Below are 42,637 nucleotides of genomic sequence, written 5' to 3'. Positions count from 1 at the left end.
TTTCCACCAACCCCCATGCAGGAGAAGGTCATATCCGGTATTAGACCCAGTTTCCCAGGCTTATCCCGAAGTACAGGGCAGGTCACCCACGTGTTACTCACCCGTTCGCCACTCGTGTACCCCCGAAAGGGCCTTACCGTTCGACTTGCATGTGTTAAGCACGCCGCCAGCGTTCGTCCTGAGCCAGGATCAAACTCTCCATAAAAAACACTAGAAACCGTAGTTTCAGCATAATCCAGGAAATCCTGAACAAAACGAAACCACTGACAAAAATCAATGATTCCAGAAATACATCTCGCAAAGAAATAAACGAGAAAAGCCACAACACAAACAACCAAGTAATTTTGATTGTCCATGCGTGCCAAAAAATTTTGGCACTGACAATTTCATCGACACACTGTTGAGTTCTCAAAGAACACGCCAAACGCGGCCGCCCACACCATATGATTTCCGTGTGAACCGCACCTTCGCAGGCCGTTCATGCTACCCTAAACAAGTCAACCAGTCAAACTCACTGGCCTCACCCGCTCGGAGCAACCGTTCAAGCTTAGCAGATCGGATTTCCGTGTGCAACTCGCTCTCGCGGGCCGCCCCCGGAAGCACTCTGAACCGCTCAACCGCACGCTCGAACCCTCTCGACCGCGCTGGGCGCTCGAAAGTGATGTTCTTTCGTGGGGCTGGCTGCTCGGAGCAACCGTTCTAGCCTAGCAGGTCGGAATTTCGTTCGCAACTCGCTCTCGCGGGCCGCGATTCGGCATTCCGAACCGCTCACCACATGGAGGAACCACACGATCGTGTGGAGCACGATCGAGGAGAAGGTTTCTCTTCCGTGGCGGTCAGCGCGACGATCCTTGCGGATCTTCCCGGTTTCCGAACTTCCGGCGGCGCGTCGAGATCCAGATTCATTGGACTGCTGTGGGCCTTGCCGGGCGGCGCCTGGGCGCTGCTGACTCGACATAAGTTACACACGTCGAACTCGGAACACAAATCGGCAGGTGGTCCTGCCGATCCACCCCTCCGGCGGGAACGCTTCGCTCCCGCCGAAGGCGCAGATCAGGAGACGCGTTCGATCTGCCCACCGAGCGCGGTCACGTTCCCGACGAAGTTCGGATAGCCCCGATCGATGTGGAAGACGTCGTGCACCTCGGTCACTCCGTCGGCGCACAGGCCGGCCAGCACCAGGCCGACGCCGGCACGGATGTCGGTCGACCACACCGGCGCGCTCGAGAGCTGCTCCACTCCCCTGATCACCGCGTGGTGACCGTCGGTCCGGGCGTCCGCACCGAGGCGCACCATCTCCTCGACGAAGCGGAACCGGGCCTCGAAGACGTTCTCCGTGATCATCGAGGTGCCGTCGGCGACGCACGCCATGCCGATCGCCATCGGCTGCAGATCGGTGGGGAACCCCGGGAACGGGAGGGTCGCGACGTTCACCGCGTGCGGCCGCTCCGGCGACGCGATGCGGAAGCCGTCCGCGCGCTCGGTCACCGTCGCCCCCGCGTCCTGGAGCTTCTGCAGCACCACCCCCAGGGTCTCGGGCGCCACCCCGTTCACGGTGATGTCCCCGCGGGTCATCACCGCCGCGAAGCCCCACGTGGCCGCGACGATGCGGTCGCCGATCACCCGGTGCTCCGTGGGGTGCAGCTTCTCCACCCCGCGCACCATGAGGGTGTCGGTCCCGATCCCGTCGATGTCGGCACCCATCTGCACGAGCATCGCGCACAGGTCCACGATCTCCGGCTCGCGCGCGACATTGCTGATCACCGTCAACCCCGAGGCCAGTACCGCAGCCATGAGGATGTTCTCCGTGGCACCCACCGAGGGGAACTCCAGCGTGATCTCCGCACCTGTCAGCGAATCAGCTTGCGCCACAACGCAGCCGTGCTCGATCGAGCTCGTCGCACCGAGTGCGCGCAGCCCCGACTGGTGCATGTCCAGCGGTCGGGAGCCGATCGCATCGCCACCGGGGAGGGCGACCACCGCACGACGCTCGCGCGCCATCAGCGGCCCCAGCACGCACACCGAGGCGCGGAACTGCTTAACCGCGTCGAAGTCGGCGCGGTGATTGAGCACCGCCGGCGTGGTGATCCGCGCCGTATCGCCCTCGAGCTCGACCTCGGCGCCGAGACCGCGCAGGACGTCCGCCATGAGCGGGACGTCGAGGATCTCGGGACAGTTGGTCAGCACCGACGTTCCCTCGGCGAGCAACGTGGCCGCCATCAACTTCAGGACGCTGTTCTTCGCGCCACCCACGGTGACCTCGCCCGTCAGCCGGGCTCCACCGTGCACCAGAAACTTCTCTCCCACACCGCTCAGCCTATGGCACACCGCCCGGGCCTGTGACAGCCTGTGACCATGGCTGTCCACCTCACCCGCATCTACACCCGCACCGGCGACGACGGGACCACCGGGCTCGGCGACTTCTCGCGGGTCACGAAATCCGACGCTCGGCTGCGGGCCTACGCGGACTGCGATGAGGCGAACGCCGCCCTCGGGCTGGCGGTCACCGTCGGAGATCCCGATCCCGAGCTGCGCGCCGTCCTGCTCCGGATCCAGAACGAACTCTTCGACGTGGGCGCGGATCTCTCGAACCCCGTCGTCGACGATCCGCAGTACCCGCCCCTGCGCGTGACCGGCGACTACATCGACCGGCTCGAGGCCTGGTGCGACGAGTACAACGAGGATCTGCCCAAGCTGGACTCCTTCGTCCTGCCCGGCGGTACTCCCCTCGCGGCCTACCTGCACCTGGCGCGCACCGTCGTCCGACGGGCGGAGCGGGCGGCGTGGGACGCGGTGCGCGAGCACGGGGAGACGGTCTCGGTGCTGCCGGCGAAGTACCTCAACCGGCTGTCGGACCTGTTGTTCATCCTGTCGCGGGTCGCCAATCCGGGCGGCGACGTGCTGTGGAAGCCCGGCGGCGATCGCTGACGGTGGCGCCGACGGCTAGGGGCGCTGACGGCGCGGGCTCGGCCGCGATTCGAGCCAGGACTGGAAGGCCGTCAGGCCGTCCCGCGCGAAGGCGAGCTCGGTCTCCCCGTCGGGGGTGACGGCGTGCACGATCACCATGTCGGGATCGATGACGTCGAGTTCGGTGCCGTGGGGCGCGCGGCGACCGACGATCTCGGTCCTGCTGCGCGGCAACGTCCAGCTGGGCCCGAGCCGCACGCTGGAGAGCCGGTAGTACTTCACCTCGTGATCGTCGTAGCGGAGAGTGCCGTGGCGCCACCCGTGCTCCCCCTGCGCCGGCAGGTAGCGGATGATGATCGGCACGCCCGCGACACGGAGGCTGTAGAAGCGCAGGGCGACGATCGCGGCGACGGCGAGCAGTACGAGAACGGCGATCACCGTGACGAAGACCGCTCCGCCCATCACACGCTCCTCACTGCACCGTGCCCGGATAGCGTGAAAGCCGGTGGCCCGTTGTCACCGGGCCACCGGCTTTCACGCTGCTACTCCTATGTTACTTACCCGCGAGGAATTCGATCGCGCGCAGCCGTCCGTGCGCGACCGCCTGCTCGTCGGATCCGTCCGGGGCCGCCTCGAGGGCGCGCCGGACCTCGGCCTCCTCCAGCGACGAGGCCCACTCGGCCCCGTCCGCCAGCACCGTGACCTTCTCGCCGGTCACCGAGAGGAAACCGCCGCGGATCGCCGCGGCCAGTCGCTCGCCGCCCACCGTGTCGATGGCGACAGCGCCACCGGTGGTGAGCTGGCCGAACAGCGGCTCGTGATGAGCCAGGACACCCAGCTCACCCTCCGTGGTCTGGGCGATGACGAACGTCGCCTCGCCCGACCACAGCCGCTCCTCGACGGAGACGACCTCAACCTGAAACGCCGTGTCAGCCACTGGAAACTACTTTCCGGCGATCTTCTTCGCGGCGGCCTCGACGTCATCGAGACCACCACAGCTGTTGAACGCCTGCTCGGGCAGGTGATCGAACTCGCCCTTGCACACGCGGTCGAAGGCCTCGATGGTGTCGGCCAGCGGCACGACTGAGCCCTTCTCACCCGTGAACTTCTCGGCGACGATGAAGTTCTGGCCGAGGAACTTCTGGAGACGGCGAGCGCGCTGCACCGTGACCTTGTCCTCTTCCGAGAGCTCGTCCATACCGAGGATGGCGATGATGTCCTGCAGCTCCTTGTACTTCTGCAGGATGCGCTTGACCTCGTTGGCGACGCGGAAGTGCTCGTCGCCCACGATCGACGCCTCGAGGATGCGCGAGGTCGACGTCAGCGGGTCCACGGCGGGGTAGATACCCAGCTGCGAGATCGGACGCGAGAGCTCGGTGGTCGCATCGAGGTGCGCGAAGGTGGTGGCCGGCGCCGGGTCGGTGTAGTCGTCGGCGGGCACGTAGATGGCCTGCAGCGAGGTGATCGACCGGCCCTTGGTCGAGGTGATGCGCTCCTGGAGCTCGCCCATCTCGTCGGCCAGGGTGGGCTGGTAACCCACGGCGGAGGGCATACGACCCAGCAGGGTCGAGACCTCGGAGCCCGCCTGCGTGAAGCGGAAGATGTTGTCGATGAACAGCAGCACGTCCTGATGCTGGACATCGCGGAAGTACTCGGCCATGGTCAGGGCCGAGAGGGCGACGCGCATACGCGTCCCCGGCGGCTCATCCATCTGGCCGAACACCAAGGCGGTGTCCTGCAGCACGCCCATCTCCTCCATCTCGAGGTGGAGGTCGGTGCCCTCACGAGTACGCTCGCCGACGCCCGCGAACACCGAGGTGCCCGAGAACTCGCGCGCGATACGGGTGATCATCTCCTGGATCAGAACGGTCTTGCCGACGCCGGCACCACCGAACAGACCGATCTTGCCGCCCTTGACGTACGGGGTCAGGAGGTCGATGACCTTGATGCCCGTCTCCAGGATCTCGGTCTTGCCCTCGAGCTGATCGAAGGCCGGGGGCTTGCGGTGGATGCCCCACTGCTCGCCGTCACGGCCGAGGCCGGGGGTGTCCAGGCAGTCGCCCAGGGCGTTGAAGACGTGGCCCTTGACGACGTCGCCGACGGGCACGCGGATCGGGTAGCCCGAGTCGGTGACGTCGGTGCCGCGGACCAGGCCGTCGGTCGGCTGCATCGAGATGGCGCGCACCAGGTTGTCGCCGAGGTGCTGCGCGACCTCGAGGGTCAGCGTCTTGGCCACGGACGGGAGGGTGATCTCCGCGTGCAGGGCGTTGAACAGGTCGGGAACGGCGCCGCGCGGGAACTCGATGTCGACGACCGGGCCGATGACCCGCGTCACGCGACCGGTGGCCGCAGCGGTGCCCGCCGACGCGGGCTGGGTTGCTGTAGTCATGTGTCTGCTTTCCGGTTTCTAGTTCGCGAGGGCGCCGGCGCCACCGACGATTTCGCTGATTTCCTGGGTGATCTGCGCCTGACGGAGCTGGTTGGCCTCGCGGGAGAGCGAGACGGCCAGATCGTTGGCGTTGTCGGTGGCCGCCTTCATGGCCGTACGACGGGCCGCGTTCTCCGACGCGGCCGAGTCGAGCAGGGCCGCGAAGACGCGGGTGGCGACGTACTTGGGCAGCAGCGCCGACAGCAGGCTGTCCGCGCTCGGCTCGAAGGTGAAGTTGCGGGCCGCGGCCTCGCTCTCGCCCGACGCACCGTCGCTCTCCTCGACCACGAGCGGCGCCATGCGGCGGACCTCGGGGTTCTGCGAGAGCATCGACACGAAGCGGGTGTAGACGAGATGCAGCTCATCGACGCCGTGCGTCTCGACGCCGTCGATCGTCACGTACTCCTGCGAGCCCGTCTCGAACAGCTTCACCAGCGTCTCGGTCGCGGCGGTGGCGTCCGAATGGTGCGGCTGCTGCGAGAAGCCGGTCCACGCGCCCGCCACGTCCTGGCCGCGGAACCGGAAGTAGTCCAGTCCCTTCTGGCCCATGACGTAGAGGACGGGCTCCTTGCCCTCGTCCTTGAGCAGCTGGATCAGCTCACGCGTCTCCCGCAGCACGTTGGAGTTGTAGCCGCCGCACATGCCGCGGTCGGAGGAGACGACGAGGATCGCGGCGCGCTTCGGGTTTGCCCGCTCGGTGAGGAGCGGGTGATCCAGCGACCCGGACTTGCTCGCCAGCTCCGAGAGCACCGAGGTCATCTCCTCGGCGTAGGGCTTGGCGGCCGCGACCCGGGCCTGCGCCTTGGTGATCCGCGACGTCGCGATCAGTTCCTGCGCCTTGGTGATCTTCTTGGTCGAGTTGACCGAACGGATCCGCGAGCGCAGCTCTCGGATACTAGCCATTGCGCTTGACCTTGATCGTCTCGTGCTCGACGTCCTCGGCGGGCAGCGCGCCGGCCTCGGCCTCGTTGACCACGCGCGAGCCGTCGGAGGCGAGGAAGCTCTGCTTGAAGCGGTTGGTCTCGGCCACCAGGATCTCCGCCTGGTCCTTCTCGAGGACCTTGCCGCCGGCGATGGCCTCGTAGACGCCGGCCGCCGCGTGGTGCAGGTGGCTCAGCAGCTCACCGTCGAAGCGGCGCACGTCCTCGACGGGCACCGAGTCGTAGTGGCCCTCGCCGCAGAGGTAGATCGAGACGATCTCGTCCTCGACCGACGACGGGCTGTACTGGTCCTGCTTGAGCAGCTCGACCCAGCGGGCGCCGCGCGCCAGCTGTGCCTTCGAGGCGTCGTCGAGGTCCGAGGCGAAGGCCGAGAAGGCCTCCAGCTCACGGAACTGCGCGAGCTCCAGACGCAGCGAGCCCGAGACCTTCTTGAGGCCCTTGGTCTGCGCGGCGCCACCGACGCGGGACACCGAGGTACCGACGTTGATCGCGGGGCGGACGCCCTTGTTGAACAGGTCGGACTCGAGGAAGACCTGGCCGTCGGTGATCGAGATGACGTTGGTCGGGATGAAGGCCGAGACGTCGTTGGCCTTGGTCTCGATGATCGGCAGCGCCGTCATCGAGCCGCCGCCGAGGGCGTCGGACAGCTTCGCCGAGCGCTCCAGCAGGCGGGAGTGCAGGTAGAAGACGTCGCCGGGGTAGGCCTCGCGGCCCGGCGGGCGGCGCAGCAGCAGCGAGATGGCGCGGTAGGCCTCGGCCTGCTTGGACAGGTCGTCGAAGACGATGAGGACGTGCTTGCCCTGGTACATCCAGTGCTGGCCGATGGCCGAACCGGTGTACGGGGCGAGCCACTTGAAGCCGGCCGAGTCGGACGCGGGGGCCGCGACGATGGTCGTGTACTCCATGGCGCCGGCCTCGTCGAGCGCGGCCTTCACGCCGGCGATCGTCGAGCCCTTCTGGCCGATGGCGACGTAGATGCAGCGGACCTGCTTGGTCGGATCGCCGGTCTCCCAGTTGGACTTCTGGTTGAGGATGGTGTCGACGCAGACCGCGGTCTTGCCGGTCTTGCGGTCACCGATGACCAGCTGGCGCTGGCCGCGACCGATCGCGGTCATCGCGTCGATGGCCTTGATGCCGGTGGCGAGGGACTCCTCGACCGGCTGGCGCTCGAGCACGGTGGCGGCCTGCAGCTCGAGGACGCGCTGCTCCTCGGCCTCGATGTCGCCCAGGCCGTCGATCGGCTGGCCGAGCGGGTTGACCACTCGGCCGAGGAACTTGTCGCCCACCGGCACGGACAGCACGTCGCCGGTGCGGCGGACCTGCTGGCCCTCCTCGAGCGACTCGTAGTTACCGAGGATGACGGCGCCGATCTCGTCCTCGTCGAGGTTCAGGGCCACGCCGAGCACCCCACCGGGGAACTCGAGCAGCTCATTCGCCATCGCACCGGGCAGACCGGTCACGTGGGCGATGCCGTCGGCGGTGTCGGAGACGGTGCCGATCTCCTCGCGGGAGGCGTCGGCCTCGAACGTCGAGACGTACTGCTCGATCGCGCCCTTGACGTCGTCGGTTGAGATCGTCAACTCAGCCATGAGTACTCGTTTCCCTCTTTTGTGTTCTGGGTGGAAGTTTGTATGTGTTAGCGGGGCAGCTGTTCGGCGGCCTTGTCGAGCCGCGACGCGATGTCGGCCTCGATGACCTCGTTGCCCACCGTGATGCGCAGGCCGCCCAGGAGCTCGGCGACGACCTCGGTCTGGACCGCGATCCTGCGCTGGTAGATGCGGGCGAGCAGGTCCGCGGTGCGGGACTTCTGCTCATCGGTCAGAGCGACGGGCGACTCGACCACCGCGACGGACTCGCCGCGACGGGCGGCTGCCAGCTCGGCGATCGACGCGACGGAGGCGTCCACGCGGCCGACGCGCACGAGGCGCACCGTCTGGCGCAGCAGCGCCGCGGTGAAGTCGTTCACCTTGCCGCCGAAGACCTTGTCCAGCAGCGTGATGCGGGCCGCGGCCGGAGCGCGGGTGTCGGACAGTGCCGCGGTGAGCTCGGGCTCGCCCTCGAGGATGCGCCCCGCACGGAACAGCTGGTCCTCGGTCTCGTCGAGCTTGCCGGCGCGCTCGGCGCCGAGCAGCACGGCCACGCGGGCCTGACGCTCGACCGCGGTCGCGAAGTCGGCCGGGGCCGACCACTTGGCCGCCGCGGCGTCCTGGAGGAAGGCGGTGGCTTCGGCGCTGATCTTGCCGCCGAAGAGGTTCGCGACGAGCGTGCGCTTGGCCTCGGGGGCCTCCGCCGACTCGGCGAGGTGCTTGCGCAGCACCGGCTGCTCGTTGAGAACGTTGACGACGTCGGCCAGGTCGTCGGCGACGCGGGCCAGCGCGGCCTCGTCGGTACCGACGGTCCGCTCGTCGAAGCCCGCGGCCAGCTGGCGCACGGCATCGCGGCTCGAGGCGCGCAGCGAGCGCGTACCGATCCGGTCCGCCTCGGTGACGCGCACCTCGTCGGCGCCCTGCGTCATCGACTCGAGCTCGGTGAGCGCGCGATCGACGGACGCGGACTGGTTGGCGGGAGCGCTGAGGTGCTCGCGGACGAGTCGTCCGGCGACCTCGACGGCCTCGGCGCCGAGACCGGCACGGAAGCCCCGCACCAGGTTGCTGCGGTTGAGCGCGACCTGACCCTCACCGTGCTCGCCGATCCGGGCGACCTCACGGTCGGTCTGGGCGCGCAGCTCGTCGCGGATCGCGTCCGCATCACCACGGGCCTCGTCGCGGATCTGGCTGCCCTCGCGGGCGGCGTCGGAGCGAGCCCGCTCCCCCGCCTGCCCCGCCTGCGACAGCTTCTCCTGCGCGATGCGCGACTCCTCCAGCTGCGCCCGGACGGTGTCCTGGCGCTCCTTCATGAGCCGCTTCACCGGCGGAACGACGAACTTCCACAGGACGAAGAGGATGACCGCGAAGGCGATCAGGTTGCCGATAAAGACACCCATTTAGTTCTTCACCACCTTGTCGGTCGAGAGTGCATCCAGCTTCGCCTTGAGGGCCGGGTCCTGCGTCACGTCGAAGCCGAGCACGCGGCTCGCCAACGACGCCGAGAGCGGAGCGAGATCGGCGCGCGCCGCCGCGGCCGCGGACTCGCCCGCGGTGCGCAGCTGCTCGGTCTTCTCCCGCGTGATCGCGTCCGCCTCGGCCGCAGCCCGCTGCTTCTGTTCCTCCATCGAGGCGCGGCCACTGGCGCGCGCCTCGTCGCGGATGCTGCCGGCCTCACCGCGGGCGGAAGCGATTCCGGCGCGGTACTCCGACTCGGCGTCCTCGAATCCCTTGGCCGCGGCGCGACCGTCGTTCGCGGTCTGGTTGATCATCTTTTCGCGATCGTCCAGGACCTTCTGGATGGAAGGTGCCACGAAGAACCAGATCACTCCGAGCACGATCAAGAAGATGATCAGGCACGAGAGGAAGGTTCCCGCGGTGGGGAGGAGGAAGTTACCCTCAGCGAGCTGCATGACGTCAGTTCCCGTTTCTTACGAGCGAGTTAGGAGATCGGGGTCGCGAACACGAACAGGGCCATGAAGGCCAGGTTGATGAAGTACGCGGCCTCGACCAGACCAACGGTGATGAAGAACGGGGTCATCAGGCGGCCCTGGGCCTCCGGCTGCCGCGCGATGCCGGCGACGAGCTGGGAACCGGCGAGACCGTTACCGATACCGGCGCCGATGGCGCCGCCACCCATGATCAGGCCGCCGCCGATGAGGGCACCCTGCGCGATGTTCGGATCCATTTATCTTTTCCCTTTCGGTTTCTGGTAGTCGGCCTACCAGGGTCTTCATGGCCGTGGCCCGTGTGGGCCGCGGTCAGGTCAGTGGTGCGTCTTCTCCATGGAGGTGGAGAAGTACAGGATGGTCAGGAGCGAGAAGATGAACGCCTGGATGAGGCCGACGAAGAGCTCGAAGGACTTCCACAGGGAGTTCGGGAACCAGAGGATGTAGGCCGGCAGGAGCGCGATGACCGCGACCATGACCGTGCCGGCGAAGACGTTGCCGAAGAGTCGCAGCGCCAGCGAGAGCGGCTTCGAGATGAGCTCCTCGATCACGTTGATCGGCGCCAGGCCGATCGCGTGGCCCTTCACGACCTTCGCGGGGTAGCCGAAGATGCCGTGCGTGGTGAAGCCGGCGAGGTGGTAGCCGACGTAGACGACCAGGACGAGCGCGTAGACGAAGCTGACGTCGGCGGCCGGCGGCATGAAGATCTCGGTGGGCGCGCCGCCCTCACCGGTGTACTGCTGCGGCAGCACCGCGAGCCAGTTCGCGAAGAGGATCAGGGTGAACAGCGCGATGGCCAGCGGCAGCAGGAAGGGCGCGACGCGCATGCCGATCGCCGACTCGATCTGGCCGCGCAGCTGGATGGTGATGGCCTCCCAGAACAGCTGCACACCGCTCGGGACGCCGGTCGAGGTGACCTTCGCCTTCAGGATGAACGCCAGGATGAGAACGATCGCCGCCGCGATGGACGTGGCCAGGATCGTGTCCCAGTGAAAAGTCATGCCGAACAGCTCGAACGACTTGTAGTGGGCGACCTTGATCGAGCCCTCGGCGTACAGATTGGTGTTCATGACTGCTGGCGAAGCCCTTTCAGAACGGGGATGACGGTGTTCAGGACGAGGACGATCTGACCGACGGCGAGGCCGAAGATCACGCCCAGCCCATCGGGCCGGAAGAAGTAGGCGATGACGATCGCGATGACGGAGACGACGCCGAGCCGGAACATCGAGTTCACGGCGACCGGGGTCTTGCGGGGCTCGTTCTCCGCGGTGACCGTGGCCACCTTGAGAACCGCCAGCTTGGCGTTGAGAACGGACATGAGGCCGCCGAGCAGGAACCACGCGGCGAACCAGGGGTGCCCGAAGGCGGTGCCGACGCCCGCGGCGATCACCGAGAGGCCGGCCACGATCACGATCGGGTTCACGAAGGTCACGACGCTGCGGGTGGGCGAACCGTCGACGGAGGGGGCCGGCGTCGTCATGTCCCCTCCTTCGGGGTCAGGGTCGCTCCTGCGAAGGTCTCGCGGCGACCGGGGGCGGCGTCTGCCGAATCCGTAGCGTGGGTCACATCACGGATTCTTTGTGATTGGCTGAGACTCTACCAAGAAGTAGCGAGGCTCCCCACACCTGGGGTGCTCCTCGATCTCCGCCATCAACTACGCACGATAGTACTACAGGACAAGCGTCCTGTGAAACCATGGTCGCTACAGCTGACCTCTAGCTTTTCGAGTAACGCTCGCGCAGACGGGGCACGATCCGCGGCACCACGGTGAACACGAGGGCGCAGAGCAGGCCCGCCCCGAACAGCGGCGCGATGAGCGCCGGCGGCAGCATCGTCGAGGCCGCGGCACTCAGGCCCAGCACACCCACCCACAGGTAGATGACCACCACCACGCGACGTTGGCTGTGGCCGATCTGCAGCAGCCGGTGATGCAGGTGCATCTTGTCGGCGGTGAAGGGGTGCACCCCCGCGCGCGTGCGGCGGACGACGGCGAGCAGGAGGTCGAGCATCGGCACGAACATCACCGCCACCGCGAGCAGCAGGGGCAGCAGCAGCGCGAAGATGTCGGTGGTGCCGTACGCGTTCTGCGAGATCCGGCCCGACGCGGACGTGGACGCGGCGGCCAACGTCAGGCCCAGCAACATCGACCCCGAGTCGCCCATGAAGATCCGGGCCGGCTGGAAGTTGTGCGGCAGGAAGCCCATGCACGCGCCGAAGAGGGCCGCGGTGATCATGGCCGGCGGGTACGACGGGGCGTCACCGCCCGAATCGAACATCAGACCCACGGAGAAGATGAGGATGGCGAGCGCCGCGAGCGCGGCCACGCCCGCCAGCAGACCGTCGAGTCCGTCGATGAAGTTCATGGCGTTGACGGTCGCCACCGCCACGACCACGGTGAGCAATCCCGCCTGCAGCTGGTCGAGGACCACCGTCGTATTGATCCCGGGGACGTAGACGACGTTCCAGGCCACCCCCATCACGACGAGGAGCGCGGCGGCGAAGATCTGCCCGACCAGTTTGGTGAGCGCATCGACGCCCCATCGGTCGTCGATGATTCCGACCACCACGATCACCGCGCCGGCGACGAGCACGGCGACCGCGTCCTTGGAATAGGCGAAGCCGCGTGTGAGAGCCGGCAGCTGCGCCGCCAAGAAGATGCCGGTGGCCATCCCTATATAGATGCCGACCCCACCGAGGCGGGGCGTGGGCACGACGTGGACATCGCGCGCGCGAGGCACCGCGACGGCCCCGAACCGGGTCGCCACGACCCGCACCAGCGACGTTGCGAAGAATGTGACAACTGCAGCTGTCAGTCCTACTACCAGCAACTCCCGCATCGGGACACCGGCAGCGCCGCCACCGACGACCGGCCCGCCAAGCATCTCGATGTGCACCCGTGCGAATCTACTCGCACCCCGCGGCCACCCTCGCCCGACGGGCCGACGCTTTGCGATATCACTTTCGGCGCACCCCGCCTGACCTGAGCGGATGAACCCGATCCGCCGACTCCACCAAATGTTACTGACGAGTCGCTCACCCGTCTTCGGCGAAGCAGGCCAATGACGCACATCACTCGTCCGCCGGGTATAGTGTGCTCGGTCATACACCTGAGAACGCAGTATGTGGGTCACAGTGTGGCCACAGTCGAGAGGAGACGTTCGCGGTGACGCAATCCGTTGCGCAGGGCGGCGCACCTGCCAAGCGACCTTCCTACTGGTCGATCATCAGCAAGAACTTCTCCAGCACCGTCGTGGATTCCATCCGCACGATCGGCCGGAGCGTCCGGATGCTGATCATGTCGCTGGTCGCTCTGGTCACCGATACGATCCGTGGCCGCCTGCAGTGGAAAGAGGCGCTGAACCAGATCTGGTACATGGTCGGGGTCACCACCTTCCCCGGCATCCTGATCGCCATCCCGTTCGGCATCGTCATCTCGATCCAGATCGGCAACATCATCGCCCAGCTCGGCGCCGACTCCCTGTCGGGCGCAGCGGGCGGTCTCGCCGTCATCACCCAGGGCGCTCCCATCGCGACCGGACTGCTGCTCGCCGGCGCCGGCGCCTCGGCCATCGCCGCCGACCTCGGCGCGCGCACCATCCGCGAGGAGACGGACGCCATGCGGGTGATGGGCATCAACCCGCTCAACCGCCTCGTCGTGCCGCGCCTGCTGGCCGCGTGGGTGGTCGCGCCCCTCATCAACATCCTCGTGATCGCCGTCGGCACCATCGCCGGCTACCTCGTCGCCGTCGGCGGCCAGGGTGTGACGCCCGGCGCCTACTGGCTGTCCTTCGGCTCCTTCGCGCACCCCATCGACGTATGGATCTCGCTGGTCAAGTCGATCATCTTCGGCACCGTGATCGCGATCATCGGCTGCCAGCGCGGCCTCGAGGCGCGCGGCGGCTCGCGCGGCGTCGCCGACGCCGTGAACGCGACCGTCGTGCTGTCCTTCGTCGTCATCTTCGCGTTGAACCTGCTCATCACGCAGGTCACGACGATGTTCTTCCCCATGCAGGTGGGCTGACCATGATCCGCACCTGCTTGGCACTTCCCCTTTCAACCCCGACACAGGTGAGCTGAAACATGGCAACCGTTTACCGCCCCCGGGGCACACGCTGGTTCTTCAATCTGTTCGGGGCCTCCGGATCCGCGTGGAGCCTCTTCGACACGATCGGCCACGTCGTCTCCTTCGTGGCCGAGGTGATCCGCACCGTTCCCCACGCGATCAAGCACTACCGCTCCCAGATCATGGTCATCCTGACCGATATCACCTGGGGCCGTGGCGCTCTCATCGTCGGCGGCGGCACCGCGCCCGTGCTCGCCGTGCTCGGCATCACCGTCGGCGGCATCGTCGCGGTGCAGGGCTTCGCCATCCTCAACATGCTCGGCATGGGCCCGCTCACCGCGGTCGTCGCGTCCTTCGCGAACACCCGCGAGTTCGCCCCGATGCTCGCGGGCGTCGGCTTCGCCGCACAGGCCGGCTGCCGCATGACCGCCGAGATCGGTGCCATGCGCATCAACGAGGAGATCGACGCTCTCGAGTCGCTCGGCCTGCGCTCGGTGTCCTTCGTCGTGACCACCCGCGTGCTCGCGGGCCTCATCGCGGTGGTGCCCGTCTACCTGATCACGCTGATCCTGTCGTGGGTCTCGTGCGCCTGGGTCGTCAAGTCCGTGTACGGCATGCCGTCGGGCACCTACGACCACTACTTCAGTCAGTTCGTGAGCGGCCCCGACGTCATATTCTCCGTGATCAAGGTGGCCGTCTTCCTGACCGCCGTCATCATCATCCACTGCTACCAGGGCTTCTTCGCCTCGGGCGGACCGGAGGGCGTGGGCACGGCCTCCGGCCGAGCGATCCGCGCGAGTCTGGTGGCGGTCGTCGTCCTCAACCTCGTCATGACCGTCGCGCTGTGGGGCTTCACCTCCCCGGTCTACTTCAAGGGGTAACCAATGGGAGTCGTATCCGTACCCGGAATGTCGATCGAGCGCTCGGTGCTGCGGCGCCGCGGGATCATCGCGGTCGCGGTCATCCTCGCGATCCTGCTCGTCGGCTGGTTGGTCAAGGCCCTCTGGCCCAAGGACGAGTTCTCGTTCACGCTCCGCTCCCCCGCGGTGGCCGCCGGCATCAAGGACGGCGCGCCCGTCCGGATCCAGGGCATCCAGGTGGGCACCGTCACCGGCGTCTCGGCGCTGGGCAACGGCCAGCAGGGCGTCAAGGTCACCATGAAGCAGGCCGACGGAAAGTCGCTGACCAACAACGTCGAGGCGGCGTACTCCGCCGGTAACCTCTTCGGCGTCTCCGAGGTCATCCTGACCCCGCACGACGGGGGCGGGGCACTGAAGGAGGGCGCTCAGATCGCGCCGACCAAGCCGATCACCGACAACACCGTGTCGAACATGATCATGACGATCGGCGACGTCAACAGTGACGCCCTGCGCCCGCACATGAGCCAGATCCTGCTCAACTTCGACGCCTCGTCGAAGGCCATGCTGCCGCTGTTCACCGCTCTCGGCAGCGTCGCGCAGGCGGTCCAGGACACCCAGCGCCTGTCCACCGCGCAGACCTTCCCGCTCATCACGCAGTCGATCCAGAACGCGGACGCGACGACCGCGGCGATGATCCCGGCGCTGAGCACGCTGTACAACTTCAAGCCCGTGCACGACAAGGGCTGGGTGAACCGCGGCAAGGCCACGATGAACGCGATCACGGACGAGAAGGACAGCCTCACGGCCGCCCTGCAGAAGATCCTCGACCCGAAGGCGATCGAGGGCCTCAAGACGGCCAGCCCTATGCTGGTGAACCTGATGATCCCGCTGCTGAACGCCTTCCCGAACGGAAGCGCCACCGGCGTCGGCATCCAGATCGGACAGCTTCTCGACAACGTGCGCAAGGCCATGCCGAACACCCCCAACGGCCCGGTCCTCAACGTTCGGCTGTCGGTCGACTTCCCCGCGATCGGAGCGATGCTGCCGCCTGCACCGACGTTCCAGTACATCCCGCCGAAGCCGGGCGAGAAGCCGGCCGAGACGAAGCCGGCGGCGCCGAGCCAGGGCGCACCGTCCTCCTCGAAGCCGAGCAGCCCGTCGAGCGCCCCGACCCCGAAGCCTGGGAGCTGAGCCACCATGAAGTCAATGAAGGCGACCTCGATCAAGATCGTGGCCTTCGCCGCAGTGATGATCGTTCTGTTGCTGTTGGTGATGCAGGCGCTGACCCGGCCGCCGGACGGGGACCTGAGCACGTATCACGCGAAGTTCAAGGACGTCTCGGGCCTCAAGGTCGGTGACGACGTCCGCATGCTCGGCGTGCAGGTCGGCAAGGTCAAGGACATCAAGGTCGAGCAGTCGAGCGACCACCGGATCTCGAACGCCGCCGTGACCTTCTCGCTGCAGAACGACCGCAAGTTCCGCGCCGACGACACGCTGGCCATCCGGTACCAGAACCTCACCGGCTCGCGGTTCCTGGAGCTCCAGCCGAACCCGAAGAGCACCGCGGCGCAGGTCAAGGCCGGCAGCACGATCGAGGAGAAGTTCACGCAGTCCTCGTTCGACATCACGACGGTGTTCGTGGGCCTCAAGCCCGTGCTCTCGACCCTGAACGCGGACGACATCAACCACCTGACCCAGTCGGTGCTGAGCGTCATCCAGGGCAACGGCCAGGGACTCGGCCCGATGCTCGAATCGCTGGACAAGCTGATGGCGGTCTCCAACGACCGTCAGCGCGTGCTGACCCAGCTGATCACGAACCTCGGCTCGGTCTCCCAGTCGATCGGCGGGGCCTCCCCCGGCCTGACCAAGGTGCTGCAGCAGCTCGACCTGTTCGCCCGCTCCCTGGCCAGCAACGTCGACTCGATGCGCGACTGGTCGGACAAGACCTCGGGCGTGGTCACCCGCACCAACGCCCTGCTCGCGGCACTGGGCCTGACCCGCGGTGAGAACCCGCCGCTGGACGCCATCGTGAGCAACGCCATGCCGCTCGCCGAGCAGCTGGTCAACTCCCTGGCCACGCTCCCGGGCATCGTCCAGCTCCTCAACGAGGGCACGAAGCCGCAGGCGGGCGGCACGGTCTCGCTGACGTGCAGCAACGGCCAGGCCAAGCTGCCCGGCATGATGAACCTCTTCGTCGCAGGCCAGAAGGTGACGGTATGCAATCCAAAGTGAGTCTGTTCAACCGGCCGATGCCGACGGCGGCACAGGACCGGCGCTACCAGCTGAACTGGGGCATCGTCGGCGCCCTGATCGCCGTGATCGTCCTGCTGATCTGCGGATACCTGTTCACCTTCCAGCCCGGCACCAAGGAGTACTCGGCGGACTTCAAGGAGGCGCAGGCCGTGCGCAGCGGCGTCGACGTGCGCGTCGACGGCATCAGCGTCGGCTCGGTCTCCGATGTGAAGCTGCTCGACGATCGCGTCCGCGTGAAGTTCCGCGTGGACAAGGACGTCTTCATCGGCGACGCCTCGACGGTGTCGATGAAGATGCTCACGACGGTCGGCGGCTACTACATGGCGGTCACCCCCATGGGCACGACGAGCCTCGGCGACAAGCCGATCCCGAGTGACCGGGTCACAATGCCCTACAGCCTCCTGGAGACCTTCCAGCAGGCCACGCCGAAGGTCGAGAAGATCAAGGCGACGCCGGTCCGCGAGTCCATGTCGCAGCTGAACCAGGCGCTCGAGGACCAGCCGGAGTCGATCCGCAACACCGTCTCCACGTTCAACCGGATGTTCGACAACATCCTGCGCCAGCAGGATCAGGCCGGCGACTTCGTGAAGGTGATGGGCGAGTACTCGACCACCGTCAACCAGAACGGTGACCTGCTCCTGTCGCTGATGCGGAACATGAGCATGTTCTTCGCGGCGGCCGAGGTGAACCTCTCCGGTTTCCAGGCCTACCTGACGGGCCTCACCGAGCTCACGCAGCGCCTCAATCCCCTGCTGAACGTGTACCTCAACAACATCGACCCGCTCGCCAGCCGGTTCGACGCTCTCGTGGCGAAGGCCAAGGAGGTCGTCAAGCAGGCCGAGCCCGCGATCGCCAACGCCAAGGAGATGCTCGCGGGGCTGCAGAAGACGATCGCTCCGGACGGCACGATCCAGCTGAACCAGTCCGAGAAGACCTTCCTGGCCACCAATGTCTGCATTCCGTCCCCGGGGGTGACCTGCTGATGCGTAAGTTCCTCGCTTCGCGCGGCGCCATGTCCGCGTTCGTGGTCCTCGTGGCCGTGGCACTCGTCGTCGGCGGTGTCGCGTTCAAGGGGATCACGACCAAGACCACGTCGTACTGCGCCGACCTCGACAACTCGGTGGGCCTGTTCACCGGCAGCAAGGTCGCCCAGTTCGGCTACCCGATCGGCGAGATCACCAAGATCACGCCGAACGGCGCGACCAGCCGCGTCGACTTCGACCTGCCCGCGGACCGCAAACTGCCGACCAATGTCGGCGTCGTCGCGGTCGCGGACTCGCTGGTGGCCCAGCGCCGCCTCGAGCTGCTCGAGCCGTACAAGGGCGGCCCGACGTGGCAGCCCGGGAAGTGCATCACCAACACCAAGACGCCCCTGTCGATCACCGAGTCGCTGCAGGCGGTCTCCAAGGTCGTCGACGACCTGACCACGGCCGGCGGCGACGCCGAGTTCCGCAAGGCGATGGCGTCGATCCCCGCGCTGAACAAGGCGACCCAGGGCACCGGCCCGGAGATCTCGCAGCTCACCAACAAGCTCGGCGAGCTGATGCGCAACCCGGGCCCCGGTATGGGCGACGTGGCGGCCATCCTCGACGCCTTCGCCCCCGCCTCCGACGGCCTGGTCCAGAACTGGGGCGAGATGCGTGACTTCCTCACGAAGTACGCCTTCCGCATCAAGAACGTCGGCGAGCCGCTGATGGACGTCGGTATCAACGCCTTCCCGGAGCTCGTTCCGCTGGTGAAGACGCTGGCCACCGTCTTCGACAAGTACGGCGCGTTCATCGCTCCCCTGCTCGAGGTCACGGTGCCCGCCACGACGCTGCTGGCGGCGACGTCGAAGCAGTTCGGCGACCTGCTCAACATCCTGCCGCCGCTGATCCGGGCCTTCCAGGTGAGCGTCGACAAGAAGACCCTGGCCACCAAGATCACGTACCGGCCGCCGTCAGCGCTGGTGCCGTCCAAGAACCCCGCTCAGACCTGCAACAACCTGAACCGGTTCGCACCGGGCCAGTGCACGGTCGCCGATGCGGGCCACGTCAACGTGGAGCTCATCTCCACGGTGCTGCGCGCGACGGGAGCGGCGTACTGATGCGCAATCCACTGAACAAGCGGACCCTGCAGGTGGGCGTCGCGAGCATCGCGGCGGGCAGCATGCTGGCGGGCTGCAACCTGGGCTTCAACCCGTCGACGATCCCCGCCCCGGGCCAGCCGGGCGGCGGCTCGGGCTACGTCGTGCACCTGGACTTCACGAACGTGCTGAACCTGCCCGACCGCGCGCGGGTCGTCTTCGACGGTGTCGTCTCCGGCCGCCTGCAGAAGGTCACGCTGGCCGACAACAAGGCCGTGGTCGACATCAAGATCCAGGACGGCGTCAAGGTCCCGAACACGGTGACGGCGACGCTGCAGCAGGACACGATCCTCGGTGACACCTACGTGGCGCTCAAGACCACGCCGGGCAAGCCGGGCGTCCCGCTCAAGGCGGGCGACACCCTGCCCACCTCGCAGACGAAGCCGCCCACGCAGATCGAGGACATCCTCGCGGACCTCGCGAACTTCCTGGGCAGCGGCAGCCTCATGCAGCTGCAGGACACGTTCAGCCGGATCAACGACAACCTGCCGGCGGATCCGCAGAAGCTCTCGGGCCTGGTGAAGACGGTGTCGCAGACGGTCGTGGACCTGGGCCGGCAGAACGACAACGTCAGCCAGGCGATCACCTCGGTCGGCAGCCTCGTGACGACGGTCAACAACAACGACGACATCCTGGTGGCGCTCCTGCGGCCGCAGGACGACTGGCTGGGCGACACGCTCGACCTGACGACCGGCGCGATCCGGGTGCTCAGCCGACTGTCCGACGCACTCTCGCCCCTGATCTTCAGCGCGCCGCTGCTCGACACCACGACCGCCGTCGTGGCGGGCGTGATCAAGCCACTGATGTTCCCGGGCTGGCCCAACATGAACGGCCGCCAGGCGAACCTCGCCAATCTCGAGGACCTGCTCAAGAACAAGATCCTGCCGTTCCTGAGCAGTGGCGCCAAGGTCAACGTCAAGGAACTGGGCACCAACGGCGGCGTCCCCACCGCCGACGCCGCCCGTCAGGCGGTCAACAACCTTCGGATGGTCGGAGCAGTTCCGTGAAAAAGAGCACCTTCTTCAGTCTCCTGACCTTCGCACTGGTCCTGGTGCTGGGTACCGCGTACATCGCGTTCTCGGTCCTGCAGTGGCGCCCGCTCGCGGACTACCGCACGATCACCATGAAGCTCGACAACGCGAACCAGCTGCTCCCGGGCTCCTCGGTGCTGCTGCGCGGCGTCAAGGTGGGCAACGTGGAGACCATCGAACGGCGCGACGGCAAGGTCGTCGTCGACTTCCGCTACGACGGCAAGTACAAGATCCCGTCGGCGACCGGCCTGCGCATCGAGCAGCTGTCGGCCGTGGGTGAGCCGTACGTGGACTTCCGCCCGGACAGCCTGCAGGGCCCGTACCTGGCGGACGGCGCGACGATCGACACCGCGAAGATCAAGCAGCCGCTGTCCCTGCCCGAGACCTTCAAGCTGATCTCGGGCCTGACGAGCAGCATCAACTCGACGGACCTCGGCGGCATCACCGAGACGCTGGCGGACGCGACGAGCAACACCCAGGGCTCGCTGCCGAACCTGTCGACGGCCGGTGACCTGCTGGCCCGCACGATCTCGTCCCGGATGCCGAACATCCGCCGGATGATGGAGAACACGCAGAACTACCAGTCCGACATGAACTGGCTGCCCGGTGCGATCGCCGAGTTCGGCCCGTCCACCCGGACGTTCGTCACGAAGGACGTCGAGATGCTCAAGGCCCTCGACACCCTCATGAAGGGCATCAACGGCCCCGACATGCTGGTCAAGACGGTCAACCCGAACCTGTTCAAGATCGCCCCGAACACCAGCAAGCTGCTCGCGAACCTGGGCACGATCAACGCCCCGCTGGTACCGGTGGTGCAGGCCCTGACGGACGTGCTGCCGCAGATCGACATGGCCGCGCTACTCTCGCAGGCGTTGAACACTGTCGGTTCGGACGGTGCCGCGAACCTCACGGTGGTCATCCCACCGAAGAAGTAGCGCCGGCCGACCGCCGCAATGGCCGCCCCGGCGGCCGAGACGAACCACGACACGATTGGCAACGCGACAAGTGACTGATTCCACCCCGGACGACAAGAACCTCGCCGACGAGGCCGCGACGACCGAGGAGACCGCGCAGGACACCGCCGACGAGACCGCCGCCTCCGTCGAGAAGGCGGAGAAGGCCGAGAAGGCGGAGAAGGCCGAGTTCAGCGGCTCCGCCGTGAAGAAGCGCCCCGCTCCCCCGGCGGACGACGACGAGGAGGCGACGGCCCCCGTGCGGCGTCGCCCGGCGCCGCGGGCGGCCGAGGTCCGCGGCCGGTCCGCGAACCCGACCGCCGGTGCCACGATCACGACCGTCGTCGTCACCGTCGTCATCATCGCGCTGCTCGCGGGCACGATCGTCTTCGGGCTGCTCTGGAACAGCAAGCGCAACGAGCTCAACGATCTCAAGGCGGCGGCCGCAGATAAGGCGCAGGCCGAGAAGGTGGCTGCGGAGTACGCCGCGGGCGCGTCGACCTTCGACTACCACGACCTCGGTCCGTGGCGCACCGCCCTGACCAAGGGCGTCTCGCCGGAGCTGAAGACCAAGCTCGAGGCCACCGTCGGTGCGATGAACCAGCTGCTGCAGCCGCTGCAGTGGGTCTCCAAGGGCACCGTCACCGACGCCGTGGTGAACTCGCAGTCGGGCCCCGTCTACAAGGTCAGCGCCTACGTCAAGGTCGAGGCCACGAACGTGCAGGCCAGCAGCGGCCGCGAGGTCGTCACCGTCTACAACGTGACGCTGGACAAGAGCAAGGACTGGCAGATCACCGATGTCGGTGGCGTCGGCGGTGGCGTTCCCGCCAGCGCCGCGTCCGAGCCGGAGGCGCCGACCCCCGGCGCTCCCACCACGGCGCCCGCGGCCCCCGCTCCCGGTAACTGATCCGTCCGCATCCACGAACGAAGCGCCGAGGCCCACCCGGGCCTCGGCGCTTCGTCGTCGGGGACGCATGTGCAAGTATCGAAAAGTGAATCAGCCGCAGTTCCCGCCGCCCGGATTCGTCCCCTCCGGGTACGGCGCCCCCACTCCCCCGCCTCGCCGGTCCACCGGACTCGTTGTCGGGCTCGTGGTCGCCGCAGTCCTCGTCCTGGCCCTCCTGGCGTCGACGGTGACCTTCGCGGTCCTCTGGGCCGGAGCGGACGACCGCGCCACCACGGCCCAGCGCAACGCCGACACCGCGACCTCGGAGCTGGACCACCTCAAGCAGACCGCCGCCGACAAGGCCCGCGCCGAGAAGATCTCCGCCGACTACGCGGCCGGCGCCTCCACGTTCGACTACCGGGACCTGGGTCCCTGGCGCGCCGGCCTGACCAAGGGCGTCTCGCCGGAGCTGAAGACCAAGCTCGAGGCCACCGCCGGCGCGATGAACCAGCTGCTGCAGCCGCTGCAATGGGTGTCCAAGGGGACCGTCCTGGACGCCGTGGTCACTTCGCAGTCGGGCCCCGTCTACAAGGTCAGGGCCTACGTCAAGGTGGAAGCCACCAACGCCCAGGCGACCAGCGGCCGCGAGGTCATCACCGCCTACGACCTCACTCTCGACCAGAGCAAGGATTGGCAGATCACCGACGTCGGTGGCGTGGGGGGCATGCTCCCGGGGAAGTAGCGCCCCCGGGAGACCGGCTCAGCCCAGCGACTCGGCGCTGACGCCGAGGACCTCGGCGATCCGGGCGGTGCTCACGGCGCCCTCGCGCAGCACGCGGGGCTGCGGGCCGGACAGGTCGATGATGCTCGAGGCGACGGCGTGCTCCGACGGTCCGCCGTCGAGGTAGACGTCGACGGAGTCGCCCAGCTGATCGCGCGCCTCCAGCATGGTGGCGGCGGGCGGGCGACCGGAGACGTTGGCGCTGGAGACGGCCATCGGGCCGACCTCGCGCAGCAGCTCGATCGCGACGGGGTGCAGCGGCATCCGCAGCATGACGGTGCCGCGGGTGTCCCCGAGGTCCCAGGCCAGGCTGGGCGCCTGCTCCACGACGAGCGAGACCGCACCGGGCCAGAAGGCGCGGGTCAGCTCGCGGGCCGCGTCGCTGACGCGGCTGACGAGCCCGTCGATGGTGTTCCAGGAGCCGACGAGGACGCCGACCGGCATGTCGGGGCCGCGGTTCTTCGCGGCGAGCAGGTCGGCCACCGCGCGACCGTCGAAGGCGTCGCAGCCGATGCCGTAGAGCGTGTCGGTCGGCATCACCACGAGGCGTCCGCCCTTCACCGCGGCGCGGGCGGCGTTCAGGCCCGCGGCGCGGGAATCGGGGTCGGTGCAGTCGAAGGCGCGGCTGGCGATGCTCACGTCTCCATCCTGCCAGTCACGTATCGCGGCCTGCCCGCGAGGTCCCGGTGCTCGGTGACGCCGCCGAAGCCGGCTGCGCGCAGGAGCTCGGCGGTGCCGGCGCCGTTGCTGTCGTCGTGTTCCACGCCGACCGCTCCCCCGCCCGCCAGGAGCCGGGCCGCGAGCGGCGCGAGGTCGCGCATCAGGTCCAGCCCGTCGGCGCCGGAGAAGAGGGCGAGGGCGGGGTCGGCGGCGGCCTCCCGGTCGAGCGGCGCACCGTCGGGCACGTACGGCGGATTGCTGACGACCAGGTCGACGGTGCCGAGCAGGCCGGTCAGGCGGTCCGGCAGCCCCGGGTCGCGCACGTCGGCGTCGAGCACCGTCACCTCCGGTCCGGCGCCCGCGGCGTTGCGCCGCAGGTAGGCCAGGGCGTCGGGGTCGCGCTCGACGAGCACGACGCGGGCGGCGGGCACCGTCGCCGCGAGGTAGAGGCCCAGGGCGCCCGAACCCGCGCAGAGGTCGACGATCGCGGCACCGCGCCCGACCTGTCGTGCGGCCCACGCGGCGAGCAGTTCGGTCTCGGGTCGCGGGACGAAGACGCCGGGCCCCACGGCGAGCGTGAGCGGCCCGAAGTAGGCACGGCCCAGGATGTGCTGCAAGGGCTCGCGGGCCGCCCTGCGGGCGATGAGGGCCTCGTAGGCGTTCGCCTGCGCGACGGTGGCGTCGTCGGCGATCGGGAGGCGGCCCCGGTCGATGCCCAGGGCTTCGGCGAGCAGTACCTCCGCGTCGAACCGGGCCGACGGGACGCCGGCCTCCGCGAGGCGGGCGGTCGCGGCGGCGGCGAGCCGGGTGGGTCTCACTCCGCCTCGAGCCGGGCCTGCCGTTCGGCGACCTGCAGCGCGTCCAGCAGAGCATCCATGTCACCGTCGAGGACCTGGTCGAGGTTGTGCGACTTGTAGCCGATGCGGTGATCGGCGATGCGGTTCTCGGGGAAGTTGTAGGTGCGGATCCGCTCGGACCGGTCGACGGTGCGGATCTGCGCGGCACGGGAGTCCGACGCGGCGGCCTCGGCCTCCTCCTCCTTGAGGGCCTGCAGACGCGCGGCGAGCACCTGCATGGCGCGGGCCTTGTTCTGCAGCTGCGAGCGCTCGTTCTGGCAGGTCACGACGATGTTCGTCGGCAGGTGGGTGATGCGCACGGCGGAGTCGGTGGTGTTGACGCCCTGGCCGCCCTTGCCGGAGGACCGGTAGACGTCGATGCGCAGGTCCGACTCGTCGATCTGCACCTCCTCGACCTCGTCGGGCTCGGGGTAGACGAGCACGCCGGCGGCGGAGGTGTGGATGCGGCCCTGGCTCTCGGTGGCGGGGACGCGCTGGACGCGGTGCACGCCGCCCTCGAACTTCATCCGGGCCCAGACCCCGTCGATGGTGCCGTCGGCGCCGGGGCCGCGGGACTTGATCGAGAACGTGGCGTCCTTGTAGCCGCCGAGGTCCGAGTAGGTGGCGCCCAGGGTCTCGACCTTCCAGCCGCGCTGTTCGGCGTAGCGCAGGTACATGCGGGCGAGGTCGCCGGCGAACAGGGCGGATTCCTCGCCGCCCTCGCCGGACTTGACCTCGAGGACCACGTCGTCGGAGTCGTGCGGGTCGCGCGGCGCGAGCAGGTCGGTGAGCTGCTGCTCGAGTGCGTCGATCTGCTCCGTCAGGGCGGTGACCTCGTCGGCGAAGGAGGAGTCGTCGGCGGCCAGCTCCTGGGCGGCGTCGCGGTCCTCGCGGGCTGCCTCCAGCTTGCGGTGGGTCGCCATGATGGGCGCGAGCTCGGCGAAGCGCTTGCCCACCTTGCGCGCGGCGGTGGGGTCGTTGTGCAGCGCCGGATCGGACATCTGCTGTTCGAGACCGGCGTACTCGGCGAGGATGTCGTCGATCGCGGAGGGGGACGAGGCGCTCATGGCGGAGGTGCCTTTCTCGAACGGAGCGGGAAGACGGTGCGGCGGTCAGGCCCGTGAAACGCGCCGACGCCCGGCCTGCGGGGCAGGACGGGCGTCGGCGGGACGGCTACTCGGAGGCCGCAGCCTTGCTGGGGCGCTTGCCGTAGCGCTTCTCGAACCGGGCGACGCGGCCGCCGGTGTCGAGGATCTTCTGCTTGCCCGTGTAGAACGGGTGGCACTGCGAGCAGACCTCGACGTTGATGCGGCCGTCGGCCTTGGTGCTGTGCGTCTCGAACGTGTTACCGCAACCGCAGACAACGGTGGTGGCCACGTAATCGGGGTGGATCCCCTGCTTCATGATTGCCGTCCTTCTCGTTCTTGGTCGCCGGGTCGCCCCTGGCGTGCGCCAGGACCGTGAACCGGAACCCATACCGACGTTCCAGTATGCCAGAACGCACAGCTCTTCGAGAAATTCCCGGCGGCGATCGCGGGCGAGGATCACGATGCGGGCGACGTTTGGCCGTTGACTGGCGGGCCGCAAGCCGGACGGTGTTGGCTAGCGACAGTCAGGAGGACCGCGCTGCCGTGGGGCGGGCGGGGCCGAGTCGGTGAGAAGCACGGGAGTGGCGACGTGAGCGAGTCAGGCAATGGACCGGCGGTCGAGCCCGCCGGAACCGTGATCGGCGGGTACGTTGTGGAGCGCCTGCTGGGCGCGGGCGGGATGGGCGCGGTGTACGCGGCCCGCCATCCCCGCCTGCCGCGGGTGGACGCCCTCAAGGTGCTGCCCACCGCCTTCTCCGGCGATCCGACCTATCGCGCGCGCTTCGAGCGGGAGGCCGACATGGCCGCGGGGCTGGACCACCCGAACATCGTGCCGGTCTACGACCGCGGTAACGACGCCGGCCGGCTGTGGATGTCGATGAAGCTGGTGCCCGGGCAGGACGCCTCCGCGCTGCTCGCGAGCAATCCGCACGGCATCCCCGTCGATCAGGTGCTCACCATCGTGGACGCGGTGGCCGCCGCCCTGGACCACGCCCATGCCCGCGGCCTGCTCCACCGCGACGTCAAGCCCGGCAACATCATGATCGACACCACCGGGAGCACCCCGCGGGTGATGCTCGGCGATTTCGGCATCGCCCGGCAGCAGCAGGAGCACAGCGACCTGACCTCGGTCGGGATGGTCGTCGGCACGCTCGACTACGCCTCGCCGGAGCAGCTCAGCGGCGATCCCGTGGACGGCCGCAGCGACCAGTACAGCCTGGCGGGCACGACGGTGCAGTTGCTCACGGGCGCGAAGCCCTACGGCGCGAGCAGCGGGACGGCGGTGATCCGCGATCACCTCATGGCGCCGCCGCCGGTGCCGTCGCGGCAGCGTCCGGGCCTGCCGCCGGCGATCGACGCCGTCATCGCGCGGGCGATGGCGAAGTCGCCGCAGCAGCGGTTCGCCACGTGCGAGGAGTTCGCCCGCGCCCTGCGCGCGGCCGCCTCGGGCGTGTACGCGCCGGCACCGTCGAACCCGACGGCCCGCATCGCGACCCCGCCGCCGGGCCCCGTCCGCGGCGCCGCCACTCCCCCGCCCTTCCGCGGCGCACCGTCGCAGCCCTTCGCCCGCCCGTCGGGCCCGATCACGCCTCCCGGCGGGCCGGCCGCGCCGCCGCAGGGCGCGTGGCAGGGCGCCCCGATGGGCCTGACGGGGCCGGCGCCACAGTCCGGAGGGACGAAGAAGGGCGTGGTCATCGGCGCGATCGCCGCCGTCGTCGTGGTGGCGGTCGCCGCGATCTCAATCCTCGTGCTCAGCACGGGCTCGAGCGACGACGCCTCCGCCGCGCCGACGAGTGCCGCCTCCAGCACGCCCGCCACCACCACGACGGCGGCGCCGGTCAACAACACGTCCACGCTGCGGGACGGCTTCATCGACCCGTGCCTGCTACCGGCGACCACGATCGCGTCGCTGGGCATCAGCCCGCTGACCGACGATCCCGGCCAGCGCGGCACCGAGGGCGTGAAGTTCGCGTGCAAGGGCTCGGACTCCAAGGCCAGCAACGCGGACGTGAAGTTCGCGACCTTCTCCGGCTCGAACTCCTGGGAGACGGGCACGCCCGTCACGGTCCCGGGTTCGACGAAGTGGCGCTCCTTCACCGTGCCGAGCACGAACACCAGCACGCCCGACTACTGCGTGACCGCCTACAAGTCACTGTCCAACGGCGTCCTGTACATCGGCATGCAGAAGGTGGGCAACCGCGACTGCAATCGCGGTGCGGAGATCGCGAAGGCCATCACTCCCGCCCTCCCGCAATAGCCCGACGGGCCGCCGCGCCGGCCCGCGGACGACGAAAGGCGCGCCCTGCGGGGCGCGCCTTTCGCGGAGACGGAGCGGATCAGTCGTTGTCGCCGAAGCCGCTGTTCTTCTGCACCGTCATGAGGAACTCGATGTTGTTCTGCGTCTTCTTGAGCTGGCTGATCAGCAGGTCGATGGCCTGCTGGCTGTCCAGCGCGGCGAGCAGGCGGCGCAGCTTGTTCACCACGGCGGCCTCGTCGGGCGCCATGATCAGCTCGTCCTTACGGGTGTTCGACGCCGCGACGTCGACGGCCGGGAAGACGCGCCGCTCCGAGATCTTGCGGTCGAGCTTGAGCTCGGCGTTGCCGGTGCCCTTGAACTCCTCGAAGATCACGGTGTCGCCGGTGGAGCCGGTCTCGACCAGCGCGGTGGCGATGATCGTCAGCGAGCCGCCGTTCTCGATGTTGCGCGCCGCGCCCAGGAACCGCTTGGGCGGGTACAGGGCCGTCGAATCGATACCGCCCGAGAGGATGCGGCCCGACGCCGGCGAGCTGTTGTTGTAGGCGCGGCCCAGGCGGGTGATCGAGTCGAGCAGCACCACCACGTCCTTGCCGCCCTCGACGAGCCGCTTGGCCCGCTCGATGGCCAGCTCGGCGACCGAGGTGTGGTCTGACGGCGGGCGGTCGAAGGTGGAGCTGATGACCTCGCCGCGCACGCTGCGCTGCATGTCGGTCACCTCCTCCGGACGCTCGTCCACCAGCACCACCATGAGGTAGCACTCGGGGTTGTTGGTGGCGATCGCGTTGGCGATGTCCTGCAGCACCGTGGTCTTACCGGCCTTCGGCGGGGCCGAGATCAGCGCGCGCTGGCCCTTGCCGATGGGCATGATCAGGTCGATCACGCGGGTGGTGAGGATGTTCTGCGCGGTCTCGAGGCGCAGCCGCTGGTTGGGGTAGAGCGGCGTGAGCTTGTTGAACTCGGGCCGGTTCTTCGCCGATTCGACGTCCTGGCCGTTGACCGAGTCCAGGCGCACCAGCGGGTTGAACTTCTGCCGGTTGTTCTGGTTGCCGCGACCGCCTCCGCCGCCCTGGTTGCCACCGTCGCCGGACTCGCCGTCGCGGGGCATCTTCACGGCACCGGTGATCGCGTCGCCGCGGCGCAGGCCGTTGCGGCGGATCATGTTCATCGAGACGTAGACGTCGTTCGGCCCGGCGATGTAACCCGACGTGCGCACGAAGGCGTAGTTGTCGAGCACGTCGAGGATGCCGGCCACGGGCTGCAGGACGTCGTCCTCGCTGACCTGCGGCTCACTGTCGTTCTGGTTGCGGTCGCGTCCGCGGCGACGCTCACGGAAGCGGCGCCCGCGGCGCCCCTGGCCGTCGCCCTCGTCGGGGCCGTTGTTCTGGTTCTGATCGGTCGACGGGCCGTTGTTACCCCGCTGACGGCCCTCGCCCTGCTGGCGATCCTGCCGGCCCTCGCCCTGCTGGCGGCCGCCCTGCTGGCGATCCTGCCGGCCCTCGCCCTGCTGGCGATCGCCCTGCTGACGGTTGTCGCCGTCCTGGCCCTGGTTGCCGTTCTGGTTGCCGCGCCGCTGATTGCGCTCGCGGCGCTGGCCGCCCTCACGCTGCTGGCCCTGCTCGCCGTCGTTCTTGGGCGCCTCGTTCTTGACGGCCCCGTTCGTGGCGGCCTCGTTCGTGGCGGCTTCGGCCGGCGCATCGGCGTTGCCCGCCGGCTGCTCGGCCTTCTCGGCCCGGGGGGCGCGGGTGCCGCGGGACTCACGGGCCTCCGACTTCGGGGCGTCCGCGGGCACCTCCGCCGGAGCCTCGGCCGTGGCCGTCTCCGTCGCGGTGGCCTTCGCCTCCGCCTTCGGGGCGGCGGCCTTCGCGGCCTTCGGCGCGCCCTTGGGTGCGCCGCCGTGGTCGTTGATCGCGGCGATCAGATCGCCCTTGCGCAGGCCGGAGATGCCCTTGATCCCCAGCTCACTCGCGATAGCGCGGAGTTCGGCCAGCACCATGCCGTTGAGGCCCGAGCGGCGCCGCTCGTCGGCCCGCGTGGTGCTCGCCGAGGCGGTGGCCGTCTCCGGGCTGGTGGTCACGTCCGTTTCGGTCACGGAGTTCCTTTCAATTCCCTCCTCACGCAGCGCGGGAGCAGGGGCCTACCGTGCTCCCCGGACTGTCCTGTCTTGCTGCACAGGATTTTTCGCGGGCGACGCACGAATGACGAAGGTGCTTGTATGCGCTTCGGCTGCCGGGCCCCGCGTTTCCGGCGGGGGCACAGATGTCTCGGCCTGATGTGGAGACCGGCGCGCCAACACGTCCGGAGCTGGTTGCTGGGCGTGGAAATGGCAAAGTGCCGAAGTAGCGTCCGCGCATTCGTCGGACACTTTTGCCATGATAGCGCGGCCCCCGGCCCCCGGCAATCACCGCCCCCGCGTTTCGGGTTCCGCGCCGGCGATCCACCCACGGCCGAGCCCTCGGCTACCACGCCGCGCACGCCCCGCGGCCATGCGCACGCGCCGCGTCCGCGCAGTCGCGACCGGTGCGCGGCAGGCCTTCCGCACACGCGCCGCGTCCGCACGAGCGCCGCGCGTCAGCTGCGCGAGACCCCGTCGGCGATGGGGAGTTCGCGCACAGTGAAGCCGGCCTCGGCGGCGGCGTCCGAGAGCCGAGTGGGCAGCGCCTGCGGCGTCAGCGCCAGCACGGTGGGCCCGGCACCGGAGATGGCCGCGGCCACGCCGGCCGCGCGCAGGCGCTCGACCAGCGCGAAGGACTCCTTCATCGACGCCGCGCGGTACCGCTGGTGCAGCCGGTCCTCGGTGGCGTCGAGCAGCAGGTCGGGGTGCGCGGTGAGTGCCAGCACCATCAGCGCGGCCCGCGAGGCGTTGAACGCGGCGTCGGCGTGCGGCACCAGGCGGGGCAGCATGCCGCGGGTCACCGAGGTCGACGACTGCACGTCGGGCACGAAGGCGTACGCCCGGATGTCGGGGTGCACGTCCACCCGGCGCGCGCCGTAGTGCACGGGGGCCGACGGTGCCGCACTCGCCGCCGCGTGATCGCGGTAGCCGGCCACGTCGGGGACGGGTACCGCGGGCACGGTCCACGCGACGACGGCGCCGCCGAGGACGCTGGCCGAGGCGTTGTCCGGGTGGCCCTCGAACTCGGAGGCCAGCTGCACCATCTCGTCCGTGGTGAGTCCGCGGGGCGCATCGGCGTCGGCGGCCAGCGCCGCGGCGGCCGCGATCCCGGCCACGGCGGCGGCCGCCGAGGAGCCCAGCCCACGCGAGTGCGGAATCCGGTTCACGCAGGTCAGGCGCAGGCCCGGCGCGGTCACGCCGAGATGGGCCAGGGTGCGGCGCAGCGCGACGACCACGAGATGCCGGTCGTCGGTGGGCACCTCGTCGGCGCCCTCCCCCGTGATCTCGACGGTCAGGTCGCCGTCGGTCTCGGGATCCACGGTCTCGACGGTGACGTCGTCGTAGAGCCCCAGCGCGAGGCCGAGGGTGTCGAAACCCGGACCGAGGTTGGCACTGGACGCCGGCACGGTCACGGTGGCACGCAGGCCGACGGGCAGGACGAGGGGCGCGTTCGCAGCGGGTGACACGGCCGCGCTTACTCCGTCAGGCCCATGGCGGAGGCCACGGCGACGGGGTCGATGCCGACCCGGGCGATCTCGGGCAGGCTGCTCAGCGCAGTGTCGGGATCCTTGAGCCCGTTGCCGGTCACCGTGCAGACCACCGTCGAGCCCTTCTCGATCCAGCCGTCGGCGGTGGCGGCGAGCAGCCCGGCGACGGACGCGGCGGACGCGGGCTCGACGAAGACGCCCTCGGCCTTGGCGATCAGGCGATAGGCCTCGAGCAGCTTCTCGTCGGTCGCGGCGCGGAACTCGCCGTTCGACTCGTCCTTGGCGGCCACGGCCTGGTTCCAGGACGCGGGGCTGCCGATGCGGATGGCCGTCGCGATGGTCTCCGGGTCCTTGACGGGAGCCCCGTTGACCAGGGGCGCGGCGCCGGCGGCCTGCACGCCGAGCATGCGCGGACGGCTGCTGATCACGCCGTCGGCGAAGTACTCGCTGTAGCCGCGCCAGTACGCGGTGATGTTGCCGGCGTTGCCCACGGGCAGCGCGTGCACGTCGGGGGCCTTGCCGAGCGCGTCCACGATCTCGAAGGCCGCGGTCTTCTGCCCCTCGATCCGGACCGGGTTCACGGAGTTCACCAGTGCGATGGTGTCGAAGGTGGCGGTGGTCTTGCGCGCCAGCTCGAGGCAGTCGTCGAAGTTGCCGTCGACCTCGATGATCTTCGCGCCGTACATGACGGCCTGCGCCAGCTTGCCCATCGCGATCTTGCCGGCGGGCACCAGCACGGCGCATTCGATACCGGCGATCGCGGCGTACGCGGCCGCCGAGGCGGAGGTGTTGCCGGTGGACGCGCACAGCACGCCCTTCTTGCCGGTGGCCTTGGCCTCGGTCACGGCCATCGTCATGCCGCGGTCCTTGAAGGAGCCGGTGGGGTTGAGCCCCTCCACCTTGAGGTGCACGTCGCAGCCGGTGAGCTCGGAGAGTGCCTTGGCGGGCAGCAGCGGGGTCGCGCCCTCGCGCAGGGTGACGGGCTCCCAGCCGGCCTCCCAGGTGTCGCACACGGGCAGGCGGTCCCGATAGGCGGTGATCAGGCCCGGCCAGGGGGTGTGCACGGGGTTCGCGGAATTAGTCACTGGTTCCCTCCAGACGGAGCACGGAGGACACGGCGGTCACCACGTCCAGGTTCTTCAGGGCCTCGACGGTGGCCGACAGGGCCGAGTCGGGTGCCTTGTGCGTGAGGATCACGAGCCGCGCGCCGCGATCGGGGGTGTCGGCCTGCTGGCGGACGGTGCTGATCGAGACGTCGCGCGCGGAGAACTCGTTGGCGACGGCGCTGAGCACACCGGGGCGGTCGGCGACCTCCATCGCCACGTAGTACCGGGTGAGCACCTCGCCGATCGGCGCGATCGGCAGCTTGGCGTAGACCGAGTCGCGGGGGCCGCGGCCCGAGACCACCTTGTTGCGCGCGGCCGCCACCAGGTCGCCCATCACGGCGGACGCCGTGGGGGCGCCGCCGGCACCGGCGCCGTAGAACATCAGGCGGCCGGCGTTCTCGGCCTCCACGAAGACGGCGTTGTACGCGCCGTCGACGCTCGCGAGCGGGTGCTTGAAGGGCACGAGCGCCGGGTAGACGCGCGCCGAGACCCGCTGGGAGCCCGACTTGTCGGTGAACTTCTCGCAGATCGCGAGCAGCTTGATGGTGCAGTCGAAGGCCTTGGCCGCCTCGATGTCGGCCGCGGTGACTCCGGTGATGCCCTCGCGGTAGACGTCGGCGGCCTTCACCCGGGTGTGGAAGGCGATCGAGGCGAGGATCGCGGCCTTCGATGCCGCGTCGTAGCCCTCGACGTCGGCGGTGGGGTCGGCCTCGGCGTAGCCCAGGCGACCCGCCTCGGCGAGCACGGTCTCGTAGGCCTCGCCCTTCTCCGCCATGTTGGAGAGGATGAAGTTGGTGGTGCCGTTGACGATTCCCGCCACCAGCTCCACGGAATCGCCGGCGAGCGACTGCTGCAGCGGGCGGATCACGGGGATCGCGCCGGCCACGGCCGCCTCGAAGTACAGGTCGGCGCGGGCCTTGTTGGCGGCGTCCGCGAGCTGGCCGGTGTACTCGGCGAGCAGCGCCTTGTTCGCGGTCACCACCGACTTGCCGGCCTTGAACGCGCTGAGCATCAGGCTGCGAGTGGGCTCGATGCCGCCCATCACCTCGACCACGATGTCCACGTCGTCGCGGCCGACGAGGGCCTCCGCGTCGTCGGTCAGCAGGCTCTTCTTGAGGCCGAGCGCCTTGAGGCCGCGGTCCTTCGCGGTGTCGCGCACCGCGATTCCGCGGATGACGAGCTCGGCTCCGACGCGGGCCTCGAGGTCGGCGGCGTTCTCCACGAGAATGCGCGCCACCTCGGTGCCCACGGTGCCCATGCCGAGGAGAGCGACGCCCAATTCCCTCTGCTGTGCGGATTCGGTCATCAGAGCACCTCCAGGCTCACCAGGTCGTCCACGGTCTCCCGGCGCAGGATGAGCCGCGCCGTGCCGTCCTTCACCGCCACCACAGCCGGTCGGGGCTGCATGTTGTAGCGGCTGGACATCGAATAGCAGTAGGCGCCCGTCGCGGCGACGGCCAGGAGATCGCCCTCCGCGAGGTCACCGGGAGTGTCGGTGTCGCGCACCACGATGTCGCCCGTCTCGCAGTGCTTCCCGACGATGCGCGAGCGCACCGGCGCACCCTCTGGGTCGCGGCTCGCGACCACGGCGGTGTACTCCGCGCCGTACAGCGCGGTGCGGATGTTGTCGCTCATGCCGCCGTCCACGGAGACGTAGCGCCGGAAGCCCTGGGCCGCAACATCCTCGGAATCCACCGCGACGTCCTTGATCGTGCCCACCTCGTAGAGCGTGATTCCGGGCGGGCCCGCGATCGCGCGACCGGGCTCGACCGCGAGGTGCGGAGTCTTCAGGCCCAGCGCGGCCGACTCGGTCTCGACGATGTGCCGCAGCTTCGCCGCGAGGTCCGCCACGGGCGGCGGATCGTCGTGCGCGGTGTACGAGATGCCGAGGCCGCCGCCGAGGTCGATCGTGCTCAGCTGGGCGGTCTTCTCCGCGCCGAAGCGGGCGACGACGTCGCGCAGCAGCTCCAGAACGCGGCGCGCGGCGATCTCGAAGCCGTTGACGTCGAAGATCTGCGAGCCGATGTGGCTGTGCAGCCCCACCAGGCGCAGGTTGTCGGCCGCGAAGACCGCGGTAACGGCCCGCATGGCCGGCGAATCACCGTCGGCCGAGCCGGATTCGGGGCTCGACGCGGCCAGCGAGAAGCCGAACTTCTGGTCCTCGTGCGCGGTGGAGATGAATTCGTGGGTGTGCGCCTCGACGCCGGGCGTGAGGCGGATCAGCACCTCCTGCACCACGTTCCGCTCCCCCGCGACCGCGTCGAGGCGGGCGATCTCCGACAGCGAGTCGACGACCACGTGGCCGATGCGGGATTCGACGGCGTAGTCCAGCTCGGCGACGGACTTGTTGTTGCCGTGCAACGCGATCCGCTCCGCGGGGAAGCCGGCGCGCAGCGCGACCGCCAGTTCGCCGCCGCTGCAGACGTCCAGGTTGAGGCCCTCGTCGCGCACCCACCGGGCGATCTCCATGGAGAGGAAGGCCTTCGAGGCGTAGTGCACCGCGGCGTCCTCGCCGAAGGCCTCGCGCATGCCGCGGCAACGGGCGCGGAAGTCGTCCTCGTCGATCACGAGCAGGGGCGTGCCGTACTCGGCCGCGAGCGCGTTCACCGAGACCCCGGCGACGGTGACGGCACCGTCGGCCTCGCGGCGTGCGTGGGCGGGCCAGACGGCCCGGTCCAGATCGCTCACTGCTTCCTCACATCCGGTCCGGGGCGGAGACGCCCACGAGAGCCAGGCCGTTGGCGAGCACCTGGCGGGTGGCGGCGCACAGCGCGACGCGAGCGCGGTGCAGGTCGGTCGGGTCCTCGTCGCCCAGCGGCAGCACGCGGCACTCGCCGTAGAAGCGGTGGTAGGCGCCCGCGAGCTCCTCCAGGTAGCGCGCGATCCGATGCGGCTCACGCAGATTCGCCGCGCCCGCCGCGACCGCCGGGAACTCGCCCAGCGTGCGGACGAGATCGCCCTCGCGGGGATTGTCCAGCAGGCCGAGGTGCTCCGTCGAGGGCTCGATCCCGAGCTCGGCGGCGCTGCGCGCGATGGCCGACAGGCGGGCGTGCGCGTACTGCACGTAGTAGACGGGGTTCTCGTTGCTGGCCTGCGCGAGCAGGTCCAGGTCGAGGTCGATCGACGTGTCGACGGAGCTGCGCACCAGCGAGTACCGGGCCGCATCCACGCCCACGGCCTCGACGAGGTCGTCCAGGGTGATGACGGTGCCGGCCCGCTTGCTCATGCGGACGGGCTTGCCGTCCTTGACCAGGTTCACCAGCTGGCCGATCAGCACCTCGATCTGTGCGGGGTCGTAGCCCAGCGCCGCCGCGGCCGCCTTGAGCCGGCCGATGTAGCCGTGGTGATCGGCGCCCAGCATGTAGATAGCGAGGTTGAAGCCGCGGTCGAACTTGTGCTTGATGTAGGCGATGTCGCCCGCGATGTAGGCGGCGTTGCCATCGGACTTGATGACGACGCGGTCCTTGTCGTCGCCGTAGTCGGTGGCCTTGAGCCACCAGGCGCCGTCCTTCTCGTACAGGTTGCCGTTGTCCTTGAGCTGCTGCACGCTGCTCTCGACGAGACCCGAGGTGAACATCTCGTCCTCGTGCGTGAACACGGCGAAGTCCGTGCCGAACTCGTGCAGGGTGCGCTTGATGTGCGCGAACATGAGCTCGACGCCGTCGGCGCGGAAGGCCTCGACCCGGTCGGCCTCGGGGAGCTCCAGGATGCCGGGGCGGCCCGCGACGACGGTGGCCGCGATGTCGTTGATGTAGTCGCCCGCGTAGCCGTCCTCAGGGGTCGGCTCGTTCCGGGCGGCGGCGTCGAGCGAGCGCGCGAAGCGGTCGATCTGCGCGCCGTGGTCGTTGAAGTAGTACTCGCGGGTGACCTCGGCGCCCTGCGCCTCGAGAACGCGGCCCAGGCTGTCGCCCACCGCGGCCCAGCGCGCGCCGCCCAGGTGGACGGGCCCCGTCGGGTTGGCGGAGACGAACTCGAGGTTGATGAGCGCACCGTCGAGCGCGGTCCCGTGGCCGAACGCCCCGGCCTGCTCGAGGATGCTCGTCACGAGCTGGTTCTGCGCGTCCGCGGCGAGGCGAATGTTGAGGAAGCCGGGGCCGGCGACGGTGGCCTCGTCCACGCCCTCCGCTGTGCCGAGCGCCTCGGCCAGCCAGGTGGCGAGGTCACGCGGGTTCACGCCGGCCTTCTTGGCCACCTGCATCGCGAGGTTGGTCGCGTAGTCGCCGTGCTCGGGGTTGCGCGGCCGCTCGACGATGACGCGATCGGGCAGCACGGAGACGTCGAGGCCACGCTCGGTGAGCACGGTGGTCGCGGTGGCGTGCAGGAGTTCCGAAAGGTCAGCGGGAGTCACCAGACCATCCTAGGGTGCGCCTGACCGCCCGGTTTCCGCCGGGCCTGCCCTATGCGCTAACCTTGCTACGCCCTGCGCCCCCGTAGCTCAGGGGATAGAGCGTTCGCCTCCGGAGCGAAAGGCCGCAGGTTCGAATCCTGCCGGGGGCACTTTCTTCTGGTTCAGGCATTCCAGCCTACTGCGAATGCGCTATGCAGAATATTCGTTTGGTCATAGAATCTGCTGGTGCCCACTCCGGGAGTGCTGTGCTGAACCGAGCCGTCTTCACCGACCCACCGCGCCCACTGACCGAGCGTGAGGAGTGGGACGCGCGCTACGAGGCGCGCCGCGCCGCCCGCCAGTCCCGCAACACGTTCCGGACCGCCCGCGGTCAGTACCGGCGGTACCGCCGACGTCTCGACGGCCGCCCCTATCTGGACTGGCCGCGATGGAAAGCGGAGTACGACAAGACCTACCGGACGACCGGCACGCCGATCCCACCCGGGAACAACAGCCCGCCCAGCGTCTACTGACCTGGCTCCAGCTGGCGCCGCCCCCGACGGAACGCCGACGCAGTGATGAAATGGGGAGGTGAGCGAACCAGTCCCCGATCCCCCGCCCACCGTCGCGCGCGTGCGCTCGCTCGTCTTCGCCGACGGTGCGCCCGTGTGGCGCTGGCGGGCGGGCCTACGGGCAGCGGCGGCGGTGGGAATCCCCGGCGCTGCGCTCGTCGCGGCGGGGCACGCGAGCTCCGCGCTGTTCGCCACCTTCGGCGCCTTCGCGGTGCTGTACGGAGAAGGCCGCGCGTATCGGATCCGCGGCCAGGTCGTCGCGGCCGCGGGGCTGGCACTGCTCGTCTGTGTCGCCATCGGCGCCACGATCGGCTGGGCGGTGCCCCCTGGCGGCGTCGCGCTCAAGATCTGCGCGGTACTGATGACCGTGATCCCCGCGGTCACCGCGGTCTACGTCGTCGACGCGCTGCGACTCGGCCCGCCGGGTGCGCTGTTCTTCGCGATCGTGGGGTCCGGCGCCCTGATCGCGGTGGAATCAGGCGCCGATCCGGCGATGCTCGTGATCGGGGCGGCGCTCGGTGCCGTCAGCTCGGTGCTCGTCTCGCTGTCCGGGGCGCTCGTCGACCCGTCCGCGCCGCAACGGGAGGCGGCGGGGCGGGCGATCGGCGCGGTGGACGCCTTCCTCGGCTCCCAGGCTCCCCGGTCCGCCGAACGCCGCCACTCCGCAGGCTCCGCGCTGGTCGCTGCATGGTCGACGATGGACGACGCGCGCGCTGCGAGCCGTCCCGCCGACGCCGATCTGCTGGTGGCGCTGCGCGACGCCAACACCCGGTTCGCCGCTGCATCGAACGACGACGCCGAGACCGAGGTCGACCCGACCCGCGCCGTCACCACCTCGCGGCTGCGCCCGACCGTCGGCTATCGGCTGCGCCGTTCGCTGAGCCCCTCCTCGCACGCGACGATCACCGCGACCCGCGTCGCGGTGGCGTGCCTCGCCGCGGGCGCGGTGAGCATCGCGCTCGGCTTCGACCGTCCCCACTGGGCCGCGATCAGCGCTCTGGTCGTGTTGCAGACCGGCGTCGACCGGGTGCACGGCACGGTGCGCGCTCTGCACCGGTTCCTCGGCACCGCGATAGGCCTGGTGGTGTTCGCCGGGCTGCACGCCCTCGCGCCGCACGGCTACGCCCTCATCGCGGTGATCGCCCTGCTGCAGTTCGTGATCGAGGTTCTCATCGTGCGGAACTACGCCGCAGCGGTCATCGTGATCACTCCCGTCGCGCTTCTGGCCAGCGGCGCGGGCGTGACCGGAGGCCCTGCCGGCCCCGTCATGCGCGACCGCCTGATCGAGACGCTCGTGGGCGTGGTCGTGGCCCTGCTCGTGATGTACCTGCTGGCGCCCGGAGCGCACCGTCGCACGTTCGCCTGGACGGACCACCGGATTCGGCGCACCGCCACAGACCTCATCGAGGTCGGTGAGCGGATGCCCGTCGGCGCCGATCCCGCACGGGAGGCGGCTCGACACCTGCACTTCGAGCTGGAGGGCGGCGTTCGTGCGGGCATCGATTCCATGCACAACGAGCCCGAGTGGACCGCGGACCGCTGGCCCGACCGAGCAGCATTGGTCCACGACGGCTACGACCTCGCTGCCGTGTTCTGGACCGCCGAGCCCGGCCGACCTCTCCCGGACGGCGGCGCCTGGCGCCGCCGGTTCTGATCTCAGGCCGCACGGGCTTCGTCGTTCGACGGTGCGCACCAGGCGGTATGGGCGTCGTGATCAGCGAGCATCTCCTCGAGAAGCGGTGGGCCGTGGGGACCGTCGAGGACCTTCTCGATCAGTTCGTGGTCGGCACAGGACTCCGCGAACTGACGGCGTACGTCCTGTTCGACCCACATGTCTCGGAACTGCGCGCACCGCGCCCGCCAGCGGGCAAGCGCCTCGCGATGGAGCTCGTCGGCGTGGCGTCTGTGGTTGACGCGGTACGCCCCCGCGGGGTTGGCGCCGCGCCGCCACCCGGTACGACCCGCGTACGGTTCGCCCTGCGGGATGGTGATCGTCTCCCACCCGCGTGGATTCTCCGCCAGGTCGGGCACGACCCTCCCGTGGTGCGCATCGCACGCGAGGGTGAGCGCGGTGATATCCGTTGCGCCGCCGTCCGCCCACTCGGTGATGTGATGTACCTGGCAACGGGTCGCGGGCGCATCGCATCCGGGTGCGGTGCAGCCCTTCTCGGACCCGTAGAGCGCGATCCGCTGATCCGCGGAGGCGAGGCGCTTCTCCCGTCCGAGGAACAACGGTCGCGACGCCAGGTCGAGCACCAGGACGTATTTGGGATTGGCGCCCATCATCCGCAGCGCGTCCTCGACGGGGAGCCGCCCACCCGTTGCGGTGGTCGCGATCCCGGTCTCGGATTCCAGCTGGTCGATCCCCACCGTGATGATCGGAACACAGGGCAGGCCGCGATGACTGCCGAGTTCACCCGAGCCGATCGCCACGCCCAGCGCGTACGCCAGTGCATCGTGGTTGCGCTGCCCAGCCGTACGCGTATCCCGCGCCGCGGCCTCGCGGATCGCGTCCGCGTCACCGAGGTCGACAGGGGTGGCGGCATCGTCGGGATTCGCGACGCCCGGACGGGCGAACTTCTCGAGCACCGCGTCGAGGACGGCGCGGCACTCGGGCGAGAGGGCGCCGCCGATGTCGGACATGAGGTCATCACCCTGACCGCTCACGGTGAGCTCGCGTGAGCGCCGGATACGATCCTGGTCGGGCTCGGCACCGTCGGGATCGAGGAGGGCGACGGCACGCTTGCCGATCACCACGATATCCTCCGGCGGAACGCTTTCCGCCGCCGTCACGAGGATCTCCTCGAGATCGACGAGATCACGGCCGTTGAGGCGGTAGCACCGGTCGAGAACCTTCCCCATCGCGGTGGCATGCCGCTCGGAGATGCGTCCCTCGCGTTGCGCCGCGGCGATGACCTCGTACTTCGGCTCCGGCGCGACACCGCGAGCGTGCCGCGGCACACGGTTGTACGCGCCGTGCATCCGGTCGCGCGCCTCCGCGCCCGAGAGCCGCAGTTGATCCACGAGAAGTTCCTTGATCCCGGTGTAACCCAGCTCCGCAGGCAAGCCCTGTTCGAACGCGACCCCGGTGAGTACGTTCTGCCCGTAGGGCACCGTGCGCGCCGCCGTCTCCAGCCTGCGCAGGCTCTCGAGTACCTGCTGCGAGGAGAGCATCACAGGATCTGCCGCTGCGAGGCGGGATGCGGCCTGTTCGAATGCATCAAGGGAAGCCAGATACTCCTCTGCAGTGCAGGTATTCACCGGATCCACCCCCTCTTTGCGACTACCTCCACCCTACTTCTTCGTTCGGATATGAACCACACAATCGAATATGCATTCCCCACACCTCGGAAGCGTCGATCCGTTGCGTCGGCGTGATCGACGCCGGCACCACCGGTGACCTTTTCCACCTCGTGGACCGGTGGCGGGGCCTACCCCCTCACGCTGGGATCCGCGACGGGAGCGACAACCACCGGTGGGGACCCCGCCGCACCATTGATCCTCAGCTCGGCGTCGGCAACCAGTCGACGGTGGCGAGATAACGGCCGAACCAGACGGTCGCGAGCCCGAGCAGGAGCACCACGAGCGACAGGAACCTCGTGCGGGGGAACCGCCGGAAGATCCTCTGCGCCAGCCAAATGACGGCAGCGGTGAGCAGCAGCGCCTCGATCCAGGCGATCGCCTCCGAGCCCCGCGAACCCGCGTCCGCCACCCACAGGGCGGGCAAGAACAGGAACAGCCCCGCGACGAACGGCACGATCGACAGCATCGCCAGGACCGTGGCCAGGCTCGCCGCCCAACCGATCCCCTCCCGCAACCGATCCCGTGCGGGCGCCGCCCCGGCCACCAGGGCGTACGCGATCCACAGGACCACGGCGGCCGGCAGGGCGAACACCGATAGGTCGTAGACGTCCCACACGTCAGGCGGTGCGGCGCTCGAACCGCGCGAACAACGCCGGCGCGATGCGGCGCAGTACCTCCACGAGCACGATCGCGAGTGCGCCGAAGCCGAAGCCGGTGCCCACCATCGCCGGATCGCTGATGTCGAGGAAGAACTTCTCCTGCGCCAGCGGGATCGAGAACAGCACGACGTAGAACGCCACGGAGCCCCCGACGAGCAGGATCTTCCACCACGTGTACGGCCGCGCGACGATACCGAGCACCCACAGCGACCCCACGAGCAGCGTGATCAGCGCCGCCGTCGACGCCTGGATCTGCTCAGTGCTGAGCGTCGCCGCCTTGCCGCCCAACGACGCTCCGGTACCGCCCGGGTTCACCACGAGGTAGCACAGGAAGGTCGCGAGGCCGATCCCCACGCCGGACGGTGCCGCCAGTCGGAGCACCCGCCCGACGAATCCGGTCTTCGCCCGTTCGTTGTTGGGCGCCAGGGACATCACGAACGCGGGAACGCCGATGGTGAACCACGCGGCGATGGTCACGTGGATCGGCTGGAACGGGTACGAGATCGGCGCGAAGCCGAAGACCTTGGCGCCCAGGCCGGCCAGGCCCACGAGCCACGCCAGCAGCACGGCGTAGACGGTCTTGGTGAGGAACAGGTTCGCGACGCGCTCGATGTTGCCGATCACGCGGCGCCCCTCCCCCACGACGTACGGGAGGGTGGCGAACTTGTTGTCCAGCAGCACGATCTGCGCGACGGACCGGGCGGCGGAGCTACCCGACCCCATCGCGACGCCGATGTCGGAGTCCTTGAGGGCGAGCACGTCGTTCACGCCGTCGCCGGTCATCGCGACGGTGTCGCCGCGGGACTGCAGGGCCTTGACCATGGCGCGCTTCTGATCGGGTCGGACCCGGCCGAAAGTCACGTTGTCGGTGACAACCGTGGCCAGCTCGTCGTTGTCCGACGGCAGCTTCCGCGCATCCACCGACGAATCCGCGGAGCCGAGCCCCAGCGAATGCGCCACGGCTCCCACGGAGACGGCGTTGTCGCCGGAGATCACCTTGACGTCCACGCCCTGCGATTCGAAGTAGTCCAGGGTGTCGCGGGCGTCGACCCGCACCCGCTGCTCCAGCGCGATCAGCGCGCGCGGCACCAGGTTCCCCGGCGCCTCGAGCCCATCGACTTCGGTGTCCACCGGCACATCGGTCGACGCGACCAGCAGCACGCGCAGCCCCGTCGACCCGAGCTCGGTGGCGCGGCGGGCACCGTCGGACTCGGGATCGAGGAGGACGTCCGCAGCGCCGAGGATCCAGTTCCCGCGCGGCGCATCGCCATCGGCGAGCGAGATCCCCGACCACTTCTTGGCGGAGCTGAACGGCGCCACGGCCGTGGCGCGCCACGACGGGGCGTCCGGATACGCCTCCGCGATCGCCTGCACGCTGGCGTTGGGGCGCGGATCGAGGGAGGCGACCGCCGCGAGCGCCCGCTCGATCTCGGCCCGGTCACCGTCGAGCACGTCCAGTTCCGACAGGC

At 69.2% G+C, this 42,637-nt stretch carries 38 protein-coding genes, 1 tRNA gene, 1 rRNA gene and 1 pseudogene (1 of these 41 cut by a window edge); 15 read left to right on the top strand and 26 right to left on the bottom strand.

The window, feature by feature from the left end:
- Together FK268_RS16145 and murA are read right to left on the bottom strand one after the other, a co-directional pair.
- Window positions 1-205, bottom strand: a 16S ribosomal RNA gene (locus FK268_RS16145); the annotation flags it as partial.
- Window positions 206-1,053: 848 nt separating this feature from the next.
- Window positions 1,054-2,307 carry a UDP-N-acetylglucosamine 1-carboxyvinyltransferase gene (murA, locus tag FK268_RS16140; protein ID WP_146435799.1) on the bottom strand — a complete coding sequence of 418 codons (1,254 nt, stop codon included), beginning with the start codon at window positions 2,305-2,307 and terminating at the stop codon, window positions 1,054-1,056.
- A 48-nt stretch (window positions 2,308-2,355) separates the two neighbouring features.
- Between murA and FK268_RS16135 the strand changes: the two genes are divergently transcribed.
- The gene (locus tag FK268_RS16135; protein ID WP_146435797.1) at window positions 2,356-2,928 is read left to right on the top strand and encodes a cob(I)yrinic acid a,c-diamide adenosyltransferase; all 573 of its coding nucleotides are present in this window, start codon (window positions 2,356-2,358) and stop codon (window positions 2,926-2,928) included.
- Window positions 2,929-2,943: 15 nt separating this feature from the next.
- On the opposite strand, the gene FK268_RS16130 is transcribed toward FK268_RS16135, so the two are convergent.
- The 11 genes from FK268_RS16130 to FK268_RS16080 form a co-directional block, all read right to left on the bottom strand.
- Window positions 2,944-3,369: a DUF2550 domain-containing protein gene (locus FK268_RS16130; protein WP_146435795.1), complete on the bottom strand. Its 426-nt coding sequence runs from the start codon at window positions 3,367-3,369 to the stop codon at window positions 2,944-2,946.
- Window positions 3,370-3,460: 91 nt separating this feature from the next.
- Window positions 3,461-3,844 (bottom strand): F0F1 ATP synthase subunit epsilon, encoded by a 384-nt coding sequence (locus FK268_RS16125; RefSeq protein ID WP_146435793.1) that lies wholly within the window; start codon window positions 3,842-3,844, stop codon window positions 3,461-3,463.
- A gap of 6 nt (window positions 3,845-3,850) precedes the next feature.
- On the bottom strand, window positions 3,851-5,296 hold the full coding sequence (atpD, locus tag FK268_RS16120; RefSeq protein WP_146435791.1) for a F0F1 ATP synthase subunit beta: 1,446 nt from the start codon (window positions 5,294-5,296) through the stop codon (window positions 3,851-3,853).
- 18 nt (window positions 5,297-5,314) lie between these two features.
- The gene (locus FK268_RS16115) at window positions 5,315-6,238 is read right to left on the bottom strand and encodes a F0F1 ATP synthase subunit gamma (protein WP_146435789.1); all 924 of its coding nucleotides are present in this window, start codon (window positions 6,236-6,238) and stop codon (window positions 5,315-5,317) included.
- Window positions 6,231-7,865 (bottom strand): F0F1 ATP synthase subunit alpha, encoded by a 1,635-nt coding sequence (gene atpA / locus FK268_RS16110; protein ID WP_146435787.1) that lies wholly within the window; start codon window positions 7,863-7,865, stop codon window positions 6,231-6,233. Before atpA ends, FK268_RS16115 begins: the two co-directional genes overlap by 8 nt.
- Window positions 7,866-7,912: 47 nt before the next feature.
- Window positions 7,913-9,259, bottom strand: coding sequence for a F0F1 ATP synthase subunit B/delta (locus FK268_RS16105; protein WP_146435785.1), 1,347 nt, complete (start codon window positions 9,257-9,259; stop codon window positions 7,913-7,915).
- Window positions 9,260-9,772, bottom strand: coding sequence for a F0F1 ATP synthase subunit B (locus tag FK268_RS16100; protein WP_146435783.1), 513 nt, complete (start codon window positions 9,770-9,772; stop codon window positions 9,260-9,262).
- Between the two features lie 29 nt (window positions 9,773-9,801).
- Window positions 9,802-10,047 (bottom strand): F0F1 ATP synthase subunit C, encoded by a 246-nt coding sequence (locus tag FK268_RS16095; protein ID WP_013125919.1) that lies wholly within the window; start codon window positions 10,045-10,047, stop codon window positions 9,802-9,804.
- A gap of 78 nt (window positions 10,048-10,125) precedes the next feature.
- Entirely contained in the window at window positions 10,126-10,878 is a 753-nt protein-coding gene (gene atpB / locus FK268_RS16090) for a F0F1 ATP synthase subunit A (protein WP_146435782.1), read from the bottom strand.
- Window positions 10,875-11,288 (bottom strand): ATP synthase subunit I, encoded by a 414-nt coding sequence (locus FK268_RS16085; RefSeq protein ID WP_146435780.1) that lies wholly within the window; start codon window positions 11,286-11,288, stop codon window positions 10,875-10,877. The genes atpB and FK268_RS16085 overlap by 4 nt, the downstream gene beginning before the upstream one ends.
- A gap of 235 nt (window positions 11,289-11,523) precedes the next feature.
- Window positions 11,524-12,690 (bottom strand): glycosyltransferase family 4 protein, encoded by a 1,167-nt coding sequence (locus FK268_RS16080; RefSeq protein WP_146435917.1) that lies wholly within the window; start codon window positions 12,688-12,690, stop codon window positions 11,524-11,526.
- 281 nt (window positions 12,691-12,971) lie between these two features.
- Between FK268_RS16080 and FK268_RS16075 the strand changes: the two genes are divergently transcribed.
- From FK268_RS16075 to FK268_RS16030, 10 genes are all read left to right on the top strand, one after another.
- Window positions 12,972-13,829, top strand: coding sequence for an MlaE family ABC transporter permease (locus tag FK268_RS16075; protein WP_146435778.1), 858 nt, complete (start codon window positions 12,972-12,974; stop codon window positions 13,827-13,829).
- Between the two features lie 59 nt (window positions 13,830-13,888).
- Window positions 13,889-14,752, top strand: a complete 864-nt coding sequence (locus tag FK268_RS16070; RefSeq protein ID WP_146435775.1) for an ABC transporter permease — start codon at window positions 13,889-13,891, stop codon at window positions 14,750-14,752.
- A 3-nt stretch (window positions 14,753-14,755) separates the two neighbouring features.
- Entirely contained in the window at window positions 14,756-15,922 is a 1,167-nt protein-coding gene (locus FK268_RS16065) for an MlaD family protein (RefSeq protein WP_146435774.1), read from the top strand.
- A 15-nt stretch (window positions 15,923-15,937) separates the two neighbouring features.
- Complete coding sequence (locus tag FK268_RS16060) at window positions 15,938-16,963, top strand: MCE family protein (protein ID WP_158636133.1); 1,026 nt, start codon at window positions 15,938-15,940, stop codon at window positions 16,961-16,963.
- Window positions 16,948-17,967 (top strand): MlaD family protein, encoded by a 1,020-nt coding sequence (locus FK268_RS16055; protein ID WP_146435770.1) that lies wholly within the window; start codon window positions 16,948-16,950, stop codon window positions 17,965-17,967. The genes FK268_RS16060 and FK268_RS16055 overlap by 16 nt, the downstream gene beginning before the upstream one ends.
- Window positions 17,967-19,070 (top strand): MlaD family protein, encoded by a 1,104-nt coding sequence (locus tag FK268_RS16050; RefSeq protein WP_146435768.1) that lies wholly within the window; start codon window positions 17,967-17,969, stop codon window positions 19,068-19,070. The genes FK268_RS16055 and FK268_RS16050 overlap by 1 nt, the downstream gene beginning before the upstream one ends.
- Complete coding sequence (locus FK268_RS24265) at window positions 19,070-20,116, top strand: MlaD family protein (RefSeq protein ID WP_158636132.1); 1,047 nt, start codon at window positions 19,070-19,072, stop codon at window positions 20,114-20,116. The genes FK268_RS16050 and FK268_RS24265 overlap by 1 nt, the downstream gene beginning before the upstream one ends.
- The gene (locus tag FK268_RS16040) at window positions 20,113-21,075 is read left to right on the top strand and encodes an MlaD family protein (protein WP_146435766.1); all 963 of its coding nucleotides are present in this window, start codon (window positions 20,113-20,115) and stop codon (window positions 21,073-21,075) included. Before FK268_RS24265 ends, FK268_RS16040 begins: the two co-directional genes overlap by 4 nt.
- A gap of 70 nt (window positions 21,076-21,145) precedes the next feature.
- A complete protein-coding gene (locus FK268_RS24260) occupies window positions 21,146-22,000 on the top strand; it encodes a hypothetical protein (protein ID WP_158636131.1) in 855 nt (284 codons plus the stop codon).
- Window positions 22,001-22,085: 85 nt separating this feature from the next.
- Complete coding sequence (locus tag FK268_RS16030) at window positions 22,086-22,721, top strand: hypothetical protein (protein WP_146435764.1); 636 nt, start codon at window positions 22,086-22,088, stop codon at window positions 22,719-22,721.
- Between the two features lie 18 nt (window positions 22,722-22,739).
- Here the strand turns inward: FK268_RS16030 and FK268_RS16025 are convergent, their stop codons facing one another.
- From FK268_RS16025 to rpmE, 4 genes are all read right to left on the bottom strand, one after another.
- A complete protein-coding gene (locus tag FK268_RS16025) occupies window positions 22,740-23,399 on the bottom strand; it encodes an L-threonylcarbamoyladenylate synthase (RefSeq protein ID WP_231707104.1) in 660 nt (219 codons plus the stop codon).
- Window positions 23,396-24,238 (bottom strand): peptide chain release factor N(5)-glutamine methyltransferase, encoded by an 843-nt coding sequence (gene prmC / locus FK268_RS16020; RefSeq protein WP_146435762.1) that lies wholly within the window; start codon window positions 24,236-24,238, stop codon window positions 23,396-23,398. The genes FK268_RS16025 and prmC overlap by 4 nt, the downstream gene beginning before the upstream one ends.
- Window positions 24,235-25,323: a peptide chain release factor 1 gene (prfA, locus tag FK268_RS16015; RefSeq protein ID WP_146435761.1), complete on the bottom strand. Its 1,089-nt coding sequence runs from the start codon at window positions 25,321-25,323 to the stop codon at window positions 24,235-24,237. The genes prmC and prfA overlap by 4 nt, the downstream gene beginning before the upstream one ends.
- Window positions 25,324-25,429: 106 nt before the next feature.
- Complete coding sequence (gene rpmE / locus FK268_RS16010; protein WP_146435759.1) at window positions 25,430-25,660, bottom strand: 50S ribosomal protein L31; 231 nt, start codon at window positions 25,658-25,660, stop codon at window positions 25,430-25,432.
- A 273-nt stretch (window positions 25,661-25,933) separates the two neighbouring features.
- Between rpmE and FK268_RS16005 the strand changes: the two genes are divergently transcribed.
- Window positions 25,934-27,601, top strand: coding sequence for a serine/threonine-protein kinase (locus tag FK268_RS16005; RefSeq protein ID WP_146435757.1), 1,668 nt, complete (start codon window positions 25,934-25,936; stop codon window positions 27,599-27,601).
- Window positions 27,602-27,680: 79 nt separating this feature from the next.
- Here FK268_RS16005 and rho read toward each other — a convergent pair whose 3' ends face one another.
- The 6 genes and pseudogenes from rho to argS all read right to left on the bottom strand — a co-directional run bounded on the left by rho (window position 27,681) and on the right by argS (window position 36,655).
- Window positions 27,681-29,690, bottom strand: coding sequence for a transcription termination factor Rho (gene rho / locus FK268_RS16000; protein ID WP_146435755.1), 2,010 nt, complete (start codon window positions 29,688-29,690; stop codon window positions 27,681-27,683).
- Between the two features lie 479 nt (window positions 29,691-30,169).
- Complete coding sequence (gene thrB / locus FK268_RS15995) at window positions 30,170-31,180, bottom strand: homoserine kinase (RefSeq protein WP_146435753.1); 1,011 nt, start codon at window positions 31,178-31,180, stop codon at window positions 30,170-30,172.
- Between the two features lie 8 nt (window positions 31,181-31,188).
- A complete protein-coding gene (gene thrC / locus FK268_RS15990) occupies window positions 31,189-32,286 on the bottom strand; it encodes a threonine synthase (protein ID WP_146435751.1) in 1,098 nt (365 codons plus the stop codon).
- A complete protein-coding gene (locus tag FK268_RS15985) occupies window positions 32,279-33,613 on the bottom strand; it encodes a homoserine dehydrogenase (RefSeq protein ID WP_146435749.1) in 1,335 nt (444 codons plus the stop codon). Before FK268_RS15985 ends, thrC begins: the two co-directional genes overlap by 8 nt.
- Window positions 33,613-34,986, bottom strand: a pseudogene (lysA, locus tag FK268_RS15980) (diaminopimelate decarboxylase); the annotation flags it as partial. The gene FK268_RS15985 and the pseudogene lysA, both read right to left, overlap by 1 nt.
- A 16-nt stretch (window positions 34,987-35,002) precedes the next feature.
- Window positions 35,003-36,655, bottom strand: a complete 1,653-nt coding sequence (gene argS, locus FK268_RS15975; RefSeq protein ID WP_146435746.1) for an arginine--tRNA ligase — start codon at window positions 36,653-36,655, stop codon at window positions 35,003-35,005.
- A gap of 76 nt (window positions 36,656-36,731) precedes the next feature.
- Between argS and FK268_RS15970 the strand changes: the two genes are divergently transcribed.
- From FK268_RS15970 to FK268_RS15960, 3 genes are all read left to right on the top strand, one after another.
- A tRNA-Arg gene (locus tag FK268_RS15970) sits at window positions 36,732-36,804 on the top strand.
- A 96-nt stretch (window positions 36,805-36,900) separates the two neighbouring features.
- Window positions 36,901-37,167 (top strand): hypothetical protein, encoded by a 267-nt coding sequence (locus tag FK268_RS15965; protein ID WP_146435744.1) that lies wholly within the window; start codon window positions 36,901-36,903, stop codon window positions 37,165-37,167.
- Between the two features lie 58 nt (window positions 37,168-37,225).
- Window positions 37,226-38,860, top strand: coding sequence for an FUSC family protein (locus FK268_RS15960; RefSeq protein ID WP_146435742.1), 1,635 nt, complete (start codon window positions 37,226-37,228; stop codon window positions 38,858-38,860).
- Window positions 38,861-38,862: 2 nt separating this feature from the next.
- On the opposite strand, the gene FK268_RS15955 is transcribed toward FK268_RS15960, so the two are convergent.
- The 3 genes from FK268_RS15955 to FK268_RS15945 form a co-directional block, all read right to left on the bottom strand.
- Window positions 38,863-40,380, bottom strand: coding sequence for an HNH endonuclease signature motif containing protein (locus FK268_RS15955; RefSeq protein ID WP_146435740.1), 1,518 nt, complete (start codon window positions 40,378-40,380; stop codon window positions 38,863-38,865).
- Between the two features lie 328 nt (window positions 40,381-40,708).
- Entirely contained in the window at window positions 40,709-41,101 is a 393-nt protein-coding gene (locus FK268_RS15950; protein ID WP_146435738.1) for a hypothetical protein, read from the bottom strand.
- 25 nt (window positions 41,102-41,126) lie between these two features.
- Window positions 41,127-42,637: the 3' portion of an HAD-IC family P-type ATPase gene (locus FK268_RS15945; RefSeq protein WP_146435736.1), read on the bottom strand. The gene runs 949 nt beyond the window's last position; 1,511 of the gene's 2,460 nt are visible here — the last part of the coding sequence; the start codon falls outside the window, past its right edge — the gene reads right to left on this strand; its stop codon occupies window positions 41,127-41,129.

This window comes from Tsukamurella sputi (assembly GCF_007858445.1).
Taxonomy (GTDB): Bacteria; Actinomycetota; Actinomycetes; order Mycobacteriales; family Mycobacteriaceae; genus Tsukamurella; species Tsukamurella sputi.
This window is presented reverse-complemented; position numbering and strand designations above follow the sequence as displayed.

Bases quoted from the DNA above. Each gene is read 5' to 3' on its own strand.
- atpA (WP_146435787.1), bottom strand. From the start codon at position 7,865: ATGGCTGAGTTGACGATCTCAACCGACGACGTCAAGGGCGCGATCGAG.
- FK268_RS16085 (WP_146435780.1), bottom strand. From the start codon at position 11,288: ATGACGACGCCGGCCCCCTCCGTCGACGGTTCGCCCACCCGCAGCGTC.
- atpB (WP_146435782.1), bottom strand. From the start codon at position 10,878: ATGAACACCAATCTGTACGCCGAGGGCTCGATCAAGGTCGCCCACTAC.
- FK268_RS16080 (WP_146435917.1), bottom strand. From the start codon at position 12,690: ATGCTTGGCGGGCCGGTCGTCGGTGGCGGCGCTGCCGGTGTCCCGATG.
- FK268_RS16135 (WP_146435797.1), top strand. From the start codon at position 2,356: ATGGCTGTCCACCTCACCCGCATCTACACCCGCACCGGCGACGACGGG.
- FK268_RS16130 (WP_146435795.1), bottom strand. From the start codon at position 3,369: ATGGGCGGAGCGGTCTTCGTCACGGTGATCGCCGTTCTCGTACTGCTC.
- FK268_RS16100 (WP_146435783.1), bottom strand. From the start codon at position 9,772: ATGCAGCTCGCTGAGGGTAACTTCCTCCTCCCCACCGCGGGAACCTTC.
- prfA (WP_146435761.1), bottom strand. From the start codon at position 25,323: ATGAGCGCCTCGTCCCCCTCCGCGATCGACGACATCCTCGCCGAGTAC.
- atpD (WP_146435791.1), bottom strand. From the start codon at position 5,296: ATGACTACAGCAACCCAGCCCGCGTCGGCGGGCACCGCTGCGGCCACC.
- FK268_RS16070 (WP_146435775.1), top strand. From the start codon at position 13,889: ATGGCAACCGTTTACCGCCCCCGGGGCACACGCTGGTTCTTCAATCTG.
- FK268_RS16095 (WP_013125919.1), bottom strand. From the start codon at position 10,047: ATGGATCCGAACATCGCGCAGGGTGCCCTCATCGGCGGCGGCCTGATC.
- FK268_RS15985 (WP_146435749.1), bottom strand. From the start codon at position 33,613: ATGACCGAATCCGCACAGCAGAGGGAATTGGGCGTCGCTCTCCTCGGC.
- FK268_RS16115 (WP_146435789.1), bottom strand. From the start codon at position 6,238: ATGGCTAGTATCCGAGAGCTGCGCTCGCGGATCCGTTCGGTCAACTCG.
- FK268_RS16065 (WP_146435774.1), top strand. From the start codon at position 14,756: ATGGGAGTCGTATCCGTACCCGGAATGTCGATCGAGCGCTCGGTGCTG.
- FK268_RS16060 (WP_158636133.1), top strand. From the start codon at position 15,938: ATGAAGGCGACCTCGATCAAGATCGTGGCCTTCGCCGCAGTGATGATC.
- FK268_RS24265 (WP_158636132.1), top strand. From the start codon at position 19,070: ATGCGCAATCCACTGAACAAGCGGACCCTGCAGGTGGGCGTCGCGAGC.
- FK268_RS16105 (WP_146435785.1), bottom strand. From the start codon at position 9,259: ATGGGTGTCTTTATCGGCAACCTGATCGCCTTCGCGGTCATCCTCTTC.
- FK268_RS15955 (WP_146435740.1), bottom strand. From the start codon at position 40,380: ATGCTCTCCTCGCAGCAGGTACTCGAGAGCCTGCGCAGGCTGGAGACG.
- FK268_RS16055 (WP_146435770.1), top strand. From the start codon at position 16,948: ATGCAATCCAAAGTGAGTCTGTTCAACCGGCCGATGCCGACGGCGGCA.
- rpmE (WP_146435759.1), bottom strand. From the start codon at position 25,660: ATGAAGCAGGGGATCCACCCCGATTACGTGGCCACCACCGTTGTCTGC.
- FK268_RS16050 (WP_146435768.1), top strand. From the start codon at position 17,967: ATGCGTAAGTTCCTCGCTTCGCGCGGCGCCATGTCCGCGTTCGTGGTC.